Below are 51,953 nucleotides of genomic sequence, written 5' to 3'. Positions count from 1 at the left end.
TCGGCGTCGCAATGCGTATCGCCGCGGCCGCGGGAGTCGTTCTGTACTTGATGATGTGGAGCGCCGCGCTACCGCCGACGACCAACCCGGTGATCGACGACCACATCATCGGCGCCATCACCCTGGTCGCCCTGGCCCTCCTCGCCGCCGGCCGGACCTGGGGCCTGGCCGACCGCTGGAACGAGCTCAGCATCGTCCAGCGCTATTCATGGCTGCGATGAAAGCGACCGGCCAGCTGGTCGGAACCAGGCCGGTGATCTTTCTCGGCGTCGACGGTTCGTGGCGCGAGACAGGCGCACTGGAGTGGGCAATCCAGGAATCGGTTCTCCGCGGCGAGCCACTGAGCATCGTGCACGTGATCGACGAAAGACTGCGCAAGACGCCCTATCTCACCCCGGCGACAGTCGACGGCCAGGCGATGGAACTGATCCAGCAGGTGCGCAGCGAGCTGCCCGCTGCAGACCATGGCGCAAGTCACCTGGCCAAGACGGTGATCGGGCATCCGGCCACCACCTTGGCCGCGCTGGCAGAAGGCAGCAGGATGCTGGTGGTCGGGCGTCGGGGGATCGGCTCGTTCCAGCGGTTGCTGATCGGATCGACCTCGGAAGCCCTCGCCAACCAGGCACGGGTACCGGTGGTCGTTGTTCCGGATCGGTGGAAACCGCCCCGCGGCGCGGTGCCGGTGATCGTCGGGATCGATGACTCTCCGCAGAGTGAGGCAGCGATCGATTTCGCCGCCACCGCAGCGACAGAGCGCAAGGTGCCAGTTCGCTTGGTCCATGTCTGGGATCTCCCGAACGTCTACTCGTGGGAGGCGAGGTCCTTCAGCGACATCGAAGGCGACCTGGCTGAGCATGCCGAGCGGCGGGTCGCTGCGATCGCCGACCAGTGGGGCCACAAGTACCCCGACCTCGAGATCCAGACCGAGGTCCGCCGGTCGCACCCGGTCCGCGGTCTCCTCGAGGCGGCCGACGAAGCAGGCGCACAGCTACTGGTCATCGGAGGCCGCAACCGCAGCCGGGCAGCGAGTTGGCTGCTGGGCTCCACCGGACGCGGAGTGCTTCACCACGCGACCTGCCCAGTGGCCATCGTCCACGAACCGCGGACAGACTGACTGCGGTCAAGCCGCCGGCGCGTCCAGCGGCGCACGGAGCTCGAGAACGGTGCCGTGCGGTAGGCGTTCTGCCACCCGTACCGCGCCGCCGAGTGCGGCCGCCCTTTCGCGAAGGTTGCGCAGCCCGCTCTCGGTGGCTGTCGACTTGATCCCGATTCCATCGTCGGTCACTTGTGCTGTCACCTCGCCGGCCGCGATGGTGATGTCCACAGCGACGCTGGATGCGCGGGCGTGCCGGGCGACGTTGGACAAGGCTTCTCGTACCGCGGCGAGGATCTGAGGTCTGGCCAGGGCGGGGACCACACTGTCGATCGGGCCGCTGAAGCGCAGCCGCGGCGCAAACCCGAGAGTGACCGTGTACTCGTCGACCAGTGCGCGGACGTCGGCGCGCAACGATCGGCGGCCTGCCTGATGCTGCAATTCGAAGATCGACTCCCGCAGATCCCTGATGGTGGCGTCGATGTCGGTGACGGCCCGGCTGATCCGATCCTGGACGTCCGGAGCCACGCTGCGGTGAATGCCCTGCAACTGCAACCCGGTAGCGAACAATCTCTGGATCACCAGGTCGTGCAGGTCGCGTGCGATCCGGTCCCGGTCGGCCAGTACGGCCAGAGCGGACTGGTCGTGACGGGCAGCGGATCGCTCCAGGGCCATGGTGGTCTGGTTGGCGAACATCAGGATCAAGTCGGTGCCTGCGTCGCCGATCGGCAGGTCGCCGTGGTGTCCCGCCACCATCAGGATCCCGGCCGTACCGCGAGTGCCCGGCGGGAGAGGGACGAAGACGGTCCGACCCAGGCCTTCGAGCTCAGGCACGTTGGCGAGCTGCCCGCTGCCGGCAGCCAGTTCGGCGAGGTCCTCGACCACCACGGCTCCGGTGCCGTGCAGAACGTCACGCAGTACCGGCCGGTCCATGCTCATCCTCAGACCGACGTGCCGCGCCAGGCCGGGTGGTCCGTCCACCGTCTCGATCACGAGGTCACCTTCCTCGACCAGCAGCACGGCTCCCAGCACCGCGCCGGAGACTTCACGGGCCCGGCGAGCGATCAGCTGCAGCGTCTCGGCTGGTTCGAACTCGCCGAGCAGCAGCTGGGTGATCTCGGCGGTCACCTCGTACCAGCGGCGCCGGCGCTCGGTGTCGGCGTACAGGCGCGCGTTGTCGATCACCACGCCGGCCGCAGCAGCCAGAGCCGCCATGGCATGCTCGTCGTCCTCGGTGAACGCCGCACCGTCGGCCTTCTCGGTCAGATACAGGTTGCCGAAGACATGGTCGCGGATCCGGACCGGGACACCGAGGAACCCCTGCATCGGTGGATGGTTGGCCGGGAAGCCGTACGACGCCGGGTGCTGGGTGAGATCGGCGAGCCGAATAGGCTCGGGCTCGGCGATCAGCAACCCGAGGATTCCATGTCCCTCGGGGTACGGGCCGATCTTCGCGATGGTTTCCGGGTCGATGCCGTGGGTGATGAATCTGGCCAGCTTCTTGCCGTCCGGGCCGACCACGCCCAGAGCGCCGTACCGGGCACCGACCAGCTCGCAGGCCGCGGTGACGATCCGGTCGAGGGTGCTGTTCAGGTCCAGGTCCGAGCTGATCCCGACCACGGCATCGAGCAGCGCCCGGAGTCGTTCCTGGGAATCCACCACCTCGTCGACCCGGCCGAGCAACTCCTGCAAGAGCGCGTCCAGCCGGACGCGGGACAGAACGGCGTTGTCCAGCGCACCTTCGTCCCACGACCCGCTACCTCGACGTCCCCGGCTGGTCATGGGCCCCACCGTACGGACTCCTGGTCAGCCAGGACACCAGTCGTCCGGTTCACCGGCCGGCCGGCTGGAACTGCCTTCGCGCAAGTCACCGACAGGTCTCCGACCACCCCGATGCCCGTCTACACCTGGCTAGGGTGCAGGCGGAGCTGCGACCACGCTGCGATGGATCTCCTCGGTCAACGTGTGGATGGCGAGCGTCAGATCGGTGTTCTTCTTGAGTTCTTGTTCCTGCTCCACGAAGTCGTGGTCGGCTTTCGCCTGCTGGAAGGCTGCTTGCCGGTTCTGACCGATCATCACGAACGCCGACAAGAAGATCGCCTCGAGCGAAACAACCAGGGTCAGCTTCGGCCACGGCTGGGACTCCACCAGGAGCATCCAGCCGGCGAATCCCACTGCGTGGAGATAGACGAACGGCATCGAGCCGGCGAAGGCTGTGATCGTGTCGGCCAGTCTGGCCTGGAAATCAGCGGATCGGGCCCGCTGATGAGCCAGAACGACCGGATGGTGGAGCGGAACAGCCCTCCTGATCTGCCGGTGAGCAACTTTGGTCAGCACGGTGCGTCCGTCAGCCGTCATCGCGCTGTCCGCCTCCATCTTCAGTCCGGGCATGGACCGGCGGCTGCCAGGCCAAGACGCGTCTACCCCGTAGAGACTCGAGGCTGAGCCGGATGCAGTGCGGCCACCGGCCTGGCGTCCAAGAGTTGGCGGACAGGTTGAGCGATACCTCTGCGGTCTCTGCTTCGGTCAGGTGGGACAGACGGCCGACCACGGTCACCGTCCAGCCGGCCTGCCGCTCGGCGCCGGTCGAGTCGGTCTCGAACGCGACCACGTCACCGCGGTCAGCAGCCCGGTACATGTCACCGTCTGCGGTGCAGAACACGACTGTCTCGCCGTCGACGGTGAAGTTGACCGGCCGGACGGCGGGAAGCGCGCCCTCGGTGAACACCAGCCTCCCGATCGGCACCGTCTGCATCAGCCGGAGGCAGTCGGCCGGGTCGAGGATCTCCAGACCGGCATGGTCGAACCGCTGGGCCTGGCGCTGCCGATCAATCATGATCTGCCCCCCGTCGGGTCGAAAGAGATGTCTACCTCCATGGAAGCGCCCAGACACCGCCGCCGGGCAGTGCCGGACTACCCCATCAAGAGGGCCATTCGGCCCACGCCGCCGGCGCGTTGGGGTGGAGCGGCTTCCGGTTGCTCCTTCGGTCCTCCCAAGTCCGCGAAGAGACGGCAGCCGCAGCTGCCTGCTTGCGGGCACAACGCGTCGACGCGCCCCCGCAGCCGTCGCCGTCGTAGTTCATGGCGGCGATTCGACGGCGTGGGGACAGACGCATGCCGTCGAATTGCTGAACACTCCGGTCGGAGAACTCAACTCGATCTCCATCGACCTGGAGGACACGGGTCGGCCTATCGACAGCGCCACAACATCGACTTGAAATCTACGGGTAAGGCTTCGGTCTAGAACAGGAACCTAGAGTCAAGATCAGTGATCTGGAGTGGTGATCGGCCCGGACCATCAGGTCCGGGTCTTCGCCTTCCCGGGGCCCGATTTGGACGCTCAGCGGCCATCATCTAGACTCACACTCGTAGGAAAACGGCGCGGGGTGGAGCAGTTCGGTAGCTCGCTGGGCTCATAACCCAGAGGTCGTAGGTTCAAATCCTGCCCCCGCTACTTTGGAAGGCCCGGACCAACAGGTCCGGGCCTTTCTTTGCATTGAGCAACCATCGGCAGCCTGCGCCCCACACGCTCTCCGTCGCCCGCTGAACGAGTGCCAACTGCCAATCGGCGGTCAAACCATCTGGCGGGCCGGTTCACCTAGGGAGCCGGCCCCCTTGTCCTCTTGGGTAGAAGTCGGCGGGGTAGCTATGAATCCACCTAGCCTTCGGCGTGAAGCGTGGGTGGGTGGGTGGCTGCGTCGGCGTCTGATTGGGTGGCCGGTCCGATCGCTGCGTCCAGCCAGAGTGGCGCGAGGGGTTGCGGTCGGGGTGTCAGCGGAGGAGGCTGCTGCCTCCATCCCGGGGAGGGTTTGGGTGGATGCTAGGGGGCAGAGATGACATCGGATCCGGCCGGCTTCTATGGTGCAACGGCGCAGACGATTCCGGTGTTGTTGCTGGTGCTGGCTGTGGAAACGACGTTTCTCGCTCGTGCTGCCCATTCGGAGACCGTCAGACGGAGTCTTGAGGCGTGGGCGGCCGGCGGCCGGATCTTCATCCCTCTCCCCGACGGCGTCCTCGGCGTCAGCATCCTCAGCACGGTGTTGTCACCTCTGGTGGCGGCTGTCGTCAAGGTGCTGGCGAAGCCGATCGGGCGGATCGCCAATGCGGCGTTCGTGCTCGGTACGTTGACGCTTTCGCTGGCTACGGAGCTCCTGGCGTTTGTCGGGTTGGCTATCACCCCCGGCCCAACGTTCGTCACGTGGAGCGTGTGGATCACGCTGGCGACGATCTTTCTGCTGGTGCTCGAGACGCTCCTGGCGCTTGGGCGGGTCGCTGTCGTCGGTGCTTACCGGCAGTCGCAGACAGCACCATCAGAAGCTGACGAGGACCCTTCATCCAGTAACCGAGACCGGTTCTGATTGCCGCGTCGCCATCGACGAAGTCATTCCCCTGGGTGCGGGGTCCGCCGCGGTTCGGTGACGGGGCGGCAGAGCTGCAACCTTTGTGGTCTGGTCCGCATCAGTCTCGCTGGAGAATCTCCTACGAGAGGAACACCTCAGATGAGACTGCATCAGGTCACTGCGGCAGCTTCCGCGGTACTACTCGGCAGCCTTGCCCTGGCGCCAGTCGGCGCGGCGAACGCGAACAGCGTGGCGAGCACGGTGACCACGGCGAGCACAGTGACCGCGGCGAGCGTGGCTGCTTGCAAGATGGGCGTCGGATCGATCACGAGTGGCGGCGACATCGGCTACTCCGGCGTCATGGCCTCATCGCCGCCGACGGCGAACCAGGGAACCGGGCCGCACCTGTTCGTGCCGGGGATCGCGAAGGCGTCATCGACCTGGACGACGACACTCGAGGTCCCAGCCGGCAGTACGACGTACGGCTCCGTAGTACTGAATGAAACGCTCTACTCGGCGTACTACTCCGATGCCTCGGGTGTACCGCCGACCGGACTGTCGAAGATCGGTTCCGGCTGGACCTACTTCACCGCGACGGAGGTCTCCTTCTGGCAGAAGGTGCCCGGATCGACGGTGATCAGGAGCGCCCGGTACGGCCTGAAGGGCGGTAGTGGCGACCTCTATCGCTGGGTCGGCGGCGGTAAGGGTCAGGCCGCGCCCGGGTTCGCCGCGGTGAAGTCGATCGCACTGATCAGCGAGACCGCGGCGTACGACACTTTCCTGGCCAACACGAACGGCGGCGCGCTGTACACGATCCGGATCCCCCGGACCTCGCCGATGAAGCCGATCGTGACGAAGGTCCGCACGTCGACGTGGGGAGCCTTCGATGCGCTCGTCGCCGAGAAGTGCGGTACGCAGGGCACGCTGCTGACCGCGATCGACAGGGACACGGGGGCGGCGTACCTGTACGCCGTCGGCCACGCCAAGGGCGCATCGACGGTGATCAAGGGCCTCGGCAAGGTCCCCGGCACGTACAAGGACCCCGTCTACTACCTCAGCACCGCCGAAGGAGACCCGCCGCTGTTCGGCGAGTGATATCGGCGCAGGCGATCGCCGCGAAGGCCCGGACCAGCAGATCCGGGCCTTCCTGCCCTCTTGCGGACCTAAAATCACAGCATGGTTGAAGGTGTGGAGTTCCGGCAGCGGGTGATGCTCGGTGGGTTCGCCCAGGAGGTCTCGGTACGAGGCGCTGAGGCAACCAATCCGCTCTTGCTCATCCTCCACGGTGGTCCGGGGCTTGCCGAGATGCCCTTGTTCGCAACGTACAACTCCGAACTCGAAGACCACTTCCTGGTAGCGCACTGGGATCAGCGCGGCGCCGGCCGGTCGTACGATGCCGGCCTTCCGGCCGAGTCGATGACGTTGCGGCAGTTCGTCGCCGATGCGATCGAGTTGATCGATGTCCTGACCGAACACTTCGGGCAGGAGAAGGTCTACCTGCTCGGGCATTCGTGGGGGACCTTGTTCGGTGCGATGGTCGCGAGCGAGTACCCGGAGAAGGTGCATGCGTACATCGGAGCGGGGCAGCTCGTCGCCGGTCGTCGCGCCGCGCGGACGTCGTACGAGTTCACTGTGCGCAAGGCGATCGAGCAACACAACGACGAGGCGATCGCCGCCCTCCGGCAGATCGAGGAACGCCGGTCCGCGGGCGGGCTGACGTTCGCGGAGCTGACTGTCCAGCGCGGCTGGCTGAATCACTTCGGTGGCACGGTCAACGGCAGCAGGGACGCGTTGTTCGCGCGGATCGAACCGGAGTTGCAGAAGGAATACTTCGGTGAACTCCGGGATGTCGCCCAGGAGTTCTCCTTCGGGCACCTGATGCAAGAGACCCTCGCGACCGACCTGCAGCTCACTGCCCGCACCTTCGAGGTCCCGATCCACCTCTGCGTCGGCCGGTACGACCAGGTCACCCCCACCGAGCAGGCGGTCGAGTACTTCGAGGCGATCGAGGCGCCGTCCAAACAGCTGCACTGGTTCGAGAACTCGGCCCATTTCATGCCGTTCGAGGAAGCCGCGAAGTTCAACGCCCTGATGGCCGGCCTCGCGCTGGAGAATCGGAGTTCGTCATGATCGTCGATGCCTGGGCCCAGCATTCGACCACTCGGCATCTCAGCGATCCGATGCTCGACTCGTTGCGGCGGTGGACGCCGTCGATACCCACCGAGGAACAACCGGTCGCCACCACCGTCGAGGCGATGGACCAAGCCGGCGTCGACAAGGCTTTGATCAGTGCTTGGATCGCGCCTGGAAATCAGCTGATCTCCAATGACGAGGTGGCCGGCTTCGTCGAGCAGGCGCCGGACCGGCTGATCGGTGTCGGTTCCGTCGACCTCAAGAAGCCGATGGATGCCGTCCGCGAGATCCGGCGCTGCATCGACGAACTCGGGTTCAAGGCCATCCGCGTCCTCCCGTGGCTCTGGGAGGTGCCGCCGACCGATCGCCGGTTCTATCCCGTGTACGTCGCCTGCTGCGAGGCAGATGTCCCGTTCTGCACCCAGATCGGCCATACCGGCCCGCTGATGCCGTCCGAGGTCGGGCGGCCGATCTACCTCGACCAGGTCGCACTCGACTTCCCGGAGCTCAAGATCGTCGGCGGTCACATCGGCTATCCCTGGACGGACGAGGCGATCGCCGTCGCCACCAAGCACGAGAACGTCTACATCGACACCTCGGCCTACACCACGAAGCGCTACCCGCCGGCCTTGGTGGAATACCTTCGCGCCCACGGCCGCAGCAAGGTGTTATTCGGCACCAACTACCCGATGATCACCCCGGCCAAGGCGCTGCAGGATGTCGACGCCCTCCAACTCGACGACGAGGCGAAGGCCCTGTTCCTCGGTGGTAACGCGGAGCGGGTCTTCGCGTTGTCCTCCTGATAGTCGGCTAAGAAGTCGGGCGGCTCGGACATTTCCGGCCCGTCGGCTTCGTTGAGCCTGGCAAGATGGAACAAAGGAGTTGGTCATGAGTCTGATCGGAACCCTCGTCGGGTACGCGTTGTCCGCGTTCCTGCTGGTGTTGATTGCCCGCATGGTGCTGGATTGGGGCGGTCTGATGGCGAACGGCCCGGCCTGGGCGGTTCGTGCACGGACGCTGACCCATGCCTGGACCGAGCCCGTGCTCGAGCCGGTACGGCGTCGCGTGCGGCCCGTTCGCGCCGGCGGAATCTCGTTCGACCTGGCGTTCACCCTCGTCTTCGTGGCGGCCCTGATCGTGCGATCGGTCGCCTTCAGCCTGTAGCCCTTCCACCCTGCACGCCCTTCAGCCTGTAGCCGGAGCGTCTCACTGTGGTGTTTGTTCGTCACCTATCTCGAATCTCAGCGGTTAATAGTTCACCAATGCGTCTCTTGGGGATCACCAAGAGACGCATTGCTGTTCTCGGGGGAGCGGGAAAGTCCGGGGGTTGCGTTGATCGGAGCGCTCGGGGCTTAGGGGTGTGGAGCGTTGGGGCAACATGTGCTGCGCCTGCGTCGACCGTTGCAGTTGCGGCGAGCGCAGAGCGTGCGGCAGCCGAGGCAGAGCCGACATCCGGTACTGCGAAGTCTGCTGCTGCGAGGGCCCGTACTGCGTGGGCTGGTAGTGCGAAAGCCGGTACCGCGAAAGCCGGTACCGCGAAAGCCGGTACCGCGAAAGCCGGTACCGCGTGGGCTCGCCGTTGTTGGTGTGCTCGCGGCCGTCGGTGCGGGCGGGATCGCCACGGCCGGACCGGCCCAGGCGCATCCGTTCGGGGATCCGCAGACCGTCGTCATCGCGTCCGACCAGGCCCGCGCCGACGTCGTACGGGTGCACTGGAAGGTCGGCGGGCTTGATGATCTGACGCTGCTCGGCGTCGCACTCGGGGTACTTCCGCAGAGTCGGGTGATGCTCGACGGGGCGGCGTTCTTCGAGCCGGCGGATGCGGCGGCGATCGGGCCGTCGGCGAAGTTCACGGCTTATTTGCTGGCGCAGATCAAGGTGCGAACTAAGGGCCGGGACTGCGCGGGAGTCGTCGAGTCGGCAAAGGATCTCGCCAAGACCGGCGTCGAGGTCGCTTTCACCTGCCCTGAACCGGTGGTGAAGGCCGACGTGACGGTGCGAATGCTTACGGACCTCAACGCCGCCTACCGAACGCTCGCCACCGGCCCGAACGGTGACCGCACGGTCTACTCAACAGACAAAGACACCTACGACTGGGTCATCAGCGGCGCAGCGGCAGCACGCCAGGGCGGCCGCGATACAGCGGCAACAGGTCAAACTCAGAACCATGCGGGCCGCAGTGCCGCCGGGCAACTCTCGGCGGTGGCTGGGGTAGTAGCAGTCCTCGCGGCAGTAGCCCTCATCGCAGTGCGCGGACTGCGCGGACTGCGCGGACTGCGCGGAGTGCGCCGAGCTCGCCGACGGCGGGTTGTCGCGTGATCGCCCTCGCGCTTTCCGACCAGTTGCAGAATTTCGTCAACTCGCCAGGTGTGCCACCGGTCGCCTTTGGGCTCGCATTCCTCGCCGGAGCAGGGCATGCGGTGATGCCGGGCCATGGCAAGAGCCTCGCGGCGGCCTACCTCGTCGGCTCCCAGGGCAAGATCAAAGACGCGGCTTGGCTGGGTGGATCAGTCGCGGTGATGCACACGGTCTCCGTACTGGTCATCGCGCTGGCCTGGACCTTCCTCTCGCTGGCCGATGTCATCGAGATGCAGCAACTGACAACTGCCCTCCAGCTGATCGCCGGCCTCCTGGTAGCAGCCACCGGCCTCTACCTAGCCCGCAGACACCTCCGCACCGCCAACAACCACGGCCACGGGGACGCGCACGGCCACGCCCATGAGCACGGGCACGGGCACGGGCACGGGCATGGCCATGGCCACGGTCACACCCACGGGCACGGTCACGGGCCTGGCCACGGCGAAGCCAAGCGCCCAGGCCTTCTGATGCTAGGCATCTCCGGCGGCCTGACCCCTTCCCCAGCAGCGTTCCTCGTCCTGGTAGCAGGCCTCTTCATCGGCCGCGCCGGCTTCGCCCTACTCCTGGTGATGACCTTCGGCATAGGCATGGCAGTGGTCCTCTTCGGCGTAGGCCTGCTGGCCATTGCCGGCAGCAACGTAGTCGTCCGAGGCGCCCAAACCCAGTCCGTACTGCGCCTGGCAACCCGCGTCGCCCCAGTACTCGCCGCCTGCGGACTCACGCTCGCCGGCATCGCCATGACCGCCCTAGCCGCCCTACACCTCACCGCCGCCCTCTGACACCGCCCTGCCCCGAAACCGCTCTGCCTCGAAACCGCTCTGCCCCGAAACCGCTGTTCTCTGAAGGAGACATCGAACCGATGACACACCGACTGCGTGCAGGACGGCGAACGCGCGTCCTCTGGGCACTAGCGGCGGCAGCGCTGATCGCGAGCTCCGGTGCCGCGATCGTCCCGTCCACTGCCGGCGCCGAGGACGCACCGCCGAACGCCAACGCCCCGACGCTCAACCTGCGCACCGGCCAGACGCTGGAAGGCACGGTCAAGCTCGTCGCCGAGCCCGCCACCGAGAACGACTCGGTCGAAACCCTCAGCATCGACGGCACCGCCATCGGCGCCGACAAGACCGCCGGCACAGCGCACTTCAGCTTCGACATGGGCGGTAACGGCACCGAGGCTCGGTACCACAACTACGTCACCGTCAACGGCCACACCGCAGACGCCGATCGCATCTACTTCCCGGACATCCCCGGCGGCCGCGCCGGCGCCCTCGACCTCCCCGGTGACTGGCTCAAGACCGGCGTCAACACGGTCACCGTCCACGCCGGAGCAAACTGGGTCGACACCACCAACACAGCAGCGGTCGGTTACGAAGTACTGCCGAACGGCGAAGGCGCCCGCTGCCCGAACTACGACGATTTCCCGTTGACGAGCCTCAGCCTGAGCCTGCTCGGCGTGGTCATCGACGGTGAGCAGAACGCCTTCAGCTACAGCTTCGGCGACGGCACCTGCGGCAGCTCGAAGCACGCCCTCACCCAGGACCTCACCTTCGTCCTCTCCGGCGAGCCGGGCAGCACCGCGGGCCTGAGCAAGGATCTCGACACGACAAAACTTGCCAACGGCACCCATACGATCGTTGCCGCCAGCAAGTCGGGGAAGTCCCAGAGCGTCACGGTCGAGGTCAACAACGCGCCGCCCGGGGCCGCGAAGGTGACTCCGGCTGACGGCTCGCTCCTCAAGGGAAAACAGTCAGTGATCGCCGCCACCGCGAGCAGCGGCCTGGACAAGGTCGAGTCGCTCGCGATCGACGACCAGCCCGCCCAGAACGCCGAGACACTCGCCAGCGGCACCGCGACCATCGGCTTCACCGTCGAGGCCGGCAACTCGGCCGAAGCGAAGTACCACAACTATTTGCTTGTCAACGGCAACCGTGTCGACCTCGGTGGCGACTACGGCGTCGGTGACGCGGAGGCGGTGAGCCTCAAGCTCCCGCAGCGATTCCTCCACGAGGGCGACAATACGGTCCAGGTCAGGACCGGCGACTACAACGGTACGGCGAGTGGCGCGACCTGCGCGAACCACGACGACTTCAAGCTCACCCGTACCTCCGCAGCGCTCGCGTTGAGCACGACAGGTACGGTCACCGCCGGTACGACGTATCTGGTGACAACCACCGGCTCGACGGTCACGAAGACCCCGACGACGGCCGCCTCCCTCGTCCTCGGTGACGGCACCTGCGGTCCGAACAACGAGGCCGAGTTCCACTTCGCCATCGCGGATGCCCCGACGACCCGCACGATCGAGACTCTGGGGAGCGGCGGCGACGCCCACCTCAAGCTGTTCATCGGCGGCAACGGCTCCGACAACGGCTACGACAATGTCGTGCTGATCAACGGCATCCCGCTGAAGCTCGGTATCTGGGAGAAGGAGGTCGCCGACCTCTCCTTCCCGAACGAGTGGCTCGTCCCAGGCGTGAACGTGCTCGAGTTCGTCGCCGGTAACGACCGCGGCAGCGCCACCGCGGGCGGCTGCGACAACTACGACGACTTCACGCTCAAGAACCTCGAGCTCAGTCCGGCCGGCGCGAAGGCGACCCAGCTGACGAAGCAGATCGCCGGTACCACCGTCACGATCGGTTCTGCGAGCTACCCGCCAGGCACCCCGGTGACCGTCTACATCGGCGACGGCACCTGCGGCAGCACCTACAACTCCGTGCTGGACAAGACGATCCTGTTCGACGTCACGGCCACCGACGGCACGCCCGCCCCAGCGCTGGGCAGGCGTGCGGACGTCGACACCAAGACGCTCGCGGACGGCGCGCACACGATCGAGGCCGTCGTCGGTGACAAGACCTCGACCCGCCGGTTCACCGTCGACAACACGGCACCGGAGATCGACAGCAGCGTCCCGGCCGAGGGGCAGAAGCTGACCTCGACCGTCGCGCTCACCGTCAAGATCAAGGACGCCTCGGCCGTCGCCGGTACGCCGGTCATCACCCTCGACGGCAAGGCGGTCAAGCAAGGCGACCAGATCGGCCACGGTCTGCCTGCCGGCGCTCACACGATCGCGGTCATCGCAAGCGACACACTCGGCAACACGGCGACCCGCCAGGTGCACTTCACCAGCGCGAGTATCCCGGACGTACCGACTGAGCTGAAGGCGACCGTCACGGGCAGGAACGCTCCTTCGGCCACTCTCGCGGCCAAGATCCCCGGCGAGGGCGGTGTACCGCTCAAGGCCACCTTCACCAAGGCGGACGTGGTGATCCCGTCCAGCGGGTATCAGGGCATCGCGAGCGCAGTACCGACCACGCTCGACCTCACGCATGACGGCTCGGTCGCTGTCGACTCGTTGCGCCCGCTCGACGGCAAGACGATCGACACCCAGTCCGCGCGCGACGTGGTCTTCCAGCGGTACGACCTGAACCTCGGTAGTACCGCCGAGACCCCGACGCTACGGTGGGAAGGCAGCATCGACCCGGCGCGCGTCGCTGCGTTGAGGGCTTGGAATAAGGCTGAGCAAAAGTGGGTGGCGCTCACCAGTGCCCGCGGCCAGGCCGGTCATTCCACGGTGCTGACGGCGCAACTCGACAACCAGTACCGCGACGGCGACTTAGTTCACGTCTTGATCACTGGCGAAGACCCGTTTGCCGACGACCTGTCGCCACGGGACGCTTCGGCGCAGAACGACAAGGACCACTTCGAGGACCCGGACACCTACGACTTCTCGATCGCACACTTCACCGATACGCAGTACCTGACCGAAGGTGCCGCCGGTGGCACGTACGACGACTGGGACGGCACCAGCGAGCCCTCCGATGTCGAGACCGCCGAGGAGCAGGCGATCTGGGCGGCGGCGTACCGCAACGAGATGCAGTGGATCGCCGACAACTCGGCCGGCCGCAAGATCGCGTACGCCGCGCACACCGGTGACATCATCGAGAACGACTACTACGACCCGCTGGCCAAGAACCCGGACGGCTCGCTGCAGCGTCCCGGGCTGAACGCCGAGGTCGACAAGGAACTCGCGGTCGCGTCGAGCTACCAGAAGATCTTGGACGACAAGGGCCTGGTCAACCAGGTCATCGCCGGCAACCACGACAACCAGCTGGGCGCCGAGACCGGACCCGAGTCGCGGTTCAGCAAGATGTTCAGCGCCGACCGGTACAACGCGCTGGCCAAGACCTGGCCGGCCGGCACCGAGTACCACGCGTGGGACGAGAAGACGAACCCCGACGGCAGCGTCACGCCGGGCAGGGACAACCAGAACAACTACGTCCTGTACGCCGCAGGAGGGCTCGACTTCGTCGCCGTCGGCCTCTCGTACGGCGTGACGCCCGACGAGGCCAAGTGGGCCGACTCGATCTTCAAGCGCTACAAGGACCGCAACGGAATCCTGCTGTCCCACGACTACCTCAAGCCGTCGGCCAATCCCGACGGTCGCGGCGCCGACTTCTCCGCACCGGACGGCTCGCCGATCTACAAGCAGGTTGTCGAGAGCAACCCGAACGTCTTCCTGGTGCTGGCCGGTCACGAACACGGCGTCGGTACCAACTTGAAGACCAAGGTCGGCGTGACCGTTGCGCACGACGTCGTCGAGCTGCTCGCGGACTACCAGTTCTACACGGTCCCGGCCGGTGAGCTGTGGCCGAAGCTGGTCGATGCCCAAGGCAACATCGACGTCAACGGCGACGGCAAGCCCGACCACAAGGCGACCGATCGGCTGCAGTTCGGCGCGAGCTTCCTGCGGCTGTTGCAGTTCGACGTCAAGCGGGCCGAGCTGCACATCGACACGTACTCGCCGTTCCTCGGCAACTTCGGGGCGACCGAGTACGACGTACGCCAGGACGGCAGCCAGACCAAGCCGCGCTACAACGGCGCCGAGGACAACCTGACGATCCCGGTCGACCTGACCACGCGCAAGACGTCCTTCTCGACCGACTCGCTCGCGGCGTACGTCCCAGCCGGGGCGATCGGATCGGACGATGTGGCGGCCAACGGCACGGCCACGACGACCTGGACCGGCCTCGCGCCGGCGACGTCGTACGGGTGGATCGTGTCGGCGGTCAGTGCGGATGCCGGTACTGCGGTCGCGCAGCCGGCCGTGTTCCGTACTGCCAAGGGCGAGGCGACCGTCACGGCGACGTCTGCGGCGGTGGACTGGGGTACTGCGGCCAACGTAACCGTCAAGGTGAGTGCCGACGGCCTACCGGTGACGGGCATGCTCGAGCTGCGTGAAGGCGACAAGGCCCGAGGCTCTGCGGCACTCACGGGTGGCAGCGCGACGCTCCCGCTCCCAGTAGGACTCTCGGCCGGCACCCACACGCTGACTGCCTCGTACTCCGGTAGCGACTCGCTCGACGCAGCGACCGGCGCTGTCACGGTGACGGTGAATCTGGCGCCGGCCTGGAGTTCCACGGCTTCGTACAAGGCTGGAACCAAGGTTAGTTACAACGGAAAGACTTACCTGGCCTCCTGGGCGAGCAAGAACCAGAAGCCAGGCGAGCCGTATGGCGCCTGGGAAGAATTGGCGATGGCTGAGGACGGTACGACCATCTGGACCGCCTCCCGGGTCTTCCGGACCGGCGACAGGGTGTTGTACCAAGACCACTTGTACGAGGCCAAGTGGTTCAGCAACAACCAGCCGCCGACCACTGCCCCGAACGGTCCTTGGAAGCTGATCAGCTGACCGCGGCTTGACCCTGACGCGACGTGAGGGTCGGTACTGGTCCTATGAACGATTTCATGGGACCAGTACCGATGCCGGCCCTCGATGCGGTGGCCCCTGAGGTCTATCGCGGCTTCTACGGCATGCCGATGTTCACGCTCCTGCCGACGCGTGACCTGGAGGCGTCGAAGGATTTCTGGATCCGCGGGCTCGGCTTCATCGACCTGTTCTCAGCACCCGGGCAGGTGACCCACCTGCGGCGATGGGCTTTCCAGGATGTGCTCCTGCTCCCCGTCGAGCAGGTAGCCGAGCAGCCGTCGATGAGTATCAGCTTCTCCTGCGTACCCAGCCAGATCGACGAAATCCGTGCCCGGTGTGAGGAGCTCGTGCCGGGGAGTGCGGCGGAGCCGGAAATCAAGCCATGGAACTCGCTCGAGCTGACCGTGCACACACCCGAGAACACGCGAGTGGTGATGACGGCGGCCCGTCCGATCGACCCGGACAGCGCCGTGGCAGCCAACTTGCGGGCCATGGGCATCGAAGTACCGGCTGGTGGGTAAGACTGGGCTGGTGACCGAGGACCTGACCGTCGGACGAACAGCCGAGCTGGTGGGCGTCAGCGTGCGGACGCTGCACCACTGGGACGCGATCGGGCTCGTGCGCCCGAGCGGGCGCAGCTGGTCCGGCTACCGCCTGTACTCCGGTGACGAATTCGCCCGCATCCACCAGGTGCTCGTCTACCGCGAACTCGGCTTCCCGCTCGCCGCGATCGGCAAGCTCCTCGACGACCCCGAGGTGAACGCTCGCCGCCACCTCCGCCGCCAGCGGTCCGAGCTGGTCGACCGCATCGCCCACCTGCAGACGATGGTCTCATCGGTCGATCGGATGCTGGAAGCAACAACCTCCGGCATCCAGCTGACCCCGGCGGAGCAGGTCGAGATCTTCGGCACCGACTGGCGACCTGAGTTGGTCGACGAGGCCGAGGATCGTTGGAGCGACACCCCGCAATGGGCCCAGTACTCCGAACGAGCCGCTGCCCTGACTCCCGAAGACTGGAAAGAGGTCGCGGCGACGACCAAAGCATTGGAATCCGATCTCGCCGACGCAGTACGAGCCGGCGTCGCTCCCGGCTCGCCCGAAGCCAATGCGCTGGCCGAACGCCACCGCACGCTGCTCTCGACCTACTTCGACTGCACCCACTCCATGCACGCCTGCATCGGCCGTGGCTTTGTCGAAGATCCCCGCTACGCCGAGTACTACGAACCGATGGCCGTCGGCCTGACGACCTGGTTTCGGGACACCATCTACGCCAACGCGCAGGCCCACGGCATCGATCCTGCCTCAGCAACCTGGCAGTGACCTCACCAGTCGCGCCTGCAGTCCGAGGTGGTCGGAGACGTAGGTGCCGAGCGACGGCAGCTTGTCAGGGAAGAGCACCTCGGCGGTCTCGGCCGTCAGCCCTTTGACCAAGATGAATTCGATGCATTGTGATCGCGTCCCGGCCGGCAGATAGGCCGCCTGGAAGGTCGGCGGGCACTCGCCGCCGAACGCGTCGGCCAGCCCCGTCGTTGCGAGGAAGCCTTGAATTAAGGGCTGATGCCGCGGGAGGTTGAAGTCGCCCGTCACGACGCAGGGACCCGCTACGAGCTGCGCGAGTGCCGTCAGCTGCGCGCGATGGATCGGATGGAACCTGTTCTCCGCCGACCAGGTGCCGTCGGTGTTGGCGAGCAGATGTGCGTTCACGACGGACAGCCCGGCGATCCGCGTCACCAACGCGCCCTTCAAGAACCCCCGCCAGCGCAACGACAACTCGGTACCCCGTGGCGCCGCCAATCGCTGGTACCGACTGGACTCCACCGGCAGTCGCGTGAACGTCACCAGTCCGCCCGCAGGCCCGAGCATCGAGGCTTGGTACACGGCCTGAAACGACGGCAGCCCCGTTGCGAGTCGACGGAGGTGGTAGTAGCTCAGTACTTCCTGGAAGTTGACGACCTGCGCCGACGAGGCCTCGAAGGCGGCGCCGATCGCGGCGTACCTGGCCTTCAGCCGAGAGCCCCGGATCGGCATTCCTCTCGTGTTGAGAGAAGCGACGTCAACTGGTCCGTAGTGCCCCTCGGGTGCTGGTCGCATTCGTCGATCCTGATTCATTTTCCTGATCACGGCGACCCCTTGCATGCACCGTCAGCCGGGGGTTGGATGAGCGCCTCGCCGGGTACCTGCACTCCACCCCTTCTGCTTTCCTTCCTTACCTTCCCGCCCGGAATCTCGACAGGAGAATCATCATGTTCGCCATCATCGCCGCAGTGATCTTCGGACTGGCACTCATCCTCGATTGGGCCAACGCGACCGTCAGCGACGCCTTCACCCCGCAGACCCTTCTGATGGCAGGGCTGCTCTGCATCGCCCTGCACCTCGCAGGCATCGGCGCCTCCGCCAAGTGGGGTCGCCGCCGCTGACGTTCGCCGCCCTACTTGACTTGAGCGATGTCCTTGTCGATCTGCTCGTCCGCCTTCTTCAGTGCGGCGGGCAGGTCGGTGAGGCGGCCGGACTCGTAGCGGTACCCGACGTCTTGCAGGGTGAGCATGTACGCGTCGCCGTTCGGAGTGGACGGGGGACTGATGCTGTCCTTGTTCTGCGCGATCTCGGTGAAGACCGCCATCAACGGATCCTTGGTCAGCTTCGGCGACTTCAGTGCCTCCAGCGTCGACGGCACGTTGTGGATCGCGTTCGCGAAGCTCACCACGGCGTCCGTGTCGGTGGTCATGAACTTGACCAGCTCCCAGGCCGCGTTCTGCTTCTCGCTGGTGCTGGCGATCCCGATGATCGTGCCCGAGAGTCCGCCGCGGCCGTAGCTGGCGGCTTGGTCGTCCGGCACCGGGAGCGGCGCCACCCCGAGCTCGAACTTGATCCCGGCCTCCTTGGCCATTCCCGCCCGCCACTCACCGTCGATGGTCATCGCGACCTGCCCGGTGTGCAGCGGGTTCTTCGCGCCGTACTGGTCGCCGAAGGTAGTCCGGTACTTCTCCAGCTTGGCGTAGCCGCCGAGCTCGTCGACGAGTCGCTTCTGGGTGGTGAAGAGCTGGGTGACCTTCGGGTCGCGGGACGCGTTCGCCTTGCCCTGCTCGTCGAAGTACTTCAGCCCCCACTGGTAGCCGTACAGCAGCAGGGTGGAGGTGTAGCCGTGATAGTTCGGCATGAAGCCGAGCTGCGAGTAGCCGTCCGCGGTGGGCTTGGTCAGCTTCTTCGCGTCCGCCTCGAACTCCGAGAACGTCTTCGGCGGCGAGGTGATCCCGGCGGCCTTGAAGGCGTCCTTGTTGTAGTGCAGGCCGTAGGTGTCGGCCAGCAGCGGCAGTGTGCAGCGCTTGCCCTGGTACTGGGTGTATCCCTGCACGGCCTTCGGAAAGGTCTTGTCCAGGTCCACGCCCGACTTGTCCAGGAAGGGCTCCAGATCCGCGAGCACGTTGGACTTGCAGAAGGCGCCGACGTTGGCGGAGCTGAACGACGACACCACGTCCGGGGCGTTCGGCCCGCCGGCCCGCAGCGCCTGCTTGATCTTGTCGTCGTTGATGTTGCCGACGGCCTTGACGTGGATGTTCGGATGCGCCGCTTCGAAGGCCTTGATGTTCGCGTCGATCGCGGCCACCTCGCTGGGCGCGCTCCAGCCGTACCAGAAGGTGATCGTGGTGTCCTTGGCGGCGTCGTCATTCGCCTTGGGACCACTCGACGTACCGGTGCAGGCGGTCGCCAGCAGGGCGATCACAGCGGCTGCACCGAGGGCTTTCACGGGCTGGATTCGAGGCATCGCACAGCTCCTGATCCGAACTGTTAGGAAAGTTACCTGATATTCCGACGGACGGTAACGTTCCTCGCGGAGGGCTGTCAATTGCCGTCCGCAACGATCCGGTATCTGGCGGTCACGCCGGAGGCCGGACCACCAGCGCTGTCTGCAGCCGCCGCAGGCCGTCGAGGTGATCCGCCGTCCACAACATCCGTACTGCGGTCGCGGTCCAGCGCCCGTCCTTGCCGGTCAGGTCCTGCCGTACCGCGTTGACCAGCCGCTCGTTGGCGTCGCTGTCACGCTCGATCGGGGGCGGGACCTCACCGGCACCGGCCAACGCCACCGCGGTCCGCTGGTACCAGTCCACGATCGACGCGGTCGCGTCCACGAGCTCCGCCCGGGCAGCAGTCCGATTGCCGGTGGGGGAGCCGCCGCGCCGCCACAGCTCGAGGATCGCGTCGGCGGTGATGCGCAGTACTGCGACCCCTGTCACCAGGGTCGCCACATCGGCCAGGGGGAGGCGCTTGCTGCCGCGCTCTGCCAGGAAGGTCCTGAACGCGTCATCGAGCCGCCGTGCAGCTGCTGCGGCGACCCGACTTTCCTCATCCGGTACTGCGACGTTCGCCGCTCGCTCGTCGCAGCGGGTCACGGCATAGTTTATCGCCTGGCGCAGGTAGTGGGCGCTGTCGGAGTAGGCCTCGGCAAGCGCCTGTTGCAAGGCGGAACTCGCACCACGCGGCCAGAGGAGCAGCCCGACGAGGAGGCTCACCGCTGAGCCGATGGCGACGTCCTCGATCCGGATGAGCCCGATCTCCCACCCTGCCGGCGAGATGATGTCGAAGAGGATCAGCAGGACGCCGGTGAAGGCTGCTTGCCCGGCAGCGAAGGAGAACGCTGCAGGCGCTAGGCCGGCGAGTAGTACTGCTATTGGCAGCAGGAACCAGGCGACGGTGGTGTTGGACCCGATGGCCAGTACGACGGCGCCGCCGATGATGATGCCGGCCACGGTCCCGGCGAGCCCGCGGAGCGCGTTCTGCCCGGTGCTCAACGCGTTGGACCGTAGTACTGCGAGTGTGCCGAAGACGACCCAGAACGAGTGCTGTACGCCGGTGAGGTCTGCCACCAGGACGGCAAGGGCGAGACCTATTGCTCCGCGGATGCTGTTGTGGAGCCAGACCGAGTGCCGCTCGACGTGTGCGCCTGCACGCTCGCGTACCGACGACAGTGGCGAGGCGACTCCGGCGGGGCGGCGTCCGAGGAGGTGATCCCACCAGCTGCGGCCGCGGGCTGCTACTGCCAGCTCGATGTTCTCGGCGATCGCGGCGACGGCGAAGCTCATCTCCTGCGCTCTGAAGGTTGGTTCAAGGGAACTGACGAAGGCTTTGATCACGCTGTCGTCGGAAGACGGTGACGGCGGCAGAGCAGTGACTGCTTGCTCCAGCGCGAGGCGCGCGTCTCGGAGCCGCTCGACTTGCTCGGCGAACCCGCTGAGGTTGGCGTCGTCGGAGTCGAGCAGGTCGGCTGCCCGGTCGAGGAGTTCGGCGGCTGCTGAGTAGACGTCGATCAGATACGGCGCGGCAGGCCCGGGGTGGGGCAGCCGCGGGTGAGGTTCCAGGACCGAGTTGAGCCAGATGACTTCGTCCACGACTCGAACCAAGGTCCTTGCCGAAGTCGAGAGGCCGGTGGGGCGGTACGGAGTGCCGAAGAAGGATTTGCGGAGTTCGGCCACTGCTGCGGAGGCTTCGCCGGCCTGGTAGATCAAGGCGGCGGTCAGCTCGGTGTCGGGAGGGTTGCGGAGGCAGTCGAGGCCGGCCTGGAGGCGCCTCGCGAGCAAGGTGCAGGCGTGGGCTGTCGGTCCGCGGAGTGGTTCGCGGGTGGGGGCAGGCCAGAGGAAGGTGATGGCGACGAGCGAGGCGCCGCCGGCCAGCAACCAGCCGAGCAAGCGATCCGGCAGCGTCGCCATCCCGCCGGGCAAGCTGACCGGGAGGATGAAGCTGGCTAGCAACGCCGTCGTCGCACTGGCCAGCACCGAGCTGATGACTCCGACGAACAAGATGACAAAGGCAACAACCAGAGTTGCCGCAGCGGCCGCCCATTCGGAGCCCGAGGCAACGGTACCGATCGAGATCAGTACCAGCCCGGTGACGATCAAACTGACCTGAGCCTGCAGGCGCTCGAGCCTCGTCCCGCTGAAGTCGACGAAGAGCACCGTCGACATCGACCCGAACGAAGCAAAGATCGCAATCACCGGATTGTCGAGCACCAGATACGCGAACGCGAACGCAAGCGGCATCACCACCGCGGCCCGCCCCGCCCGCCGAGTAGCGGACAACCCCGCATCCCTACCCCGAAGCCACTCCAAAACTCTCACCGAGGAACCCACAGTTCCGCCACGCCCCGACCATACGCCGCCCCACCACCCCCAGCCAGCAACAAAACCCCCGACCCGCCGCCCCTGCCGACGATCCGTGTTGCTGCCTCTGCCCACCGCTGCTGCCGACCCACCGCCCGCTCTCTGCCCTTCCCACCGCTTTGCAGACCCACCGCCGACCGCCCTGCCCACCGGCCCTGGCGCCTGTCAGGAGTGTTGTCGGGGTTAGGAATGGAGGACTTCGAGGAAGGCTCGGGCTGCTGGTGATGGGGTGAGGCCGCTGATGACGGCTGTGTAGACCTGCCGGGGAGGTATGTCGTCGGGATGGACTCGAACCAGCTTGATGTCCGGCCGGACCGCCTCGGCTGCCAGGGACGGGACGAGGGTGATTCCGAGGCCTGCGGCAACAAAACCCTGTTTGGCCATCCAGTCCCGGGCGACGAACCCGATCCGCGGCTGGAACCCGGTTCGCAGACAGGCGCCGATCAGCGTGTCCTGCGGCTGGGAACTCCCCGCGATCCAGTCCTCGTCCTGCAGATCAGCCAGCCGCACCTGCCGCTTGCGCGCCAAGCGATGCTCCGGTGGTAACGCGACGTACATGAAGTCGTCCCGGATCTTGCGAAGGTCGAAGCCGTCAAGGTGCTGCACGGCCGGATAGCTGACCACCGCTACGTCTGCCTCGCCGGCGCCGAGCAATTCGAGCAGCCCTTGCGTGAATCCCTCGCGCAAGGTGACCTGTACGTCCGGGTAGCGCCGGTTGAAGGTGGCGATGGCTAGCGGGATCAATGCCGCGTCGGCCGTGGCGAAGGCGCCGACGCGGAGCCGGCCGGTGGCGAGTTCGCGCAGGTCGGTGAGCTCCTGGCGAGCTGCGTCCAGGCGGTCGAGTACCGCCTGGGCATGGACGAGGAGGCGACGGCCGGGTTCGGTCAGCCGTACGCCACGGGGGAGGCGGTCGAACAGCGCAGTACCGGCTTCGTCTTCCAGGGTTGAGATCTGCCGGGAGACGGCGGACTGGGTGTAGCCGAGGACCGGGGCCGCGGCGGTGAACGAACCGCGGGCGGCGACTGCGACGAAGACGCGCAGAAGTGGTGTGGAGAAGTCATGCGGGATCGGCATGGGTTCCATGCTAGACATTCGCTACTCACATCGCTCATCCGTGACTAGCGTGAAGGCATGGACAAGAACACGAAGATCGCCTTCCTCGGCCTCGGCTCCATGGGCGCACCGATGGCCCGCCGCGTCCAGGCAGCCGGCTACCCGCTGACCGTCTGGAACCGCTCACCCGCCCGCGCCGCCGCCTTCGCCGAAGCTGGAGCCGTGGTGACGGTGGCGGACTCGCCGGCCGACGCAGTACGGGAAGCAGACGTGGTGATCACGATGCTCGCGGATCCGGCGGCGGTTCGTGACGTGGTGGGCGAGTTCGCGCCTTCAATCAAGCCGGGAACTATCCTGATCGACGCCTCCACCGTCGGCCCCGCCGTCGTCCGCGAGTTGGCCGAGCTGCTACCAGACGGCGTCACCCTGATCGACGCACCCGTGATGGGTAGCGTCGACCGCGCGGCCAGCGGCGAACTCCTCCTGATGGTCGGCGGCGACGCAGACCCGGTACTTCCACTGCTCGAACTCTTCGGCACGGTCAATCGCACCGGAGCCGTCGGTACCGGTGCCGCCCTGAAACTGGTCCTCATCAACGCCGTGGTGAACGGAGTAGCCCTGGTCGGCGAAGCGATGGCACTGGCCGACGCCCTCGGCCTACCCGAAGCCCAAGTCAAAGCCGCACTGGCAACCTCACCCCTAGCCGGCCTGGCCGGCCGAGCATTTGCCGAAGGCTCCTATTTCCCGGTCCGCCTCGCAGCCAAGGACGTAGCCCTGGCCACCGCGGCAGCCGACCTCCCGATCGCGCGCGCAGTACACGCCCGCCTGACCGCCTACCCCGCCGTCACCAACGAAGACCTCGCTCAGATCATCAAGCCCTTCAGGTCTTCCACACCCTCCACCCGTACCGCGCCCTCACCCACCTGAGGCGGAACCCCTTGACCTCAAGTTACCTTGAACTAGCAATCTGGTCGCCATGGACATCACCGGTCAGATCCCGAGCCCAGCCGACGTCGACGCGATCATCACCCTGGTGGCAACCGTAGAAGAAGCTCAGGGCAAGGAAGACGCCGACGCGTTCCTCGCGCTCATCCGTGACGATGCGGTGTGGGTGACGGGCCACGGCAAGCGCCTCTACGGACGCGACACCATCGCCGAGTTCACCCGCCGTGTACTACCCGGCGCGACGAAGGACTCGTACTCGACCTACAGCCCCGACCACCTGCTCTTCCTCCGGCCCGACATCGCCGTCGTCAACGTCAACCAGAAGTACGCCCTCCGCCCCGGCGCGACCACCGAGCTCTCCGTCGAGACCGGCAGCCCCGTCTACTTCCTGGCCAAGAACGACGGCGCATGGCGCATCGCAGCAGCGCAGAACACCGTCGTAGTACCGGAGCCCTGATCGCGCTAGGTAACGAAACAGGGACGACTGGCTAGTAATAAGCCATGAACCATCGCGGAGAGTGATGGCGCACTGGTAGGCATGGGCTCGCTCGGACCGTAAGCGCCCGCGCATCGATGATCCGTCCCCGGGGGGAACCGAGGGCGGATGGGGGAAAACCATGAACCGAACCACCGCTGCGCTCAAAGCCTGCACCGCGCTAGCCGTCACGGCGCTGCTGGCTACCGGCTGCGGCGCCACACCGACCGCGCAAAAGGCGTCCTCGCAGGCAACAGTCACCACCACGGTGACCACCAAGCCAACTGCCACCACCTCACAACCAGCCGGCCTGGCATCGATCCCACCCAAGAAGCCGGCCACCAAAGCACCCGCAGTACCAGCCACCGTCGCACCAGTCACCAAGCTCCCGATCAAGAAGCCAACCAAGAAGCCATCCATCCACCTGACAACAAAGCCCAAGCCAAAGCCCACAACGCCGAGGCCCACCAAACCCAAACCCACCAAAACCGCCGAGGACACGTACTACGCCAACTGCACCGAGGTCCGAGCCGCCGGCGCCGCCCCCATCCACCGCGGCGACCCCGGCTACTCCTCCAAACTAGACCGAGACAACGACGGCATCGCCTGCGAAAACTGATGCTTAGCAGGTCTCGGCCCAAGAGCCGCACAGGAGCTTCGGTGGCGCGATGAGTCATCGTGAACGGATCGTGCTGGCCATCCGAGCCAGCAGCCGGCCGTTGGATGACGACGAGTTGGCCCAGGCGACGGGGATCATGCCGCGACAGATCGTGAACCAGATCTGCCGCGATCTGGCGGCATCCGGCCTGATCACCCGCTCTCCGGGCAGACTTGGCAAGATCGTGAACGCGATCGAACCCGCCACAGAGGATGACGAGCCGGTGGTCGTCGATCCGGCGACACAGCCCGCCGGCAGTTCGTTCGAGCAGCGCTCAGCAGAGGGGGCGATGCTCGAGGCCTTGGGGCGCAGATTGGGTGTTGCTCTTCGGCCGACCAGGATCGTTCATCCCAGCGGCGCGAAGGTCGAGATCGACGGCGCCGATCCGGAGCAGACGGTGCTGGCCGAGTGTTGGGCTCACCAGGGCTCGGCAAAGGTTGCCCAGAAGTACAAGCTGGTGAACGATGCGGTCAAGCTGCACTGGATCGCACAGGTGCTGCCGCCGATTGCCCGCCGCCTTGTTCTCTGCGTGAGCGACGAGGCTGCGGTCAGACATTTGAGAGGCAGGTCCTGGCAAGGCCAGGCCATCACCGGCCTCGGCGTGAGCCTCGAAGTCGTATCGCTGCCGGACCACGTGGTGGCGGCGATCCTCGAGGCTCAGAAGCGGCAGTACCGGTGATTCGCGTCAGCGGTTGACGGCTAGTTCGCCTAGTTCGGACCAGGTGGATTGGTCGAGTTTGAAGTTGATGATTCGGGGGGTTTCCACCAGGTGGGGTGGGAGGGTGGATTGGGCTGCTTTGAAGTGGTCGGAGTTTACGTGGGCGCCGGCTGCGGCGTCGTCGGCGAAGGATTCGATCAGGACGTATTCGGTGGGGTCGTCGACGCTGCGGGACCAGTCGAACCAGAGGCAGCCGGGCTCGGCGCGGGTGGCGGCGGTGAAGTCGGCGGTGATGGCCGGCCAGCTGTCGGCGTCTTCGGGCTGGACCTTGAACTTGGCGGTGATGAAGATCATCGGGGGCTCCCTGGAGCTGAGGGACAGGTCAGGGTCGATGTTATCGACGGTTGGCGGCGTGGTTGTGTCAATTCGAGACAGCTGTGCTCAGCGCAGGGTGAAGCCGGTACCGAGGGGGTCGCGGGGGTCCAGGGTGAAGGTGGAGGTTCCGGTTCGGTAGGCGTTGCCTTGGACCTCGGTGATCACCCCGGCATCGGGACCGGCCCCGGCATCGGGACCGGCCCCGGCATCGGGACCGGCCCCGGCATCGGGACCGGCCCCGGCATCGGGACCGGCATCGGCGGCAGGTCCGGGGTCGGTGAGTACTCGGCCGAGGAACGTGGTGCCGACGATGGAGTCGTGGCGTAGTACTTCGCTGGGGGCGAGTTGGCCTGAGTCGGCTAGGAGGGCGAGGCGGGCGGAGGTACCGGATCCGCAGGGGGAGCGGTCGGCCTCGCCGTCGGCGAAGATGGCTACGTTGCGTTGGTGCGGTCCGGTCGCGGTACGGCCGAGGTCGTCGTACAGGATGGTGCCGTAGATCCCGTCGAGGCGGCTGTCGGAAGCGTGGCGCGCCCACGGGCCGTCGTTCAGCGCCCACTTGATCTCTCGCCCGATTGCGACGAGTTCGGCGTAGTCCGACGGCGTCACCGACAACCCGACCGATGAGGCGTCGACCGACGCGTAGAAGGCGCCACCGAAGCTGATGTCTGCGCGCACCACACCTCGCTGCGTTGTCACCTCGACATCGCGAGCCGTCACGTACGACGGAACGTTGCGAAAGGCAACGTGTTGCACGGCGCCCGCAAGACAGGTGACTCGGGCAACGACTCGCCCCGAAGGTACGTCGATCACCACGTCGGTGTCACCGTCGGGCGACGAGGCGACCAAACCGCTCTCGACGGCCCACGTACCAAGGGCGATCGTGCCGTGCCCGCACGCCGTCGAGTAGCCGTCCTTGTGCCAGAAGAGCACGCCGAAGTCCGCGCCGTCGTCATTGCCCGGGACAACAAACCCGCCATACATGTCGGCATGCCCACGAGGCTCGTTGACCAGCAACTGCCGAACCTCGTCCACCGAGTCGCTGGCCATCGCAGAGGTGCGCCGCTCAGCCACGCTGGCACCTTCAATGGAAGGCAGACCATCGGCGACGATCCTGAAAGGCTCGCCGGCGGTGTGGTAGTCGACAACCGAGATCTTCACGCCGCTACTCCTGAGTGCCGACGGCTATCGACCTGTCCCGAGCAGCCTGGACCGCCGACATGACAGCGCCACGCACAGCTCGCTTCTCGAGCTCGTGGACGGCCGCGATCGTCATCCCACCCGGGCTGCTGACCGCGGCCCGCAACGCCACCGGATCCTCGTCTGCCCGCAACATCGCACCCGCGCCCACCGCCGTCTGGATCACGAGCTGCGAGGCGAGCGCCCGCGGCAACCCGATCAGTACTCCGGCATCAATCAAGGCTTCGGCTAAGTAGTAAAAATAGGCTGGCCCGCTCCCAGACAACGCGGTCACCGCATCCAGCTGACTCTCTGGCAGCCGTACCACCTGCCCGACCGGCTCGAAGAGCGCCTGCGCGCGATCCAGCTCGGCCTCACCCGCACAAGAGCCCGGGCTGATCGCGATCATCCCCTCGCCGAGTGCCACCGCCGCGTTCGGCATACTCCGAACCACGGCGACCAGGGGACCCAACACTGCCTCGATCTGCGCGATCCGGATCCCACCGGCCGCCGACACGACCAGCTGATCCTGAGTCACCAGCGAGGCCAGGTCGTCCAGCAGCGCAGGAACGTGATGCGGCTTGACCGTGATCAACACCGTCGCCGCCCGCCCGACAGCCTCGGCCAGCGGAACCACCTGTACGCCGTACGCCGCACGCAGATGCGCGGCCCGCTCGACGGAGTGCTCCACCACCAGCACTTGCGATGCGTCGTACCGTGCGCTTTCAACTGGCGATGCGTCGTACCGCGCGCCTTCAACCGGCGATGCCTCGTACCGCGCGCCCTTAACAGGCGACAGCTCGTACCGCGCTCCGTCAACCGGCGATGCCTCGTACCGCGCGCCCTTAACCGGCGACGGCTCGGACTCCCCAGCCGTCGCTTGCGACGACTCAGGTCGCGCAGCCGCGCCGCCTCCCAACCCGCCTACCAATCCGGCGATCAGCGCGCCGCCCATGTTGCCGCCGCCGATGACCGCCACCGTCCCGGTCATTCGAAGCCCAGCTGCTGACGCAGGGTCTCCAGCGTGTGAGCTGACTCCAGCGTGTGCTCGGTGTCGGCGGCCGCGACTGCCTGTGCCAGTGCGTCAGTGGTGACGATGATGGTGAGTACCTCCGCTGTGATGCCGGTGACCGTGTTCGGGACGTGGATCGCGACTGTGACGTCACCGGCCAGCCGCTCGGCCACCGCTTGCTCGCTCAGCAGGATGATCCCGGCGCCGACCGACCGGGCGCGGTCGATCACCACCTCGGCGTCGATGATGAGCCGGCCGGGCGCGATCACGATCACGACGTCCTCGCGCTCGATCGACATCAGGTCGTCGGCGAGCCGGAAACCGGCCGTCTGGATGCAGCGGCTGCGCCGGCCGAGCCGCCGCAGTTTCAGCGTCAGGTGTTCGGCCGCGACATAGTTCGCACCAAACCCGTAAGTCGTGATCTCCCGCGCCTCGAGCATCAGCCGGACGGCCTCCTTGAAGGAGTCCATCGACATGTGCGCGTTGAGGAACTCGATCCGCTCCAGCGACTCGGTGATCACCTTGTCCCAGACGTGCTTGGGATCGCCGCCGGTCGACTCGATCCGGCTGCGCAGCCGCTCCTCGCGCAACCCGGTCTTGAACGGCGCCGCGACCAGATCCTTCAGCTCGGCCAGTCCGGCGTACCCGAGTGCTTGCAGCGTGCGGATGACGGTCGCGTTGCTGGTCTTGCTCGCCACGCCGAGCTCCTGCGCGGACAGATAGAGCAGTCGCTCGGGAGTGCTCTCCGACAGCGACCGGCAGACCGACCGAGCGGCCGGAGTGAACTCGTCCCAGTGGTCGCGGATCCGGGCGCGCAGTTCGACGATGGCCGGATTTCGCGGAACCCCTGTTACATCATCGGTCATCTGTGTATCATCCGATCCACTCGGCTCTGTAACGAACAGTCCACGCATGCAAGCCTTTGTAACACAATCACCCAGGGAGCTCCCAGTGTCGCAGCTGAGGGTCATCGAAGTATCCGGTACGACGCCCCGCCGGCGCGGGATCAGCTACGGGCAAGCGGCCGCTGACCTGATCGCGACGGCGATCGCGTACTACACCCAGGCCTTCGAACTCCAGACGGGCCGGAGCTGGTCCGAGATCCTCACCCTCTCCGAGCCGTGGGAGCAACTGCTGCGCTCCGGCTTCCCGGAGCTGTTCGAGGAGATGACCGGGATCGCCGAGGGCGCCGGCGTCCCGGTGCGCGAGATCGTCGCCCTGAACTGCCGCGGCGAGATCATCTACGACGCCGAATCCTTCCGCCGGAGCTCAGCCACAACTGAAGGTTCAACAGAAGGAACAAGCGAAAGTACAAGCCTTGAACCAAGCCAGGGCGACGCCCCCGACGGCTGTACGTCGTACTCGCTGACCGGCCCGGCCACGAGCGACGGCCACGTCTACACCGGACAGAACTGGGACTGGCGGCACGCGGTCCGCGACACCGTCGTCATCCTGCGCATCGTCCAGCCGCCGAAGCCGACCGTCATCATGCAGGTCGAGGCCGGCCAGATCGGCCGGCACGGCGCCAACTCGCGCGGCTTCGCCCTCAACGCCAACGGGCTCGGCGGCCGGTTCGACGACACCGTCGGTGTACCGCAGACCGTCATCCGCCGGCTCGTACTCGACTCCGACTCCATCTCCGACGCCCTCAAAGTCCTCGTCAAGACTCGCGCGCACATCGCGAGCAACGCCCTGCTGACCGATCGATCCGGTTTCAGCATCGACCTCGAGACCACGCCCGGCGCGCACGGCTGGGAGTATCCGGTCGACGGGTTGATCGTCCACGGCAACCACTACCAGGCGTTCGTACCGCCACAACTGGCCGCCACCCACCGACCGATGTCACCTGACTCACTGCTTCGGGTCCCGCGCGCCACGCAGGGCCTGAAAGAAGCAGCCACGGCGACCGATGTACGCAAGGCCGTCCACACCGCGATGTCGGATCACCTGGGGAGACCCGACTCGCTCTGCGCTCACCCCGACGACCGCCTCGCCGAGCTGAGGCAATGGTCGACGCTGCTGTCGAGCTGCGTCGATCTCACCACCGGCGAGTACTACGTCACGCCCGGAATCCCCTGCGAGCACTCCTACGAGCTCGTTCCGTTCAATCTTTACGACTAGGAGTACCCCCACATGCACGCCAAGAAGCTCACGGCGTCAGTTGCCCTCGGCATGGTCTTCGTCGCCGGCTGCGGTGACGGCAAGAACACGGGCCAGTCGCCGGCCCTCGACCAGGTCAAGCTCGTCGACAGCACGCCGGCCGCGGCCGGTCAGCTCGACCAGGCGACCTGGTTCATGACCAAGGAACCCCGCTCGCTCGACCTGGACGCCGACGCGGCGAACTCGCAGAGCGACCTGATCATGGCCAACGTCTGCGAACGGTTGCTCCAGCTGCAACCGGATCTGACGCTGAAGCCCGGCCTGGCCGAGAAGTACGCCTGGAAGGACAAGACCAGCTTGGTCTTCACCATCCGCCAAGGCGTGAAGTTCCACGACGGTACGCCGCTGACCGCGGACGACGTGCTCTACAGCCTGCAACGGCACTCCGCCGAGGGCGCGTCCGAGTCCGACGAGTACGTCAACGTGACCGGCGTCGCGAAGACCGGCCCGAACGAGATCACGGTGAAGTTCAAGCAGCCCGATGCCGTCTTCCTGGAGGCGATCGCCGGTGACGCCGGCGTCGTGTTCAGCAAGCAGGGGATCGAGGCCCAGGGCAAGAAGTTCGGTACGCCGGACGGCAAGGACGCGTGCTCGGGCCCGTTCGAGCTGAAGGAATGGGCCGCCGGCAAGCAGATCGTGCTGACCAAGGCAGCGCAGTACTGGAACAGCGCGAAGGCGGCCAAGACCGACCAGATCACCTTCAAGTGGGGCAGCGACGACGTCATCGTCAACTCCCTCGTCACCGGGGCGGCCACCGGGTCGTACCTGGAGAACCTCTCCTCGGCGACCCAGTTGGCGGGCGGCTCGGTGACCACGGTCAGCCAGGGCCCGGACACCAGGGTCTGGAGCCTGATGGCGACCGAACGCGGCGGCCTGAAGGACGTCCGGTTGCGCAAGGCACTCGCCTTGGCGCTCGACCGCGAGGGCATCGCGAAGGCTGCACTCTCGGGCCTCGGGCAAGCCTGGAAAGAGCCCGTCGGATCCGGCGCCTGGGGCTACGAGAAGGCGAAGTTCCAGGCCGCGTACGACGCGATCCCCGGCATCCCGGCGAAGCCTGCCCAAGCCGACCTGGACGCGGCCAAGAAGCTCGTCGGCGAGGTCGGTGAGACGCAGCCCATCATCGTCGCCAGCGACGGCAGCCCGGTCCGCAACGTGATCGCCAACGCACTCGTCGACGCCGCGGAGAAGATCGGCCTGAAGGCGACCATCACGCAGATCCCGACCGTGCAGTACGACATGAGCGATCCGGCCGTCCGGAAGACCGCCGACCTGTTCAGCGACGACTACTTCATCTCCAAGAACGACCCGGTCGGCTTCTACAAGAACGGCGCGAGCACCTCGACGGTGCAGTGGCTGCTCAAGGACAAGTCTTACGACGAACTCGTGAACAAAGGGCGTGCGGCGCTCGACGACGCCGAGCGGGCGACGATCGCGATCGACCTGGCCAAGCGCTGGGCCGACGCGATGCCGTGGATCCCGGTCGTCCAGAGCCCGAGCACGGTGGCCCTCTCGACCAAGGTGACCGGCGTACCGGCCAGCGGCTGTTACCGGTACTACCCCTGGGCAGCCGACCTCGGCACGAAGGGGGCCTAAGGCAATGTTCGCGCTACTGCGGCGATTGGGCGCCATGGTGCTCACGCTGGTGATCAGTTCGTTCGTGATCTTCGCGGGGATGTACGCGGCCCCCGGCGACCCGGTCGCGTTCCTGATCGGCAACCCGGAGAACATGACGCCCGAGCGGATCGCCGCGGTGCGCGCGGAGTACCACTTGGATCAGCCGTTCATCACGCAGTACCTGATCTGGGCGAAGGACCTGCTGCACGGTGATTTCGGCTCGTCCTTCGTCTATCAGCAGCCGGTGACGTCCCTGCTCGGTACCCGGCTGCCGGTGACGCTGTCGCTGGTCGCCTACGCCGGCGTGCTGTTCATCGTGATCGGGGTGTTCCTCGGTATCGTCTCCGCGCTGCGCCGGGGGACCGCGGTGGACGCGTTGATCACCGGCGTGACGACGTTCGCGACCTCGATCCCGAACTTCGTCGTCGCCGTGGTTTTGATCTCGATCTTTGCCGTGAAGCTGCGCTGGTTCGCGGTGTCCGGTCCGGGGGAGGGCTTCTTCGGCCGGATCCAGCACCTGACGCTGCCCGCGATCGCGCTGGCGCTCGGCGCGATCGCGGTGGTCAGCCGGGTGACGAGGCAGACGATGGTCGAGCAACAGAGTCTCGATCACGTCGAGGCGGTCCGCAGCTACGGCCTGAAGTCCCGGCAGACCGTACTGCGGCACGTCCTGCGCAACTCACTCGGCCCGGTCATCACTATGTGCGGGCTGATCCTGGCCGGCATGCTCGCGGGGACTGTGGTTGTCGAGGGCATGTTCGGCCTGAATGGCATCGGCAGTCTGTTGGTGGAGGCAATCAACACCCACGACTTCCCTGTCGTGCAAGCGATCCTGCTCTACATGGTGATCGCCTACATGGCCGTCACCGTGATCATCGACCTGATCTATCCGTTGCTCGACGCAAGAGTTCTGGCGAGGAGATCCGCATGACCCTCGACCTGTCCGCACCCGTCGCCGGCACGTTGGCGATCCGCCGCCGGACCGAGTGGCCGTTCTACCTCAGCGTCGGAGTCCTCGCGCTGGCCGTGATCGCCGCCGTGTTCGCATCCTGGGTGTCGCCGTACTCGCCGTCGCAGACCGACTTCAGCACGCTCTGGCAGTCGCCGAGCTCGTCGCACTGGCTCGGTACCGACCAGCTCGGCCGCGACCTGCTCTCCCGGATCATCCACGGCGCACGGCCGAGCCTGCTCGGTGCGATCGCGTTGCTCGCAGTGGCGACCGTGCTCGGCGTACTGATCGGGGTGACGGCCGCGTGGCATCGAGGCTGGGTCGACACGGCGCTCAGCCGGGTTACCGATGTCATGTTCGCGTTCCCGGGACTGCTGTTCGTCGTGCTCGTGATCGCCGTGTTCGACCGCGGCCAGCTGACCTCGGTACTAGGGATGGCGCTCGCCTACGCGCCGGCGATCGCCAAGTTCACCCGGTCGATCGCGCTGGAGGAGATCACCCGGCCGTACGTCGACGCGTACCGGCTGCAGGGGGTCGGTGGATTCATGCTCTGCCTCCGATATCTGCTGCCGAACCTGCTGCCGACTTTGGTCGGGTACTTAGTTGTTCTCTTTGGTGAAGGCCTGATGAGTCTCGCGTCGCTGAACTTCCTCGGCTTCGGCTCGCAACCGCCGAGCTCCGAATGGGGACTGATGGTTCAGGAGGGTCGCACAGGTGTCATCCAGGGCATCGTCGGTCCGGCCCTGATCCCCGGTCTCACCATCGCGATCGTCGTCGTCGCGACGAACGTGGTCGGCGTCCGGCTGTCCGACAAGCTCGCCGTGAGGAAGTGACTTGATGCTCCTCGATATCGAAGACCTGACCTTGCGGGTGCCGTCGACGGAGATCCTGCGCGGTATCTCCCTGCAGGTCGGAGTAGGCGAGACCGTCGGGCTGGTCGGCGAATCGGGCTCCGGTAAGTCCACCACCGCCCGGGCCGCTTTGAAACTTTTTCCAGACGATGCAACAACCACTGGATCGGTCACCGTCTGCGGCTCGGACATCCTGTCCGCCGGCCCGGCCGAGGTGCAACGGATCCGCGCGAACGAAGCCGCGATGATCTTCCAGGCACCCCGTACTGCGCTCAATCCGGTCCGTCGAATCGGCGACTCGGCAACCGAACGCCTGGTGCATGTCCATGGCGTGGCGAAGAAGGTTGCCCGGAGCAAGATCGTGGAGCTGTTCGCCGAGGTGGGGTTGAAGGATCCCGAGCGGCTGCTGAAGCTCTACCCGCATCAGCTGTCGGGCGGGATGTTGCAACGGGTGGTGATCGCGTCCGCGCTGAGCATCAACCCGCAGTTGCTGCTGGCCGATGAGGCGACCAGTGCGCTCGACGTGACGACGCAGGCCGAAGTACTGGCGTTGCTGCGCCGGTTGCGGGCGCAGCGTGAGCTCGGGGTGCTGTTCATCACGCATGACCTGCACCTGGCGGCGGCGTACTGCGATCGCGTCTACGTCATGCGCGATGGGGTGATCGTGGACGAGCAGCCCGGAGCGACGATCTTCGAGAACCCGGCCAACGAGTACACCCGGGCGCTGGCGGACGCAGTACCGCGACTTCCTGACCGTGAGCCCGATCGTGAGTTGGAGGTTCAGCCGTGAGCGTTCTGCGGGTGACCGAGTTGAGCAAGACCTATCCGGGCCGGCGCGGTGGGCCCGCGGTGGTTGCCGCGAGCAAGATCTCCTTCGCGGTCGAGGCGGGCGGATCGCTCGGTGTCGTCGGTGAGTCCGGGTCGGGCAAGACGACGGTCGCGCGGATGCTGGTCGGGCTCGCCCGGCCCGACGACGGCTTGGTTCTAGTCGATGATCAAGCCATCCATGAAAGTCGTCGGGGTAAGTCCGCGCGGCTCCAGCGGGCCCGCGCGATCCAGATGGTCTTCCAGGATCCGTACACCTCGCTCGATCGCCGGCTCAGCGTCGAGTCGTGCCTGCGCGACGTGCTCCGCCGGCATCGGCCGGAGCTGTCGAAGCCCGAGACAGTTGCCGAGATCGGGCGGCTGCTCGACCAGGTCGGGCTGGCGTCGAAGCTTGCCGGGTCTTTGCCCCACGAGCTGAGTGGTGGCCAACGGCAACGAGTCGCGATCGCGCGAGCGCTCGCAGTACGGCCTCAGGTACTCGTGCTCGATGAGGCGGTCTCCGCGCTGGACGTCTCGGTGCAGGCGAAGATCCTTGCCTTGCTCAACGACATCCGGGCGTCGGTCGGCATCTCGCTGGTCTTCGTCAGCCACGATCTCGCGGTCGTCGGCGAGGTGACCGACCGGATCCTGGTGATGTACCAGGGGCATGACGTCGAGCAGAACGCCACCGCCGAGATCCTGCGGCGGCCCCAGCACCCCTACACCCAGATGCTGCTCTCCTCCGCGCCCGGACCCGGCCGGCAGCCGGAACGCGTCGCCGAGCTGCGCGCAGCATTCGCCGGAACTCAGTGAAGGACAGATATATGGCCCTGACCGAACCCTCCACCCAGTCGACCGCACAGTTCTACCAGCGCGGATCGATCCCGACCTTCGCTGCTCAGGTCGACCCGCGGCTGCACTACTGCCTGTACGTGCCGAATCGGCTCCGCGATGACGAGAAGGCTCCACTCGTCGTCGTGCAGCATGGCACCGCGCGGACGGCGATGACCTACCGCACGCATCTCAAACCGTTCGCCGAGAAGTACGGCGTGGTGGTGCTGACGCCGACGTTCCCGGCCGGGCTGGTCGATCCGACGGATCTGCACAACTTCAAGTTCATCGAGTACCAGGGGATCCGCTTCGACGAGATGCTGCTCGCGATCGTCGACGAGGTGGCGGAGCGGTTCCCGGTCGAGAAGGAGAAGTTCTACCTGCACGGCTTCTCGGGTGGCGGGCAGTTCACCCATCGCTTCCTCTACCTGCATCCCGATCGCCTCGCGGCCTGCTCGATCGGCGCACCCGGACGGATCACAGAGCTGGACGAGACCCTGCCCTGGTGGCTGGGAACGAAGGGTTTCGAGGAGAAGTTCGGCCAGCGCATCGACGAGGACGCGCTGCGCCGGGTACCGATCCAGCTGGTCGTCGGGTCGGACGACGTCGAGACCTGGGAGATCAACAACCCCGGCGAATCGAACTGGATGGACGGCGTCGAGAAGACCGGCCGCACCCGGATCGAACGCCTCCGAACCCTGGAAGCCAACTATCGCGCCCACGATCTGAACGTCACCTTCGAATTGGTCCCCGGCGTCGCCCACCGCGGTTCCCAGATCCTTCCTGCCGTCGAACGTTTCTTCGGAGCTTTGATCGAAACCCCGAAGCGCTGACGATCAGCCGGAGTTGATCCAGGTCCAGTAGCTGGTGGCGGTGGGGACGCCGGCGATCAGTCGGACGGCCGGCTGGCCGCTGTGATCGGGTTCCGGCGAAGGGCTGTTCAGGCGGCGAGGTGCTGGGCTTGTTTGCGGGCCCAGACCGTGCGGCGCAGCTTGGTCCGGTCGGGGTAGCCGGCGGCCTTGCCGATCACGTACACGTCGTGGCTGCGCATGTTGACCATGGCGGCGACGTACCAGACCGGGTTTCCCTCGGCCAGCATGGTGACGATCATCTGTTGCGCACTGTTCTCGGACATCCTGACCCTCTCCTCGGTCTCTGTTCCTGCCTTCACAGATACGTCGATTCAAGACCAAGGATTTAGACACCCACCGAAGAGTTTTTTCGCGCGACCGTAAGAGCCGGGTAAAAACGAATGCCCCGATCGATGATCGGGGCACTCGTCCGTGCGGGTCCCGGGGGGAGTGGGACCTCCACACGTGGGGGGATCTCGAATTTATCCCCGATCGGGGGTCAGGGTCGCAGCGATTCGGCGATTCTTGAAACACCGTCCGCTGAGCGGTTCGAACTGTGCGCCCAACGGTCGATCGGCGGGCACTTTCAGCGCCTGGTTCGGTCGAGTCCTCGGCAAGTCGTCATCGCGTCGTCCGGCGGCGATACAGGACGGTCGCGAGACCTGTCGAGAAGACGAGCAGACCGCCGCACCAGGTCAATGCGATCCAGCCGCTCGAGCCTAGCGGCGTACCGGTGAGGAAACTACGGACGGCCTCGATCACCGGCGTGATCGGCTGGTGCCTGCTGATCGGTTGCAAGAAGCCCGGCATCGTCTCCGTACGGACGAACGCGCTGCTCAGATACGGCAGGAACAACATGAAGAAGCTCAGCGCGCTGGCCGACTCGACCGACTTCGCAATCACGCCGAGCGCGGCGGCGAGCCAGGACAGCGCGATCACGTAGAGCAGCAGCAGGCCGATCGCCGCGAGCCAGTCGACCAGGCCGGCGTTCGGCCGGAACCCCATCGCGAGCGAGGCGAGGATGACGATCGTGGTCGAGACCGCGTTGCGGGCGACACTCGCCGCGACGTGCCCGGTCAGTACTGCGAAACTCCGGATCGGAAGCGAGCGCAACCGGTCGATCATCCCCGTGGTCATGTCGTCGGCGACGGCCATCGCGGTGCTCGCGGCGCCGTACCCGGTCGTCAGCAGCAGGATGCCCGGCACGACATAGTTGATGTACTGCGTACCGGTGTCGATCGCGCCGCCGAAGACGTAGACGAACAGCGCCATCATCAGCAGCGGCAAGAGGATCGACACGAACAACGTGTCCACGTTGCGCCGGCTCAACCGGACGCTCCGTTCGACCATCGTCGTCACGTCGCTGACCGCGGCGGCGAAGCCCTCGTGGGCGCTCATGCGGTCAACGTCAGGAAGACGTCGTCGAGCGTCGGGCGATGAGAGGACACCCGTTCCGGATTCAGGTCTTGGTCTCTGAGTTGATCCAGAACGTGAAGTAGGTGACCGGCCGAACCGTCGGACGGCAGATTGACCAGCCGTCCGACGGTGAGTCCGCCGAGCAATTCGGTTGCCTGACGCGCCGTGGGCTCGTCAGCGAAGTGGAGTTCGATGCGCTCACCACCGACCTGGCTCTTGAGTGCGTCGGCCGTGCCTGCCGCGGTGATCCGGCCACCGTCGAGCAACACGATCCGGTCGGCGAGGCGGTCCGCTTCCTCGAGGTATTGGGTGGTGAGCAGGATCGTCGTCCCGTCCCGGACCAGTTGACCGATCGCGTCCCACATTGTCAGCCGGCTGGCCGGATCGAGCCCGGTGGTCGGCTCGTCGAGGAAGATCACCCGCGGCCGGGCGATCAAGCTCATCGCGAGATCCAGGCGGCGCATCATGCCGCCCGAATAGGTCTTGGCGCGTCGGTTCATCGCCGCGGTCAACTCGAACCGCTCGAGCAACTCGTCCGCGCGCCTGGCCGCCGCGCTCCTGCCCAGGTGCATCAGCCGGCCGACCATGACGAGGTTCTCCCGGCCGGTCTGGTTGTCGTCGACGGCGGCGTACTGGCCGGTCAGGCTGATCACGCCACGGGCCTTCGTGGGTTCGCGCACCACGTCGTACCCGGCGATCGCCGCTGTGCCGGCGTCCGGCCGGGTCAGCGTCGTCAGGATCCGCACGATGGTGGTCTTGCCTGCTCCGTTCGGGCCGAGCAGCGCTAGTACGGACCCTTCCTCCACGTCTAGGTCTATCCCTCGCAGTACCGCGGTCGGCCCGTACGACTTCCGCAGGCCGGTTGCTTCGACGATCATGATCTCCCCTTTACTGCGTATGAGCTACGCTAATTAGCGTAACAGGTACGCAGTGCGGGGTGTCAGTGGATGGGTTCCTAGACTGAGGCGGTGGAGATGAGCGAGCAGCCCGAACTGCCGGCCGACGTCGCGCTGATGTGGGGTCTACGTGACGTCACCAAACGCGGGCCGAAGCCGTCGTTGTCGATCGCGGACATCACCCGGGCGGCGATCGAGCTCGCCGATGCCGAGGGGCTCGCGGCGGTGTCGATGGCTCGCGTGGCCGAGCGGCTCGGCAACTCGACGATGGCGCTCTACCGGCATGTGAAAAGCAAGGATGACCTGCTTGTACTGATGTCGGATGCCGCGCTGGAGCGACCCGAGGCACTGCCTGCCGATATCGACTGGCGGGCCGGGCTGACCTTCTGGGCGAACGGGGTGCTGACCGCGGTACGCAAGCACCGTTGGTACTCCAAGCTCCCGATCTCGGGCCCGCCCGCGGGGCCGAACAATCTCGCCTGGTTCGACAGTGCTCTCGGGGCGTTGAAGGACACCGGGTTGGGTGAGGAGAGCAAGGTCGGGGTCGTGATGGGGCTGATGACTTACGTGCAAGGCGAGATCCGTTTGAGCACGGACCTCGCGAGCGGCTTCGCGGACAACCCGGACGCCTTCACCCGCTACGGCGCGACCCTCTCCCGGGTGGTTGATCCACGGCAACTACCCGCGTTGGCCCAGGTGCTTGCTGCCGGTGTCTTCGATGAGGCGACGACCTTCGACGAAGCGGATGGAACCGACTTCGCCTTCGGTCTTCAGCTCTACCTGGACGGCGTCGCCGGCTACATCGAACGGACCTGCCCGCCGGCTCGCTGATTCCCCGGCCTCGGTGTTGATGCGCGACAGCTCGACGAGCAACTCGCTCGGATCCAGGCGCGCGCCCAGACTGCTTGACCTCTCCCAGGCATCACGCCGTCCGGGATCCGCTGTCAGCAGCGGAGGGAACCGTGGGGTCAACTCCGCCTCTGGGGGGTTCGCCAATTGCCACACCAGTGGGCGAACCCCCACTCGAGGAGTTAGCCCGCCAAATGTTGCGAGGTGTGGGCGGATCCGGATCCGCCTGAGATTGGCCTCACCGGTCGGCATCCCAACTCGTCGGGCGCGGGTTGGGGTTGAGGTGCTCAGGTCAGCGTGATGATCGCGTCGGCGTTGGGTTTTGTCGCGGCGATCAGCTGGGCGTTGGCTTCGTCGGAACCGTAGGTGCGAGCGTGCGCCTCTTCGGGTGAGCGGCCGAAGCGCTGGTGGCGTGCTTCCAGCCTCTCGTGCCTGAGGTTGTCGTCGAGGTCGATGTACCAGCACTCGTCGAGCAGTGCGCGACCAGTTGCCCACGGCGCCTGATCGAACAGCAGATAGTTGCCTTCGGTCACCACTAGCGTGGTCTCCGGCCGGACCGGAATGCTGGCAGCGATGGAGTCCTCGATCGACCGATCGAACCTCGGCGCCCAGATCGTCTCGTCCGGCGAGTCCTTCAACCGCTTGAGCAAGGCAACGAACCCGTACCCGTCAAACGTCTGCGGCGCACCCTTGACGGCAGCCAGCCCGAGTTCCTCGAGCGCCGATTGCGCCAGATGATAGCCATCCATCGGGAGCAACACCACCTGGTGGCCGTCGGCAACCAGCTCCGCCGTGAGCTGTTCGGCGTACGTCGATTTGCCGGCGGCGGGCGCTCCGGTGATACCAAGGATCGCCCGTTGTCCCCGGGTCGCGAGCGCAACGGCCCGGCTCAAGGCGCTCTCTCGATTCAGCTGCACCCAGAGATCTTGTCAGTCGCGAGCAACGCTGCCCAGCTTTGCGCAAGATCACTCTCATGCTGCTCCCCGACCAACCGCCGATCCACAGACCCAACCCCCTCCAACTGCAAAACCGCCGGTACTCCCCGCGCCCCCGCACTCCCCAACGAGCCCGCCTCCACCTGCTTGTCCGCGCTTGCCGGCGTTGCGGGGGTTTCTGGCAGGCGGCGGCCGAGGGTTGTCAGGGAGTCGAGGCAGCGCGCCGTACCGAGGATTGCCCAGCCCTGTCTCGCCTCCGGGGCCAGGTCGAGGTCTTCAGCGAGGAGGAGTTCGCCGTCCAGCCAGGCTCGTTGCGACGAACGCAGCGTGCCGCCGGTCTCGCCGTGACGGCCGAACACCAGTGATTCCCGGATCGCCGCCGAGCACCCCGACTCCAGGTTCACCTCCATCGACCTCAAGACATCAGCCCCCTCCGACACGACGAACGGCTCACCATGCCAAGTGAGCTGAGCCCCGTCAGTCAGCGCGACAGTCACATCCCATCGCGCCGACCCACCCCGCATCGCATACGCGACTGTGCCTGCCGTCTCGACGATCTCCACCCGCACCGGACCTTGAACCACGACTTGAATCTCGACATGATCCCCGGCTAACAACAAGGCAGAGGCCGCAATCAGCGCGACCCGGACCACCCCGTCCGCCGCGGGCAGCCGCCGCGGCGACAGCAGCCCGGTGGTGAGCAGACAGCGATCGCGAACCGGATCCGCGACCACCTCGATACGCGTGATCATTTGATCAGTGCGCGTGAGCATGGGTGTGCGAGATGAGCTCCCCGTCGTCACCGACATGCGAATGCGGAGCCATCGGACCAGGATCGACCGGCGTGTGCGACCCGCTCCGCACGACCGCGGTCATCGCGAGTACCCATTCCTTCAGGCGAAGTACCGAATCCGCGTCCGTCCGCGACAACGCCAGTACCGGCTTGCCACCCCGAGCGGCTTCGGCGTCGGCGACCATCTGCGGTACGTCGACGCCGACGTACGGAGCGAGGTCGGTCTTGTTGACCACGAGCAGATCGGCGCGCGCGATGCCCGGCCCGCCCTTGCGCGCGACGTCGCCACCACCCGCCACGTCGAGGACGAAGATCTGTGCATCCACGAGCGCGGGGGAGAAGGTCGCGGTCAGGTTGTCACCACCGGATTCGACGAGTACGACGTCGAGCGGCGCGAAGTCGCGTTCGAGGTCCTCCACCGCGATCAGGTTCGGGGTGACGTCGTCGCGGATCGCGGTGTGCGGGCAGGCGCCGGTCTCGACGGCGCGGATCCGCTCGGGATCGAGTACGCCGGCTGAACGCAGGAGCCGCGCGTCCTCGTCGGTGTAGATGTCGTTGGTGATGACGCCGAGCTGGAGCTCTGCGGACAGCTCGCGGCAGACCATCGCGATCAGCGAACTCTTACCGGTACCGACCGGTCCCGCGATTCCCAGACGGAAGGATCGAGTGTTGTTCTTAGGCATGAAATAACCTCATTCTCTCGACAGCATGAGCTTGTGCGAACACGTCAATCAGCGGAGTGCCGGATGCCGGAATCCCGGCGGGCGTCGTCGTTCGGCTGACGGCGGTGACGAGGTCCTCGATATCCGGGTGGAGTTTCAGCAACCAGCTCGCCGCGTCGGCCGGATCCACCGGGAGCAACTTGAGCGACGCGGCCACGACGGTCTGCGCGTCGTCGTACCCGATCAGTCGTGCGGTCTGCTCCGCCGACAACCCCGTCGCGGCCGCGACAACGCCAACCACCACCGGCCGCGCGATCTCCGCATCAGCCGCCAGGAACTCGGTTGTCCCAGGCCAAATGCGTGAAGCCAACCGCAGATACGCGCGCCCTTGCCGCCGAGACGCCGCCCGCAAGGCCTGACTAGGAGTCCGGGCCGCCCAAGCCGCCTCAGCCGGCTCAACGAGTTCGCCGTCAAGCGCGAGTCTCCGCGCCACCACCGCGGTCGCCGCCTCGACTCGAACGATCGTCCGCAACCGATCAGCCGCGTAACTCGCCACATCAGCAAGCCGCGCCCCATCAGCCCCCAACCCGGCCCGCACAGCCGGCTCCAACCCACCCGACTGCGTATGCCCGCCCGTAGGCAACCGAGCATCCGCCAACATCAACGCCACCAACTCAGGCGACCCGCCGTGCCGCGCCCTCTGCGCGCCACCCGCCCGCTCTACCTCATCATCGTCAGGCCGCACCCACGGAGGTACCGTTTCCGCACGTCGTGTGTGCGGAGGATCGGCCGATTGCAGTGCTTCTTTTGGAGTGGTCATCAGAAGAGGTTGTAGAGCTGGGCGAGGGGGAGTTCGGTGGCTGGGGACGGTTCGATGAGTTCGCCGTCGACCTTGATGGCGAACGTCTCCGGGTCGATGTCAATGCTCGGCAGTGCATCGTTGTTCTTCATCTGCGCCTTCCCGACCTCACGCGTCGGCCGCACACCTTCGAGCCGTCTCCTCAGCCGCAACCGATCTGCGAGTCCGTCGTCGAGTGCCGCGGGGGAGACGAAGGAGATCGACAGATCCGCCCCGATCGCATCGCCGAACGCGGGCCGCATCAGCACCGGTTGCGGCGTCGGGATGGACGCGTTCGGATCGCCGAGCGCCGCCCACGCGATCGCCCCGCCCTTGATCACCAGTCGCGGTCGCACCCCGAAGTACGAGGGATCCCAAAGCACTAGATCGGCCAGCTTGCCGACCTCCACCGACCCCACTACATGATCGATGCCATGGGCAACGGCCGGGTTGATCGTGTACTTCGCGATGTACCGGCGAGCGCGTTCGTTGTCGGCCGGCAAGCTGTTGCCGAGTGAACCGCGCCGCGCCTTCATCACGTGTGCGACCTGCCAGGTGCGGGTGATCACCTCGCCGATGCGCCCCATCGCCTGCGCATCCGACGACGTCACCGACAACGCACCGAGGTCGTGCAGGATGTCCTCGGCGGCGATCGTGGTCGCCCGGATCCGCGACTCGGCGAACGCCAAATCTTCCGGTACGTCGGGGCTCAGGTGGTGGCAGACCATCAACATGTCGAGGTGCTCGGCGACGGTGTTGACCGTGTGCGGCAAGGTCGGGTTGGTCGAACCCGGGATGACGTGCGGATGACTCGCGATCGAGAGAATGTCCGGCGCATGCCCACCCCCGGCGCCCTCGACGTGAAACGCGTGGATCGACCGGCCCGCGATCGCACCGAGGGTCGACTCGACGAACCCGGCTTCGTTCAAGCTGTCCGCGTGCAGCGCAACCTGCAACCCCCACGCATCGGCAGCCTTCAACGACGCGTCGATCGCCGCCGGCGTGGAACCCCAATCCTCGTGCACTTTGAAGCCGGCCGCGCCCGCTAGCGCCTGCTCGGCCAACCCCTCGGCGCTGACCGTGTTCCCCTTGCCCAGCAGCAAAACGTTGAGTGGAAGGGCATCGAGACTCCTGTGCATCTGCGTCAGATGCCAAGCCCCCGGCGTGACGGTGGTCGCCTTCGACCCCTCGCTCGGGCCGGTCCCGCCACCCACGATGGTTGTGATCCCGGTCGCGGACGCCTCATGTAGCTGCGACGGCGACAACAGATGCACGTGCGAGTCGATCGCCCCCGCCGTCAGAATCCGTCCTTCGCCGGCGATCACGTCGGTCGACGGTCCGATTCGCAGATCCGGGTGGACTCCGTCGGCGATATCCGGGTTCCCGGCTCGCCCCAACGCCACGATCCGCCCATCGCGAATCCCGACGTCCGCCCGGACGATTCCCCACCAGTCGAGTACGAGCACGTTGGTGATCACGGTGTCGGGCGCGCCGTCGGCTCGCGTCGCAGTCCCCTGCGCCATCGACTCCCGAATGGACTTCCCGCCACCGAACACCACCTCCTCACCGCCAACGGTGAGGTCCTCCTCAACCTCGATCCACAAGTCGGTATCACCCAACCTGACCTGATCCCCCTTGGTCGGCCCGTAGAGCGCGGCGTACGCAGCGCGCGAGATCTCAACCATCGTTCTTCACCTGGATCCCCGGTACCAGGCGGCGACCGGCGAGTGCCACCGCGACAACCTCGCGCGATGCGCCGGGCTCGAAGCGCTGCGACGTACCGGAGGGGATGTCGAGGCGGAAGCCCTGGGCTGCTTCGCGATCGAAGGCGAGGGCCGTGTTGGAGTCGGGCAGGTGGAGGTGGGAGCCGATCTGTACCGGCCGGTCGCCGGTGTTGACGATCACCAGCGTCAACCTCTCACGACCGACGTTGAGCTCGATCGTGCCAGGCAGCACTCGTACCGCCCCGGGGCCCGCAGATCCTGCCCCGGACGTCACTGTCCTGCTCCGAGCGTTGCCTGTATTGCTCTGCGGGCCACCGGTGTTGCTCCGGGGTGGTGGTTGCCCGCCCCCTGTCCTTCATTGCTAAGTCTACTGGTGCTGGTCATCGGGATCCGTTCAGATGATGGGGCTGTGGATAGTGACCAGTTTTCGGCCGTCTGGGAAGGTTGCTTCGACCTGTACGTCGGTCAGCAGTTCCGCGACGCCGTCCATCACCTGGTCTCGGGTCAGGACTGTGCGGCCCTCGTTCATCAGGTCGGCGACCAGGGCGCCTTCGCGGGCGCGTTCGATCACCCAGGTGCTCAGGAGGGCGATCGCTTCGGGGTGATTCAGCCGGACCCCCCGGGCCAGGCGGTCGCGGGCGACCATCCCGGCCACGGAGAGCAGCAGCTTCTCGATCTCGGATGGGGTGAAGTTCACGCTTGCGCCGCCAGCACATGGTCAGCGACCTTGTCGGTGCTGAGGCAGAGCGAGCAGACATACGCGTCGTGCGTCTCGCAAGCGGTCATGTCCGGCCGCTCGTAGTCCTGCCGGCAGACGTGACAAGCCAGTACTGCGCCAGACGGGTTGCCGTGCTCGTCGAACATCGGCAGGTCGATCCCGTCGTCCGTACGCCGCAGGTAGTACTTGCCACGAGTCGCGATCGCCAGCAGCGGCGGCAGCACGAGGGCGAGCACGATCGCGACCAGCGGCGAGTACGGCTTGATGCCGTCGCCGAGGCCGCCGAAGAAGACCAGGATCGAGACGCCCGCGGCGACCCCCATTGACACGAAGCCGACCGGGTTCACGGCATAAAGCATGCCGCGACGGAACTCTGGGACCTTAGGCGACAGCTTCAGCAGGTACTTGTTGAAGACGATGTCGGAGGCGACGACCACGATCCAGGCGATCCCGCAGTTGGCATAGAAGCCGAGGATGGTGTTGAGGAAGTCGAACATGTTGGCTTCCATCAGCACCAGCGCGATCACCAGGTTGAAGCCGACGAACACGAGCCGGCCGGGGTAGTGCTTGGTCAGCCGGGTGTACGAGTTGGTCCACGCGAGCGACCCGGAGTACGCGTTCGTCACGTTGATCTTCACCTGACTGATCACGACCAGTACTACGGCCAGCGTCATCGCGAGCCAACCGGGCAGGAAGCCGCGATAGATCTCGAGGAACTGGTGTACCGGCTCGTTCGCCACGGCGGCGCCATCGGTCACGTTCGCGATGATGTAGACGGCCAGGAAGAGCCCGATCACCTGCTTGACGGCGCCGAAGATCACCCAGCCCGGCCCGGCGAGCAGCATGTGGGTCCACCAGCGGCGCGAGTTCTCCGGCGTTTTCGGCGGCATGAAACGCAGGTAGTCGATCTGCTCCGCGATCTGCGCGATCAGCGAGAGGCAGACGCCGGCCGCGAGCAGCATCGAGCCGACGTCCGTTGCGCCCTTGCCGTCCTCACCCTGGTAGTCGAAGAACGACGACACCGACTCCGGGTGCGAGACGACCAGGTAGACGAACGGCAGCACCATCAGCAGCAACCACAGCGGCGTCGTCCAGACCTGCAGCGTGGACAGTACTTTCATGCCATAGATCACCAGCGGAAAGATCACCAGCGTCGAGACGGCGTACCCCAACGCCAGCGGGATATGTAAGCCTAATTTCAAGCCTTGGGCCATGATCGAGCCCTCGAGGGCGAAGAAGATGAACGTGAACGACGCGAAGATCACGTTCGTCACCACCGACCCGTAGTACCCGAAGCCGCTGCCGCGGGTGATCAAGTCGAGGTCGATGTTGTACCGCGCGGCGTAGTACGCCAGCGGGAGCCCGGTCGCGAAGATCACGACGGCGAAGATCCCGATCCCCCACAGCGCGTTCGTAGTGCCGTAGGAGATACCGATGTTCGCGCCGATCGCGAAGTCGGCCAGGTAGGCGATCCCGCCGAGCGCGGAGACGGCGACGACGCCGGTCGACCACTTGCGGTAGGAACGCGGCGCGAACCGCAGCGTGTAGTCCTCGAGCGTCTCGCGGGTGGCGGCGGTGGGTTCCGGCGGAGCAGTGCGGTGGTCGATCGAGGGTTCAACGGTCATGCGAACTCCTGCGGCACCTTCGGGCGGGGACGGTGCAAGGCGCCCGGCCACGCTGCCGGAACTGATGCACCCGAATGGAAGGAACCTAGGAACGCCGCGTTACGCCGGTGTTTCCGAATCGCTAAGGTCGTGTATTTCCATCTGGAAGCTTCCGATCCACTGCGTACGCCGCCGAGGCGTCGCTGACCGGCGGTACCGCGTACGCCCGGTCAGAGCGAGCGCTGAAGCTGCCGCAGGCCGCCGGCGAGGTGTTGCAGCCGATCGTCGCCGAGCTCGGTGGCGATCGCGGATTCGATCCGCTTCTCCTCGGCGCGCAACCGCTCGGCGACGGTCGCGCCGACGGGGGCCAGCGCGGTCACCACGCGCCGCCGGTCGTCGGGGTGGATCCGCCGTACGACGAGGCCGCGCTCGACCAGCTTGTCGACGTGCCGGGTGAGGCTCGCGTTCGGCAGTACTGCGTTGGCCGCGAGCGTGGACATCGGCAGACCGGGCTCATCGGCCAGCGCCGACATCACCCGCCACTGCTCCAGGGACAGGTCGAACTCGGCCAGGATCGGCAGCAGTCGGTGCTCGATCCGGCGTTCGGCCTGCTTCAACAGCAGGAGCAGACTGGCGGTCATCGTCCCTCCCCGTGTCTCACGTTCTGGTGAATATAGCTCAGGAAACCGAGTACCGAGCAGGAGTGAGCCACACTGGTCAGAACGGTGAAGGAGGTCCGGGCGTGCGCGAGATGCTGTCGATCGCGTTCGTGGTGCCGTTGCAGGGACCGACCGGCATCTACGGTCCGTCCTGCCTCGCCTGCGGTCAGCTCGCGATCGAGCAACTCAACGCCGGTCGCGGGATCGCGGGTCGACAGGTCGAGCTGGTTCAGGTCGACGCGGGCCGGTCACCGGAGGTCGTGGCGGAGGAGGTCGACCGGCTGGTGGACAGTGGTCGGGTCGACGCTGTCGCGGGCTGGCACATTTCGGCCGTACGGGTCGCGCTCACGCAGCGGATCGGCGGCAAGGTCGTCTACGCGTTCGCCGCGATGCACGAAGGCAGCGATGACACCCCCGGTGTTTTCATGCTCGGCGAGCGGCCGGTCAATCAGTTGCTCCCGGCAACACATTGGATGCGCGAACAGCACGGCGTACGCCGCTGGGCTGTGGTCGGCAACGACTACGTCTATCCGCGAGTGACGGCGTCGACCACGATCAAAGCCTTGCAGGATTCGGGTTCCTCGGTGGTCCAGACCGACTTCGTCCCGCTCGGAACGTCTGATTTCAGCAGTGTGATTCAAGACTTGGAACAAGCCAAAGTCGATGGTGTGATCATGCTCCTGATGGGCCAGGATGCCGTCCATTTCAATCGCCAGTTCGCCAAGGCGGGCCTGAGTGAACGACTCCTCCGGCTGAGTCCGGCGATCGAGGAGAACACCCTGCTCGCCGCCGGATCCTCGGCAAACAAGGGCTTGTATGCCGCCGCCGCGTACTTCGACGGTCTGGCCACGACCGAGAGTGGCGAATTCGCCCGCGACTACTACGCCCGTTTCGGCACCTGGGCGCCCGCCCTTAACGCGGTCGGCGAATCCTGCTACGAAGCCATCCGCTTCCTCGCCCGCCTCGGCGAGATCGCCGGCTCCATCAGCATCGACGCCGTGTCCGCACTGCCGACCGGCCACTTCTACGACAGCCCCCGCGGCCTTCTGCGCCTGGACGGAAACCTCGTAAACCAAGACGTGTACCTGGCCGCGGCGAACGGCCTCGAATTCACCATCGAAGACCAGATCGCAAGGACCGGCTGATGGTCCTCCTGACCAGCGCGGACCTCTAGCAGGACTGGATATCCAGGCCTGCTGAGCCATCCCCACCGGCCCGGATCTCGGCTATTCTCGATCGAATGTTGCAAGAACTCGCCAACTTGCTCATCCCCGCGCCGGAGTTCGCGATCCGTCCGAACACGCCGCACGGTGACGAGATCATTTTGCACGGACAGCCCTTCACCGAGGACGACGGGGAGTGGCTCGATCGCACCGTCGTCGAAGGGTTGCTGCGCGATCCCGAAGTACAGCCGGTACTGATCGGACGGTTCGAGGAGCGGGGCGTCGGTGCCCATCGCTTCGACGGCCGCAGCCGGGTGTGGCGGCCGTTCGTACTGGCCAACTACATCCGCGACGACGGAAACCCGCCCACCGACTCCGACCCGTGCTTCGTCGCGTACCGCTGGACCTCGCCAACCGGCAAAGCCCTGCTGGTCTTCGAACTCGACTGCTGAGCTGAGTCTTGGAGGGTCAGCGGCCCTTCTTGAGCTCGGCGAAGAGCTGCTGCTCGGTCCGGCCGAGCTGCTCGGTCATGACCGAGTCGCGCCTCGCGGGCGTGCTCTCCTGCCAGGCCAGTTCCTGGTAGAGCCCGAGGACCAGGTTCAGGCCGTACTTGCCGACCAGGTAGTCGACGGCGTACCAGCTGGTCGCATACGAGCTGTCCTTCGACAGGCCGACGAACTGGTCGTTGGTCGGCAGCGCCTTGGCCTTGTTCACGTACCTCGAACGGACCAGGTCGCGCTGCTCGTGGAGATCGAGGGTCTGCTTGCTGTAGATCGGCATTCGCTGGACATACCCGGCGGCGCCCTCGACCAGCCAGAGCGGGACTCCGCGGCCGTACGGCGCGCTGGCGACATGGGTGAACTCGTGCGCCAGCAGGCGCGCGTCCAGCTGGCCGCGTTCGCGCGGATTCACCACGACGTACGAGCCGTCGTCCCCGGCGTCCGCCGGCCACCGATACACCGAGGTCGCCACCGCGGCGAAGCCGTTCCAATCCGATCCGGCGAAGTCGGTCGAGCGCACTTTGGTGTCGTCCAGCGCGATCACCACCGTGCCGCCCTTCCAGTCGGGCGCCCACCACCGGTTCACGGCTTTGATCGCGAGTTGAGCGTTGCTCAGGATCGAGGTGGCCAGCTGCGTCTGTCCCGCCTCGACGACCACCAGGGTCCGTTCCCCTCGCTGGACCAGCACCGGACCGGTGTCCCAGGCCTCTTGGTTCGGGCTGTCCGGGTATTCGGAATCCAGATGGCTGTCGTCGACCAGTACGTACCGCCCGCTGCGCTTCACGAACGTGTACCCCAGCGCGGTCTGCACCGGCTGCTCGTTGATCCCGTCGATCTGGTACTCCATCGCCGCGCTCACCAGGTACGCCGTCAGGCCATACTTGTCGATCAGCGCCTGATCGAACTGCGGAGCACCCTGGTGATAGGCCAGCTTCCCGAACCCGAACTGCACCAGGTTTTGGAACAACACTTTCTGCGCGGCCAGCAGTTCTTTGTTGTACGGATCGACGTCGGCCAGGAACTCGCCTTCATCGCGTCGCAGTACCGCAGCCGCCCGGCGCTGCAGAATCGCGTCCACAGCAGCACTCTGCACAGCTATGTCGATTTGTACCGCGGTAGGACTACTCGCCGCTGATCCGTCCGCGGCGCCCCCGGCCACGATGACCACCACCCCGGCAGCCGCCAGCCACCCGCGCAAGCCACCCCACGTACGCCGACCCACCACAGCCTCCCCATACCCCACCCACCCAGACGAGCAAGCGCTCATCTTTATCACGAACGCCATCATCCGGACGCCCGGATCCGCGGAACTGCAGGTTGTTGCAACGGGCCAGTAGGTTGAGCGCGGTTTGGGTCAGCCGAGGTAGCCGTCGGGGCGGATCAGGATCTCATCGCCATCGCTCGCGTGGTAGTAGGAGAACGCCTCGGGGGAGGTGTAGGTACCAGGCTGGGTCTCGCGGGTGATTGTCACGGCGTGCGGGTGGTCGGTCGTCGTTTCGGGGGTGAAGCGGAGCAGGGTCTCGTGCGGGCCGCGGTAGAGATCGAAGAGGCGGAGCTTGTTGCCGTCGGCATCGATCAGGGGGTGCGTCGGGGGCGCGGTCGCCGGTGGTCAGGGGGCCGGTGGCGTCCAGCGACCGGTAGCTGATGTCGAGCTGGCGGGTGTCGTCGCCGCGGTCGAGGGCGCACTCGTCGCCGTCGATGTGTTTCTGCATCAGGTCTTCGCTGATCCCCAGGACCCGTGCTGCGTTCGTGCGGCGCTCGGTCTCGTACGTCGCCAGCACCTCCTCGCGCCCGTCGGCGAGTTTCCAGCCGAGGTTGTACGCGTCTTGTACTCCGGTGTTGAGCCCCTGGCCGCCGGTTGGCGGGTGGACGTGCGCGGCGTCGCCGGCGATGAACACGCGGCCGACCCGGAAGCGCTCGGCCAACCGGATGTTCGGCCGCCAGACCGTCGACCAGGTGAGGTCGCGGAGCTTGGCGACGCCCTCGCCGGCGTACTTGTCGACCAGCCCCTGCAGGGTTTCAAGGCTTGGTTCAAGGTCGCGATCGCCGAGCGGCGCACCGAACTGGAACTGGTCGCCACCGGACAGCGGCGTCAGCACGATGCCCTCCATCGGGTTGTCCGGGCCGGCGAACCAGTAGCCGTAGTCGTGGTCGAGCCCCTCGGCCGAGACGTCGCCGAGCAGCATCCGGATCGAGTCGTCGGTGGTGCCCTCGAAGGCGATCCCGAGCTGCTTGCGGACGACGCTCTCGCCGCCGTCCGCGCCGACCAGGTAGTCAACCGCGAGCGTCTCGCCAGTGGAGAGCTCGGCGACCACGCGATCGTCGTCCTGGCTGAAGCTGACCAGTGCAGTGCTTAGTTCAACGCTTACACCGAAGCCGGAGAGCCGGTCGCGGAGGATCGCCTCGGTGCGCGACTGGCCGAGCATGTGGGCGTTCGGGTACGGCCGGTCGGGGGTGGGGTCGACCACCTCGCCCATCCGTCGCTCGCCGACGGGCTGCCCGCCGATGAGGATCTTCAGCGTCGGCATCGGGATGCCCTGCGCGAGCACCTGGTCGAGTACGCCGAGGTCTTCGAAGACCTCGAGCGTCCGCGGCTGGAGTCCGTCGCCGCGGGAGCCCTGGAAGAACTCGTCGGCCTTGTCGATCACCCGGACGGCGATGTCGCGGCGGGCGAGCTCGATCGCAAGAGTCAGTCCGGTCGGTCCGCCGCCGGCAATCAGAACGGTCACGGTGGTTCCTCGTTTCACTGAATGATGATTCACTGAATTTAGATTCACTATGAACGTGACTAGGGTTCGTTGTCAAGAAGGAGGTGTCCGGGTGACGAGCACACGCAAGGAACAGGCGGCGGGGACCGAGGCCGCGCTGAAGCAGGCGGCGCGTGAGTTGTTCGCCGAGCGCGGGTACCTGAACACGAAGATCACCGACATCACCGCGGCGGCCGGGCGCGCGACGGGCTCCTTCTACAACCACTTCGCCGGCAAGGAAGAGTTGCTCGAGGCGC

The 51,953-nt window shown here is 66.3% G+C and carries 52 protein-coding genes, 1 tRNA gene and 1 pseudogene (1 of these 54 only partly in view); 29 read left to right on the top strand and 25 right to left on the bottom strand.

Features of this window, described 5'->3' with window-relative positions; genetic code table 11:
- Together G3I17_RS20230 and G3I17_RS20225 are read left to right on the top strand one after the other, a co-directional pair.
- Nucleotides 1-221, top strand: a pseudogene (locus G3I17_RS20230) (hypothetical protein); the annotation flags it as partial.
- Nucleotides 209-1,114, top strand: a complete 906-nt coding sequence (locus G3I17_RS20225; RefSeq protein WP_164598497.1) for a universal stress protein — start codon at nucleotides 209-211, stop codon at nucleotides 1,112-1,114. The pseudogene G3I17_RS20230 and the gene G3I17_RS20225, both read left to right, overlap by 13 nt.
- Nucleotides 1,115-1,120: 6 nt before the next feature.
- Here the strand turns inward: G3I17_RS20225 and G3I17_RS20220 are convergent, their stop codons facing one another.
- From G3I17_RS20220 to G3I17_RS20210, 3 genes are all read right to left on the bottom strand, one after another.
- The gene (locus tag G3I17_RS20220; protein WP_164598495.1) at nucleotides 1,121-2,875 is read right to left on the bottom strand and encodes a GAF domain-containing sensor histidine kinase; all 1,755 of its coding nucleotides are present in this window, start codon (nucleotides 2,873-2,875) and stop codon (nucleotides 1,121-1,123) included.
- A 129-nt stretch (nucleotides 2,876-3,004) separates the two neighbouring features.
- Nucleotides 3,005-3,451, bottom strand: a complete 447-nt coding sequence (locus G3I17_RS20215) for a DUF1003 domain-containing protein (RefSeq protein WP_164598493.1) — start codon at nucleotides 3,449-3,451, stop codon at nucleotides 3,005-3,007.
- Nucleotides 3,441-3,929 carry a pyridoxamine 5'-phosphate oxidase family protein gene (locus G3I17_RS20210; protein ID WP_164598491.1) on the bottom strand — a complete coding sequence of 163 codons (489 nt, stop codon included), beginning with the start codon at nucleotides 3,927-3,929 and terminating at the stop codon, nucleotides 3,441-3,443. Before G3I17_RS20210 ends, G3I17_RS20215 begins: the two co-directional genes overlap by 11 nt.
- A gap of 544 nt (nucleotides 3,930-4,473) precedes the next feature.
- On the opposite strand from G3I17_RS20210, the gene G3I17_RS20205 reads away from it, so the two are divergent.
- The 11 genes from G3I17_RS20205 (at nucleotide 4,474) to G3I17_RS20155 (ending at nucleotide 16,948) form a co-directional block, all read left to right on the top strand.
- Nucleotides 4,474-4,547: transfer RNA gene (locus tag G3I17_RS20205), tRNA-Met, on the top strand.
- A gap of 379 nt (nucleotides 4,548-4,926) precedes the next feature.
- On the top strand, nucleotides 4,927-5,451 hold the full coding sequence (locus G3I17_RS20200; protein ID WP_164598489.1) for a hypothetical protein: 525 nt from the start codon (nucleotides 4,927-4,929) through the stop codon (nucleotides 5,449-5,451).
- 141 nt (nucleotides 5,452-5,592) lie between these two features.
- Complete coding sequence (locus tag G3I17_RS20195) at nucleotides 5,593-6,528, top strand: hypothetical protein (RefSeq protein ID WP_203590476.1); 936 nt, start codon at nucleotides 5,593-5,595, stop codon at nucleotides 6,526-6,528.
- Nucleotides 6,529-6,609: 81 nt separating this feature from the next.
- Nucleotides 6,610-7,563 (top strand): alpha/beta hydrolase, encoded by a 954-nt coding sequence (locus G3I17_RS20190; RefSeq protein ID WP_164598487.1) that lies wholly within the window; start codon nucleotides 6,610-6,612, stop codon nucleotides 7,561-7,563.
- Nucleotides 7,560-8,369, top strand: a complete 810-nt coding sequence (locus tag G3I17_RS20185; protein ID WP_164598485.1) for an amidohydrolase family protein — start codon at nucleotides 7,560-7,562, stop codon at nucleotides 8,367-8,369. The genes G3I17_RS20190 and G3I17_RS20185 overlap by 4 nt, the downstream gene beginning before the upstream one ends.
- Before the next feature lie 85 nt (nucleotides 8,370-8,454).
- Nucleotides 8,455-8,730: a YggT family protein gene (locus tag G3I17_RS20180; protein ID WP_164598483.1), complete on the top strand. Its 276-nt coding sequence runs from the start codon at nucleotides 8,455-8,457 to the stop codon at nucleotides 8,728-8,730.
- 423 nt (nucleotides 8,731-9,153) lie between these two features.
- Nucleotides 9,154-9,885, top strand: a complete 732-nt coding sequence (locus G3I17_RS20175) for a hypothetical protein (protein WP_164598481.1) — start codon at nucleotides 9,154-9,156, stop codon at nucleotides 9,883-9,885.
- A complete protein-coding gene (locus tag G3I17_RS20170; RefSeq protein ID WP_164598480.1) occupies nucleotides 9,882-10,703 on the top strand; it encodes a cobalt transporter in 822 nt (273 codons plus the stop codon). The genes G3I17_RS20175 and G3I17_RS20170 overlap by 4 nt, the downstream gene beginning before the upstream one ends.
- Before the next feature lie 80 nt (nucleotides 10,704-10,783).
- Nucleotides 10,784-15,610: an Ig-like domain repeat protein gene (locus G3I17_RS20165; RefSeq protein WP_164598479.1), complete on the top strand. Its 4,827-nt coding sequence runs from the start codon at nucleotides 10,784-10,786 to the stop codon at nucleotides 15,608-15,610.
- A gap of 44 nt (nucleotides 15,611-15,654) precedes the next feature.
- On the top strand, nucleotides 15,655-16,149 hold the full coding sequence (locus G3I17_RS20160; protein ID WP_164598476.1) for a VOC family protein: 495 nt from the start codon (nucleotides 15,655-15,657) through the stop codon (nucleotides 16,147-16,149).
- 7 nt (nucleotides 16,150-16,156) lie between these two features.
- Complete coding sequence (locus G3I17_RS20155; RefSeq protein WP_343238360.1) at nucleotides 16,157-16,948, top strand: MerR family transcriptional regulator; 792 nt, start codon at nucleotides 16,157-16,159, stop codon at nucleotides 16,946-16,948.
- Here the strand turns inward: G3I17_RS20155 and G3I17_RS20150 are convergent.
- Nucleotides 16,931-17,719, bottom strand: coding sequence for an endonuclease/exonuclease/phosphatase family protein (locus G3I17_RS20150; RefSeq protein WP_164598473.1), 789 nt, complete (start codon nucleotides 17,717-17,719; stop codon nucleotides 16,931-16,933). The genes G3I17_RS20155 and G3I17_RS20150 overlap by 18 nt on opposite strands.
- A 152-nt stretch (nucleotides 17,720-17,871) precedes the next feature.
- On the opposite strand from G3I17_RS20150, the gene G3I17_RS39915 reads away from it, so the two are divergent.
- Nucleotides 17,872-18,045, top strand: a complete 174-nt coding sequence (locus G3I17_RS39915) for a hypothetical protein (RefSeq protein WP_203590475.1) — start codon at nucleotides 17,872-17,874, stop codon at nucleotides 18,043-18,045.
- A gap of 11 nt (nucleotides 18,046-18,056) precedes the next feature.
- On the opposite strand, the gene G3I17_RS20145 is transcribed toward G3I17_RS39915, so the two are convergent.
- The 3 genes from G3I17_RS20145 to G3I17_RS20135 all read right to left on the bottom strand — a co-directional run bounded on the left by G3I17_RS20145 (nucleotide 18,057) and on the right by G3I17_RS20135 (nucleotide 22,854).
- Nucleotides 18,057-19,391, bottom strand: a complete 1,335-nt coding sequence (locus G3I17_RS20145) for an ABC transporter substrate-binding protein (RefSeq protein ID WP_164598471.1) — start codon at nucleotides 19,389-19,391, stop codon at nucleotides 18,057-18,059.
- Between the two features lie 112 nt (nucleotides 19,392-19,503).
- Entirely contained in the window at nucleotides 19,504-21,699 is a 2,196-nt protein-coding gene (locus G3I17_RS20140; protein ID WP_239062703.1) for an FUSC family protein, read from the bottom strand.
- 264 nt (nucleotides 21,700-21,963) lie between these two features.
- Complete coding sequence (locus G3I17_RS20135) at nucleotides 21,964-22,854, bottom strand: LysR family transcriptional regulator (RefSeq protein ID WP_239062702.1); 891 nt, start codon at nucleotides 22,852-22,854, stop codon at nucleotides 21,964-21,966.
- A gap of 57 nt (nucleotides 22,855-22,911) precedes the next feature.
- Here G3I17_RS20135 and G3I17_RS20130 point away from each other — a divergent pair, with 57 nt between their 5' ends.
- From G3I17_RS20130 to G3I17_RS20115, 4 genes are all read left to right on the top strand, one after another.
- Entirely contained in the window at nucleotides 22,912-23,760 is an 849-nt protein-coding gene (locus G3I17_RS20130; protein WP_164598467.1) for an NAD(P)-dependent oxidoreductase, read from the top strand.
- A gap of 49 nt (nucleotides 23,761-23,809) precedes the next feature.
- Nucleotides 23,810-24,235, top strand: a complete 426-nt coding sequence (locus G3I17_RS20125) for an SgcJ/EcaC family oxidoreductase (protein WP_164598465.1) — start codon at nucleotides 23,810-23,812, stop codon at nucleotides 24,233-24,235.
- 160 nt (nucleotides 24,236-24,395) lie between these two features.
- Nucleotides 24,396-24,872 carry an excalibur calcium-binding domain-containing protein gene (locus tag G3I17_RS39910; RefSeq protein WP_203590474.1) on the top strand — a complete coding sequence of 159 codons (477 nt, stop codon included), beginning with the start codon at nucleotides 24,396-24,398 and terminating at the stop codon, nucleotides 24,870-24,872.
- 100 nt (nucleotides 24,873-24,972) lie between these two features.
- The gene (locus tag G3I17_RS20115; protein WP_164598460.1) at nucleotides 24,973-25,590 is read left to right on the top strand and encodes a hypothetical protein; all 618 of its coding nucleotides are present in this window, start codon (nucleotides 24,973-24,975) and stop codon (nucleotides 25,588-25,590) included.
- 6 nt (nucleotides 25,591-25,596) lie between these two features.
- Here G3I17_RS20115 and G3I17_RS20110 read toward each other — a convergent pair whose 3' ends face one another.
- The 4 genes from G3I17_RS20110 to G3I17_RS20095 form a co-directional block, all read right to left on the bottom strand.
- Nucleotides 25,597-25,923 carry a putative quinol monooxygenase gene (locus G3I17_RS20110; protein WP_164598458.1) on the bottom strand — a complete coding sequence of 109 codons (327 nt, stop codon included), beginning with the start codon at nucleotides 25,921-25,923 and terminating at the stop codon, nucleotides 25,597-25,599.
- 87 nt (nucleotides 25,924-26,010) lie between these two features.
- Nucleotides 26,011-27,102 carry a proline racemase family protein gene (locus G3I17_RS20105; RefSeq protein WP_164598456.1) on the bottom strand — a complete coding sequence of 364 codons (1,092 nt, stop codon included), beginning with the start codon at nucleotides 27,100-27,102 and terminating at the stop codon, nucleotides 26,011-26,013.
- Nucleotides 27,103-27,106: 4 nt separating this feature from the next.
- The gene (gene proC / locus G3I17_RS20100) at nucleotides 27,107-28,111 is read right to left on the bottom strand and encodes a pyrroline-5-carboxylate reductase (RefSeq protein ID WP_164598454.1); all 1,005 of its coding nucleotides are present in this window, start codon (nucleotides 28,109-28,111) and stop codon (nucleotides 27,107-27,109) included.
- Nucleotides 28,108-28,998, bottom strand: a complete 891-nt coding sequence (locus G3I17_RS20095) for a MurR/RpiR family transcriptional regulator (RefSeq protein ID WP_164598452.1) — start codon at nucleotides 28,996-28,998, stop codon at nucleotides 28,108-28,110. The genes proC and G3I17_RS20095 overlap by 4 nt, the downstream gene beginning before the upstream one ends.
- An 85-nt stretch (nucleotides 28,999-29,083) precedes the next feature.
- On the opposite strand from G3I17_RS20095, the gene G3I17_RS20090 reads away from it, so the two are divergent.
- The 7 genes from G3I17_RS20090 to G3I17_RS20060 are packed head-to-tail and all read left to right on the top strand — an operon-like array spanning nucleotide 29,084 to nucleotide 36,174.
- On the top strand, nucleotides 29,084-30,253 hold the full coding sequence (locus G3I17_RS20090) for a C45 family peptidase (protein WP_343238359.1): 1,170 nt from the start codon (nucleotides 29,084-29,086) through the stop codon (nucleotides 30,251-30,253).
- 12 nt (nucleotides 30,254-30,265) lie between these two features.
- A complete protein-coding gene (locus tag G3I17_RS20085; RefSeq protein WP_203590473.1) occupies nucleotides 30,266-31,885 on the top strand; it encodes an ABC transporter substrate-binding protein in 1,620 nt (539 codons plus the stop codon).
- Nucleotides 31,886-31,889: 4 nt separating this feature from the next.
- Nucleotides 31,890-32,837, top strand: coding sequence for an ABC transporter permease (locus tag G3I17_RS20080; RefSeq protein ID WP_164598448.1), 948 nt, complete (start codon nucleotides 31,890-31,892; stop codon nucleotides 32,835-32,837).
- Nucleotides 32,834-33,688: an ABC transporter permease gene (locus tag G3I17_RS20075; protein ID WP_164598446.1), complete on the top strand. Its 855-nt coding sequence runs from the start codon at nucleotides 32,834-32,836 to the stop codon at nucleotides 33,686-33,688. The genes G3I17_RS20080 and G3I17_RS20075 overlap by 4 nt, the downstream gene beginning before the upstream one ends.
- Nucleotides 33,689-33,692: 4 nt before the next feature.
- The gene (locus G3I17_RS20070) at nucleotides 33,693-34,496 is read left to right on the top strand and encodes an ABC transporter ATP-binding protein (RefSeq protein WP_164598444.1); all 804 of its coding nucleotides are present in this window, start codon (nucleotides 33,693-33,695) and stop codon (nucleotides 34,494-34,496) included.
- Nucleotides 34,497-34,501: 5 nt separating this feature from the next.
- Complete coding sequence (locus G3I17_RS20065; protein WP_203590516.1) at nucleotides 34,502-35,323, top strand: ATP-binding cassette domain-containing protein; 822 nt, start codon at nucleotides 34,502-34,504, stop codon at nucleotides 35,321-35,323.
- Between the two features lie 11 nt (nucleotides 35,324-35,334).
- The gene (locus G3I17_RS20060; RefSeq protein WP_164598440.1) at nucleotides 35,335-36,174 is read left to right on the top strand and encodes a PHB depolymerase family esterase; all 840 of its coding nucleotides are present in this window, start codon (nucleotides 35,335-35,337) and stop codon (nucleotides 36,172-36,174) included.
- Nucleotides 36,175-36,281: 107 nt separating this feature from the next.
- Here the strand turns inward: G3I17_RS20060 and G3I17_RS20055 are convergent, their stop codons facing one another.
- From G3I17_RS20055 to G3I17_RS20045, 3 genes are all read right to left on the bottom strand, one after another.
- On the bottom strand, nucleotides 36,282-36,476 hold the full coding sequence (locus G3I17_RS20055) for a hypothetical protein (RefSeq protein WP_164598438.1): 195 nt from the start codon (nucleotides 36,474-36,476) through the stop codon (nucleotides 36,282-36,284).
- Between the two features lie 337 nt (nucleotides 36,477-36,813).
- Entirely contained in the window at nucleotides 36,814-37,590 is a 777-nt protein-coding gene (locus G3I17_RS20050) for an ABC transporter permease (protein ID WP_164598436.1), read from the bottom strand.
- The gene (locus G3I17_RS20045; RefSeq protein WP_164598434.1) at nucleotides 37,587-38,486 is read right to left on the bottom strand and encodes an ATP-binding cassette domain-containing protein; all 900 of its coding nucleotides are present in this window, start codon (nucleotides 38,484-38,486) and stop codon (nucleotides 37,587-37,589) included. The genes G3I17_RS20050 and G3I17_RS20045 overlap by 4 nt, the downstream gene beginning before the upstream one ends.
- Before the next feature lie 96 nt (nucleotides 38,487-38,582).
- Between G3I17_RS20045 and G3I17_RS20040 the strand changes: the two genes are divergently transcribed.
- Nucleotides 38,583-39,335, top strand: a complete 753-nt coding sequence (locus G3I17_RS20040) for a TetR/AcrR family transcriptional regulator (protein ID WP_164598432.1) — start codon at nucleotides 38,583-38,585, stop codon at nucleotides 39,333-39,335.
- Nucleotides 39,336-39,640: 305 nt separating this feature from the next.
- Here the strand turns inward: G3I17_RS20040 and G3I17_RS20035 are convergent, their stop codons facing one another.
- The 9 genes from G3I17_RS20035 to G3I17_RS19995 form a co-directional block, all read right to left on the bottom strand.
- Entirely contained in the window at nucleotides 39,641-40,270 is a 630-nt protein-coding gene (locus G3I17_RS20035; protein WP_164598430.1) for a nucleoside/nucleotide kinase family protein, read from the bottom strand.
- The gene (locus G3I17_RS20030) at nucleotides 40,261-41,040 is read right to left on the bottom strand and encodes an urease accessory protein UreD (protein ID WP_164598428.1); all 780 of its coding nucleotides are present in this window, start codon (nucleotides 41,038-41,040) and stop codon (nucleotides 40,261-40,263) included. The genes G3I17_RS20035 and G3I17_RS20030 overlap by 10 nt, the downstream gene beginning before the upstream one ends.
- 4 nt (nucleotides 41,041-41,044) lie before the next feature.
- The gene (ureG, locus tag G3I17_RS20025; protein ID WP_164598426.1) at nucleotides 41,045-41,764 is read right to left on the bottom strand and encodes an urease accessory protein UreG; all 720 of its coding nucleotides are present in this window, start codon (nucleotides 41,762-41,764) and stop codon (nucleotides 41,045-41,047) included.
- Nucleotides 41,757-42,404, bottom strand: a complete 648-nt coding sequence (locus G3I17_RS20020; RefSeq protein ID WP_164598424.1) for an urease accessory UreF family protein — start codon at nucleotides 42,402-42,404, stop codon at nucleotides 41,757-41,759. The genes ureG and G3I17_RS20020 overlap by 8 nt, the downstream gene beginning before the upstream one ends.
- A 158-nt stretch (nucleotides 42,405-42,562) precedes the next feature.
- A complete protein-coding gene (locus G3I17_RS20015; protein WP_164598421.1) occupies nucleotides 42,563-44,266 on the bottom strand; it encodes an urease subunit alpha in 1,704 nt (567 codons plus the stop codon).
- Nucleotides 44,259-44,579, bottom strand: coding sequence for an urease subunit beta (ureB, locus tag G3I17_RS20010; protein ID WP_164598419.1), 321 nt, complete (start codon nucleotides 44,577-44,579; stop codon nucleotides 44,259-44,261). The genes G3I17_RS20015 and ureB overlap by 8 nt, the downstream gene beginning before the upstream one ends.
- A gap of 120 nt (nucleotides 44,580-44,699) precedes the next feature.
- On the bottom strand, nucleotides 44,700-45,002 hold the full coding sequence (locus tag G3I17_RS20005; protein WP_164598417.1) for an urease subunit gamma: 303 nt from the start codon (nucleotides 45,000-45,002) through the stop codon (nucleotides 44,700-44,702).
- Nucleotides 44,999-46,648, bottom strand: coding sequence for a hypothetical protein (locus G3I17_RS20000; protein ID WP_164598415.1), 1,650 nt, complete (start codon nucleotides 46,646-46,648; stop codon nucleotides 44,999-45,001). The genes G3I17_RS20005 and G3I17_RS20000 overlap by 4 nt, the downstream gene beginning before the upstream one ends.
- Nucleotides 46,649-46,857: 209 nt before the next feature.
- A complete protein-coding gene (locus G3I17_RS19995; RefSeq protein ID WP_164598413.1) occupies nucleotides 46,858-47,268 on the bottom strand; it encodes a MarR family transcriptional regulator in 411 nt (136 codons plus the stop codon).
- A gap of 110 nt (nucleotides 47,269-47,378) precedes the next feature.
- Between G3I17_RS19995 and G3I17_RS19990 the strand changes: the two genes are divergently transcribed.
- Nucleotides 47,379-48,431: a substrate-binding domain-containing protein gene (locus tag G3I17_RS19990; RefSeq protein WP_164598562.1), complete on the top strand. Its 1,053-nt coding sequence runs from the start codon at nucleotides 47,379-47,381 to the stop codon at nucleotides 48,429-48,431.
- A 95-nt stretch (nucleotides 48,432-48,526) separates the two neighbouring features.
- Complete coding sequence (locus G3I17_RS19985) at nucleotides 48,527-48,901, top strand: hypothetical protein (protein WP_164598411.1); 375 nt, start codon at nucleotides 48,527-48,529, stop codon at nucleotides 48,899-48,901.
- 16 nt (nucleotides 48,902-48,917) lie between these two features.
- Here the strand turns inward: G3I17_RS19985 and G3I17_RS19980 are convergent, their stop codons facing one another.
- Both G3I17_RS19980 and G3I17_RS19975 read right to left on the bottom strand, forming a co-directional pair.
- Nucleotides 48,918-50,027, bottom strand: coding sequence for a hypothetical protein (locus tag G3I17_RS19980; RefSeq protein ID WP_164598409.1), 1,110 nt, complete (start codon nucleotides 50,025-50,027; stop codon nucleotides 48,918-48,920).
- A gap of 310 nt (nucleotides 50,028-50,337) precedes the next feature.
- Complete coding sequence (locus G3I17_RS19975) at nucleotides 50,338-51,678, bottom strand: FAD-dependent monooxygenase (RefSeq protein ID WP_343238358.1); 1,341 nt, start codon at nucleotides 51,676-51,678, stop codon at nucleotides 50,338-50,340.
- Nucleotides 51,679-51,769: 91 nt separating this feature from the next.
- On the opposite strand from G3I17_RS19975, the gene G3I17_RS19970 reads away from it, so the two are divergent.
- On the top strand, nucleotides 51,770-51,953 hold the start of the coding sequence (locus G3I17_RS19970; RefSeq protein WP_203590472.1) for a TetR/AcrR family transcriptional regulator. Its footprint extends 416 nt past the window's final position; only the first 184 of its 600 coding nucleotides appear in the window; the start codon lies at nucleotides 51,770-51,772; its stop codon lies off the right edge, out of view.

It is taken from the genome of Streptomyces sp. SID13031, assembly GCF_010548305.1.
In the GTDB taxonomy this organism is placed as follows: Bacteria; Actinomycetota; Actinomycetes; order Propionibacteriales; family Kribbellaceae; genus Kribbella.
The sequence above is the reverse complement of the archived record's forward strand: the minus strand, read 5'-3'. Positions and strand labels throughout refer to the sequence as shown.

Coding starts and splice junctions, on each gene's coding strand:
- G3I17_RS20225 (WP_164598497.1), top strand. CDS start 209: ATGGCTGCGATGAAAGCGACCGGCCAGCTGGTCGGAACCAGGCCGGTG.
- G3I17_RS20220 (WP_164598495.1), bottom strand. CDS start 2,875: ATGACCAGCCGGGGACGTCGAGGTAGCGGGTCGTGGGACGAAGGTGCG.
- G3I17_RS20215 (WP_164598493.1), bottom strand. CDS start 3,451: ATGACGGCTGACGGACGCACCGTGCTGACCAAAGTTGCTCACCGGCAG.
- G3I17_RS20210 (WP_164598491.1), bottom strand. CDS start 3,929: ATGATTGATCGGCAGCGCCAGGCCCAGCGGTTCGACCATGCCGGTCTG.
- G3I17_RS20200 (WP_164598489.1), top strand. CDS start 4,927: ATGACATCGGATCCGGCCGGCTTCTATGGTGCAACGGCGCAGACGATT.
- G3I17_RS20195 (WP_203590476.1), top strand. CDS start 5,593: ATGAGACTGCATCAGGTCACTGCGGCAGCTTCCGCGGTACTACTCGGC.
- G3I17_RS20190 (WP_164598487.1), top strand. CDS start 6,610: ATGGTTGAAGGTGTGGAGTTCCGGCAGCGGGTGATGCTCGGTGGGTTC.
- G3I17_RS20185 (WP_164598485.1), top strand. CDS start 7,560: ATGATCGTCGATGCCTGGGCCCAGCATTCGACCACTCGGCATCTCAGC.
- G3I17_RS20180 (WP_164598483.1), top strand. CDS start 8,455: ATGAGTCTGATCGGAACCCTCGTCGGGTACGCGTTGTCCGCGTTCCTG.
- G3I17_RS20165 (WP_164598479.1), top strand. CDS start 10,784: ATGACACACCGACTGCGTGCAGGACGGCGAACGCGCGTCCTCTGGGCA.
- G3I17_RS20160 (WP_164598476.1), top strand. CDS start 15,655: ATGAACGATTTCATGGGACCAGTACCGATGCCGGCCCTCGATGCGGTG.
- G3I17_RS20150 (WP_164598473.1), bottom strand. CDS start 17,719: ATGCGACCAGCACCCGAGGGGCACTACGGACCAGTTGACGTCGCTTCT.
- G3I17_RS39915 (WP_203590475.1), top strand. CDS start 17,872: ATGTTCGCCATCATCGCCGCAGTGATCTTCGGACTGGCACTCATCCTC.
- G3I17_RS20145 (WP_164598471.1), bottom strand. CDS start 19,391: ATGCCTCGAATCCAGCCCGTGAAAGCCCTCGGTGCAGCCGCTGTGATC.
- G3I17_RS20135 (WP_239062702.1), bottom strand. CDS start 22,854: ATGCCGATCCCGCATGACTTCTCCACACCACTTCTGCGCGTCTTCGTC.
- G3I17_RS20130 (WP_164598467.1), top strand. CDS start 22,912: ATGGACAAGAACACGAAGATCGCCTTCCTCGGCCTCGGCTCCATGGGC.
- G3I17_RS20125 (WP_164598465.1), top strand. CDS start 23,810: ATGGACATCACCGGTCAGATCCCGAGCCCAGCCGACGTCGACGCGATC.
- G3I17_RS39910 (WP_203590474.1), top strand. CDS start 24,396: ATGAACCGAACCACCGCTGCGCTCAAAGCCTGCACCGCGCTAGCCGTC.
- G3I17_RS20110 (WP_164598458.1), bottom strand. CDS start 25,923: ATGATCTTCATCACCGCCAAGTTCAAGGTCCAGCCCGAAGACGCCGAC.
- proC (WP_164598454.1), bottom strand. CDS start 28,111: ATGACCGGGACGGTGGCGGTCATCGGCGGCGGCAACATGGGCGGCGCG.
- G3I17_RS20095 (WP_164598452.1), bottom strand. CDS start 28,998: ATGACCGATGATGTAACAGGGGTTCCGCGAAATCCGGCCATCGTCGAA.
- G3I17_RS20085 (WP_203590473.1), top strand. CDS start 30,266: ATGCACGCCAAGAAGCTCACGGCGTCAGTTGCCCTCGGCATGGTCTTC.
- G3I17_RS20080 (WP_164598448.1), top strand. CDS start 31,890: ATGTTCGCGCTACTGCGGCGATTGGGCGCCATGGTGCTCACGCTGGTG.
- G3I17_RS20075 (WP_164598446.1), top strand. CDS start 32,834: ATGACCCTCGACCTGTCCGCACCCGTCGCCGGCACGTTGGCGATCCGC.
- G3I17_RS20070 (WP_164598444.1), top strand. CDS start 33,693: ATGCTCCTCGATATCGAAGACCTGACCTTGCGGGTGCCGTCGACGGAG.
- G3I17_RS20060 (WP_164598440.1), top strand. CDS start 35,335: ATGGCCCTGACCGAACCCTCCACCCAGTCGACCGCACAGTTCTACCAG.
- G3I17_RS20055 (WP_164598438.1), bottom strand. CDS start 36,476: ATGTCCGAGAACAGTGCGCAACAGATGATCGTCACCATGCTGGCCGAG.
- G3I17_RS20050 (WP_164598436.1), bottom strand. CDS start 37,590: ATGAGCGCCCACGAGGGCTTCGCCGCCGCGGTCAGCGACGTGACGACG.
- G3I17_RS20045 (WP_164598434.1), bottom strand. CDS start 38,486: ATGATCGTCGAAGCAACCGGCCTGCGGAAGTCGTACGGGCCGACCGCG.
- G3I17_RS20040 (WP_164598432.1), top strand. CDS start 38,583: ATGAGCGAGCAGCCCGAACTGCCGGCCGACGTCGCGCTGATGTGGGGT.
- G3I17_RS20030 (WP_164598428.1), bottom strand. CDS start 41,040: ATGATCACGCGTATCGAGGTGGTCGCGGATCCGGTTCGCGATCGCTGT.
- ureG (WP_164598426.1), bottom strand. CDS start 41,764: ATGCCTAAGAACAACACTCGATCCTTCCGTCTGGGAATCGCGGGACCG.
- G3I17_RS20020 (WP_164598424.1), bottom strand. CDS start 42,404: ATGTTGGCGGATGCTCGGTTGCCTACGGGCGGGCATACGCAGTCGGGT.
- G3I17_RS20015 (WP_164598421.1), bottom strand. CDS start 44,266: ATGGTTGAGATCTCGCGCGCTGCGTACGCCGCGCTCTACGGGCCGACC.
- G3I17_RS20000 (WP_164598415.1), bottom strand. CDS start 46,648: ATGACCGTTGAACCCTCGATCGACCACCGCACTGCTCCGCCGGAACCC.
- G3I17_RS19995 (WP_164598413.1), bottom strand. CDS start 47,268: ATGACCGCCAGTCTGCTCCTGCTGTTGAAGCAGGCCGAACGCCGGATC.
- G3I17_RS19990 (WP_164598562.1), top strand. CDS start 47,379: ATGCTGTCGATCGCGTTCGTGGTGCCGTTGCAGGGACCGACCGGCATC.
- G3I17_RS19985 (WP_164598411.1), top strand. CDS start 48,527: ATGTTGCAAGAACTCGCCAACTTGCTCATCCCCGCGCCGGAGTTCGCG.